Genomic DNA, 55,411 nt, shown 5'->3' with positions numbered 1-55,411 from the left:
AGCATCTCGCGCCAGGTCATCTGCTGCATCAGGAACTCGGGGTCCATGGCCGTGTTGCTCTCGGTCTGCAGGTCCACGCCGGCCTGCTCGCACAGGTAGCGCGCCCGCAGCAAGGGATCGCGCAACAGGCGGTAAGCCTCGTTGGCGCGAGCCGCCCACTGCATGGCCACGCGGCGTTCCGCGGGGCTGGCAGTGGCGTAGCGGTCGGGATGCACCTGCGCCGCGACGGTACGCCACGCAGTCTCAAGCGCCTGGGCGTCCAGATCGAAACGCGCCGGCAAGCCGAACAGGCCGAAGTGATCGTCACCAGCCAAGACTTACACCGTGAACGACTCGCCGCAGCCGCAGGTCGCCTTTTCGTTGGGGTTGCGGAACTTGAAGCCCTCGTTCAGGCCTTCACGGGCGTAATCGAGTTCGGTGCCGTCCAGGTAGGACAGGCTTTTCGGGTCGATGAAGACCTTCACGCCGAAGCTTTCGAACACCACGTCTTCCGGCGCCACGTCGTCCACGTACTCGAGCTTGTAGGCCATGCCGGAGCAGCCCGTGGTCCTAACGCCGAGCCGCAAGCCGATACCCTTTCCGCGCTTCTGCAAGTAGCGGCCGATATGGGTGGCAGCCTGTTGGGTCAGGGTAACGGACATGTTCAGCCCGCCACAGCAGCTTCAGCCGGGGCCGAATGCTTTTCTTTGTAGTTCTGCACCGCGGCCTTGATCGCGTCTTCGGCCAGGATGGAACAGTGCACCTTCACGGGCGGCAGGGCCAGTTCTTCGGCGATCTGCGTGTTGCGGATGTTCATGGCTTCGTCGAGCGTCTTGCCCTTGACCCATTCGGTCACGAGCGAGCTGGAAGCGATGGCCGAACCGCAACCGTAGGTCTTGAAGCGCGCGTCTTCGATCACGCCGGCTTCGTTCACCTTGATCTGCAGCTTCATCACGTCGCCACAGGCGGGCGCGCCGACCATGCCGGTGCCGACCGACTCGTCCGACTTGTCGAACGAACCGACGTTGCGCGGGTTTTCGTAGTGATCCAGGACTTTGGTGCTGTAAGACATGTTAATTCTCCACGAATTTCTAGGCGCGGGCGCTTAGTGCGCAGCCCACTGCACGGTGTTCAAGTCGATGCCTTCCTTGGCCATTTCCCACAGCGGCGACATGTCGCGCAGCTTGCCGACGCGGCTCTTGAGCAACTCGATGGCGTAGTCCACTTCCTTTTCGGTCGTGAAACGGCCCAGCGTGAAGCGGATCGAGCTGTGCGCCAGTTCGTCGTTGCGGCCCAGGGCGCGCAACACGTAGGACGGTTCCAGGCTGGCCGAGGTGCAGGCCGAGCCGCTGGAGACGGCCAGTTCCTTGATCGCCATGATCAGGGACTCGCCTTCGACGTAGTTGAAGCTGACATTCAGGTTGTGCGGGACGCGTTGGTCCATGTCGCCGTTGAGGTAGACCTCTTCGATCTGCGACAGGCCAGCCCACAGGCGGTCGCGCAGCATGCGGATGCGCTCGTTCTCGGTGCCCATTTCTTCGCGGGCCAGGCGGAAAGCTTCGCCCATGCCGACGATCTGGTGCGTGGCCAGCGTGCCCGAGCGGAAACCGCGCTCGTGGCCGCCGCCGTGCATCTGCGCTTCGATGCGGATACGCGGCTTGCGGCGCACGTACAGGGCGCCGATGCCCTTGGGGCCGTAGGTCTTGTGAGCCGAGAACGACATCAGGTCGACCTTGAGCTTTTGCAGGTCGATTTCCACCTTGCCGGTCGCCTGGGCGGCGTCCACGTGGAAAATGATGCCCTTTTCGCGGCAGATCTCGCCCAGCGTGGCGACGTCCTGGATCACGCCGATTTCGTTGTTCACCATCATCACGGATACCAGCACGGTATCGGGGCGCAGCGCGGCCTTGAAGGTGTCCAGATCGATCAGGCCGTTGTCCTTGACGTCCAGATAGGTCACTTCGAAGCCCTGGCGCTCGAGTTCGCGACAGGTGTCCAGCACGGCCTTGTGCTCGGTCTTGACGGTGACGATGTGCTTGCCGCGTTCCTGGTAGAAGTTGGCGGCGCCTTTGATCGCCAGGTTGTTGGATTCGGTGGCGCCGGAGGTCCAGACGATTTCGCGCGGATCGGCGTTCACCAGCTTGGCGACTTCTTCACGGGCGCGCTCGACGGCTTCTTCGGATTCCCAGCCAAACGCGTGGCTGCGGGATGCCGGGTTGCCGAAGTTGTCGTACAGCCAGGGCACCATCTTGTCCACGACGCGGGGGTCGACGGGCGTCGTGGCGGAATAATCCAGATAGATCGGGCGGGTGGTCATTTCTACAACTCCTGATACTGCTTATACGGTGGCATTGGCGGCGACGGTCGCGGCCGGGGCGTTGGCGGCGTTGTTGGCGCCCCCCACCCGGTTCACGCGCACCGCGCAAGCCTGCGCTTGATTGTTGGCTTCCTGCAGTTGGCGCACGCGCTGCTGATCGACGAGATCCTGCAGGGACACCGAATCCAGGTAATCCACCATCTTGCGATTCAACGTAGCCCAGAGTTCGTGCGTCATGCACTTGCCCGGCTTGCCGTCGTTGCCGCTCGTACAGTCCCGCTTGCCGCCGCAGCTGGTGGCGTCCAGGGGTTCATCGACGGCGAAAATGATGTCGGCAACGGTAACGTTGCGGGCGAGGCGCGCGAGCGAGTAGCCGCCCCCAGGGCCGCGCACGCTGTCCACGAGTTCGTGGCGACGCAGTTTCCCGAACAGCTGTTCCAGGTAGGACAGCGAGATGTTCTGACGCTGGCTGATGGCCGCAAGAGTGACCGGACCGCTATGCTGCCGCATAGCCAGATCGATCATGGCAGTCACGGCGAAACGCCCCTTGGTAGTTAGCCGCATGGTAGGTTCCCAGTGATTCGGCAATGGCCGCAGGCGAATCCAGCGGTCAATACCCGAGTAATTGCCTCAAGTATAGCCTATTCCCGACTAATTTGGTATGGCTCCCGGCTAGAAAAAACCGCGCATTCGCGCGGTTTTTCACTGCCAAGCACCTCCGAGAACCGCCCGACGGGCAGCCCTGCGGAACAAGCGGATCACGCCGCCTGGTACTGGGTCGCGCGCTTGCGCACCAGCTCAAGCACACCCTGACAGGCGTCTTCCAGGTAGTCCAGGACCTTGCCGAAACCATCGGCGCCGCCATAGTACGGATCGGGCACGGTGGCCTCTTCGAACTCATTGGCAAAGCGCATCAGCAGCATCAGCTTGTGCTGGTAGGCCTTGGGGCACTGCTGCTGCATGGCGGACAGATTGTCCCAATCCATGGCGAGGATCAAGTCGAAATCGCGGAAATCTTCCGCGGTGACCTGACGCGCTTCACAGTGCGTGATCTCGTAGCCGCGCTTGCGCGCTGCGGCCTGCGCCCGGGCATCAGGCGCCTCGCCGATGTGAAACGCGTGCGTGCCCGCGGAGTCGATGCGAACTACATCGCCCAAACCCGCGTCGTTCACCAAATGGCGAAACACGCCCTCTGCGCTCGGCGAGCGACAGATATTGCCCATGCAAACGAAAAGTACCTTGGTCATCATGGGAGTAAGTGTGCGGGAAAACCCGAGATAAGGCAAGCTTTTTTTGCGTCTGCGGGATTCTGGCTCGGCAAATACAGTATCAATATTTTTTCAATAAAATCAATAATTTATGAAGAAATTCTGATCCCTCTCATGAACACTGAATGCAGATATCCGGGCGAATCGTGGCAGCCTGATTGCAACGCAACAGGTTTTGGCAATATTCAGCCGCCAGTCAGCGAAAAGAAACATTTAGACACGTGATCCGCTGCTACACCGCCCCGTCCAGCAGCACGCGCTGCTTCAGCGCGGTCAGCGCGTCGCGCGCCGCAGCCGCCTGTTCGAACTCGAGGTTCCGGGCATGATCCATCATCAGCTTTTCGAGGCGCTTGATCTCGCGGGCCAGGGCCTTTTCGTCCTTCAGGAACTCGGCCGGAACTGCGGCCTCGAGCGCGTCGTGCTGCGTCGGCGCGACCACGCCATCAATCAGTTCGCGCACGGCCTTCTGCACGCCCCGGGCGGTAATGCCGTGGTCGGCGTTGAACTTCAGCTGCTTGGCGCGCCGCCTTTCGGTTTCCTCCATGGCGCGCTGCATCGAATCGGTGATGCGGTCCGCATAAAGGATGGCGTGGCCGTTGAGGTTGCGCGCCGCACGCCCGATGGTCTGGATCAGGCTGCGTTCCGAACGCAGGAAGCCTTCCTTGTCGGCATCCAGGATCGCAACCAGTGACACTTCAGGGATATCCAGGCCCTCGCGCAGCAGGTTGATCCCCACCAGCACGTCGAAAGTACCCAGGCGCAGGTCGCGGATGATTTCCACGCGCTCGACGGTGTCGATATCCGAATGCAGATAGCGCACTCGGACGCCGTGCTCGCTCAGGAAGTCCGTCAAGTCCTCCGCCATGCGCTTGGTCAGCGTGGTGACCAGTACGCGCTCCGCTTGCGCCACGCGCGCCTTGATCTGCCCGAGGAGGTCATCGACCTGGGTCCGGGCCGGCAGGACCTCGACCAGCGGATCGACCAGCCCGGTAGGCCGCACCACTTGTTCCACGACGTTGTCGGTGTGCTCTTTCTCGTAGGCGGCCGGCGTGGCCGACACGAACACGCACTGGCGCATCCGAGCCTCGAATTCCTCGAGTTTCAGCGGCCGGTTGTCCAGCGCCGACGGCAGGCGAAAGCCGTACTGCACCAGCGTTTCCTTGCGCGCGCGGTCGCCCCGGTACATGCCGCCCAACTGGCCGATGGTGACGTGGCTTTCGTCAATGAACATGAGCGCATCGGACGGCAGGTAGTCGATGAGGGTGGGCGGCGGTTCGCCCGGCGCCGCGCCCGACAGGTGGCGGGAATAGTTTTCGATGCCTTTGCAGAAGCCCAGCTCCTGCAGCATTTCCAGGTCGAAACGGGTGCGCTGCTCCAGCCGCTGCGCCTCGACCAGATGGCCGTCGTCGACGAAGCGCTTGACCCGTTCGCGCAGCTCTTCCTTGATGGTTTCAATGGCGCGCAGCACGGTGTCGCGCGGCGTGACGTAGTGCGAACCGGGATAGACGGTAAAGCGCGGCAGCTTCTGGCGGATGCGGCCGGTCAGCGGATCGAACAGCTCCAGGCTTTCGATCTCGTCGTCGAACAGCGTCAGGCGCAGCGCCAGTTCCGGGCTTTCCGCCGGGAAGATGTCGATGGTCTCGCCACGCACCCGGAAGACGCCGCGGGTGAACTCGGCGTCGTTGCGGGTGTACTGCATGGCGACCAGGCGGGCCAGGATCTCGCGGCGCGAGATCTGGTCGCCGGCGCGCAGGATCAGCACCATGGCGTGGTAGTCGCCCGGGTTGCCGATACCGTAGATGCACGACACGGTGCCCACGATGATGGTGTCGCGGCGCTCCAGCAGGCTCTTGGTCGCCGACAGCCGCATCTGTTCGATGTGCTCATTGATGGACGAATCCTTTTCAATGAACAGGTCGCGCGTCGGCACGTACGCCTCGGGCTGGTAGTAGTCGTAGTACGAAACGAAGTACTCGACGGCGTTCTTCGGGAAGAACTCCCGCATTTCGGCGTACAGCTGGGCGGCCAGCGTCTTATTGGGGGCCAGAACCAGCGCCGGGCGCCCCATGCGGGCGATGACGTTGGCCATGGTGTAGGTCTTGCCGGAGCCCGTCACGCCCAATAGCGTCTGAAACATCAGGCCGTCTTCGACCCCCTGGGTCAACCCCTCGATGGCGGTGGGCTGATCGCCCGCCGGCGGATAGGGTTGGTACAGGTGAAACGGGCTGCCCGGGAAATCGATGAATCCGGGGCCTGGCGCGGACGGATCCGCCACGGCCAATGCCGCCGCGGGATCAGCCGCCAGGTTCGCTGCGGCCCCCGCCGTAATCGGGTCTATTGCGCTCTTAGGCATGCTAGACTCTTCCAGGGTAAACCCCTCATTATCCACAGCAGCCCGTACTGCGTCCACCCACCTCATCAGACTCCCATGAGCACCCTTTTCGATTCCGTCGAACTCGCCCCGCGCGACCCCATTCTTGGCCTGAACGAACAATTCAACGCTGATACGCGTCCCGGTAAAGTCAATCTGGGCGTGGGCGTGTACTACGACGATCAGGGTCGCATCCCCCTGCTGGGCGCGGTTCGCAAGGCCGAAGCCGCCCGCATCGAAGCCGCCGCCGCCCGCGGCTACCTGCCCATCGAAGGCATCGCCGGTTACAACAACGGCGCGCAAGCCCTGCTGCTGGGCAAGGATTCCGCACTGGCCGCCGCCGGCCGCGTGCTGACCACCCAAGCCCTGGGCGGCACCGGCGCGCTGAAGATCGGCGCCGACTTCCTGCGCCAACTGCTGCCGACCTCCAAGGTCCTGATCAGCGATCCCAGCTGGGAAAACCACCGCGCCCTGTTCGAGCGCGCCGGTTTCGAAGTCGGCACCTATTCGTACTACGACGCCGCTACCCGCGGCCTGAACTTCGACGCCATGCTGGCCGACCTGAAGGCCGCGCCGGCCAAGACCGTCGTCGTGCTGCATGCCTGCTGCCACAACCCCACCGGCGTGGACCCCACCGCCGACCAGTGGAAGCAGATCGCCGCCGTCGTCAAGGAAAACCATCTGGTCCCGTTCCTGGACATCGCCTACCAGGGCTTCGGCGACGGCCTGACCGAGGACGCCTCGGTCGTGCGCATGTTCGCCGACCTGGACCTGACCATGTTCATCAGTTCCTCGTTCTCGAAGTCGTTCTCGCTGTACGGCGAGCGAGTCGGCGCGCTGACGGTCGTCGCCGGCAGCAAGGACGAAGCCACCCGCGTGCTGAGCCAGCTCAAGCGCGTGATCCGCACCAACTACTCCAACCCGCCCACCCACGGCGGCACGGTGGTGTCGACGGTCCTGAACACGCCTGAACTCTTTGCCATGTGGGAAGAGGAACTCGCCGGCATGCGCGACCGCATCCGCCTGATGCGCAAGCAACTGGTCGACAAGATCAAGGAACACGGCGGCAAGCAGGACTTCAGCTTCGTGCTGAAGCAGCGCGGCATGTTCTCGTATTCGGGCCTGACCGCCGCGCAAGTGGACCGCCTGCGCGAAGAACATGGCGTCTACGCCGTGTCCAGCGGCCGCATCTGCGTCGCCGCGCTGAACAGCGGCAACATCGACCAGGTCGCCAAGGGCATCGCAGCCGTGCTGTAAAGCCGTTTACCGCGCACAGGCCCATGCGGCCTGCCGCCAGGAACGGGACCTTCGGGTCCCGTTTTCTTTTGCGCTGCCCGTTGCGCGCGGCAGCTTTACTTGTCCAGGAACCGGTTCATCTCTTCGCGGATCATCTGGGCAACAGCCTCCTGGCGCTTTTGCGTCATGCGATTGTCCAGTGCCGCGACACTGATGCCACCCAGCACATCGCCTTCCTTGTTCATCAGCGTTACGCCCACGCCAGTGACCTTGCTGACCGCGTGGCTGCCTATCACGGCGTAGCCGCGCTTGCGCGCGCGCGCAATGCGCATGCGCAACTGCTCCAACGTAAGCGACTTGTACTTGAGAAAGCGGGCCCTGTTGACGTTGAGATAATGCTCCGTAAGGTCTTCGTCGAAGCTCGCCAGCATGGCCAGCCCACCCGCACCCACGCCGATGGGCTGCCGGTTGCCGACCGGGATGGCCAGGGCCTGGATGGGATACGCACCCACTTCCCGAGCAATGCACAGGGTATCCAGGTCTTGCAGGATCACCAGGAAACTGGCGTCTTCGGTGCGGTCGGAAATACGTCGCAGCAAAGGTCCATAGCGTACCGACAGCGACGATTGCGCAGCCAGTGACTCCCCGAGTTTCCGGCAATAGTCGCCAAGGTAGTACTTCTTGCTGCGCGCGTTACGGGCCACCAGTCCCTGCGCCATCAGTTCGCGCAACAGGCGCAGCGCCGTCGGTTTTTCCAAGCCCTGCTCCCGACACACGTCGATGAGCCGCAGACCTTCCTCGTGATGGCGCTGAACGGTTTTCAGCACTCGCAGCGCTTTCTGGATGCTGGAGGATTGCGTCATGTCATCCGGATCCACACCAGGTAAAAAAAGTTTCACATGCCGGAACTTTATCCTGTTTTCAACGGGTAAGCAGGGGTTAATGCGGAACGGCCAGCCACGCAGAATAGAGCCACTCATCGATCAGCTGCCTAGGCCCAATATGAACGTCTATATCACCGGCATCGCCCATACTCCGCTTGGCCGCCACCCGGATCTTTCGGTCAAGCAATTAACCGAACAAGCCGTCAACACTGCCCTGGCCGACAGCGGCCACGGACTGGAAGACATGCAGGCGGCGTGGTTTTCCAACGTGCGCCAAGGCCAAATGGAAAAGCAGAATTCGATCCGTGGCCAATGCGCGCTGAACGCGATGGGGGTGAGCGGCATCCCCGTCTTCAATATCGAAAATGCCTGCGCCAGCAGCAGTTCCGGCTTGTTCAACGCCTGCATGGCGGTCGAATCGGGCATGTTCGACACGGTCTTGGTGGTAGGCGCGGAAAAGATGTTCTATCCGGACAAGAAGGCCGAGATGATGAACGCGTTCTTCGGCGGCACCGACATACATCTGTTGCGTCAGACATGGGATTTCTTCTGCCAGCAGGAGACCGACCCCGGCATCCGCCAGCGGCTGAACTCTCCCGGCGCCTGGAATACGCAGAGCTTTTTCATGGACATCTATGCGGCCATGGCGCGCCAACATATGCGCACGTATGGCACCACGCAGCGGCAGATCGCCAGTGCGGCAGCCAAGAACCACGCGCACTCGACCATGAACCCGCTGGCCCAATACCAGAACGATATGTCGACCGACGAAGTGCTTGCGACCCCCGAGATCGCCTGGCCACTGACGCGCGCCATGTGCGCACCCATTTCCGACGGTGCCGCCGCCATCGTGTTGTCCAACGGCCGCGCCCTGTCAGACGCGCGCAGGCAACGGGCCGTCAGAGTCGCGGGCATCGGCGCGGCCAGCACGGTGATCCGCGACATCGCCGATATGGACAGGCATTGCGTGCACCTGGCTGCCAAGCGCGCCTATGCCATGGCCGGGATCACGCCGCAGGACATCGACCTGGCTGAAGTGCATGACGCATCCAGCTTCGCGGAACTGCTGCAGATCGAAAATCTGGGCCTTTGCGCCCGCGGCCAAGGCGGGCCATACACCGAAAGCGGAGCGACCAGCCTGGGCGGTCCCACACCCGTCAACGTATCGGGCGGCCTGGTGTCCAAAGGACACCCGATCGCCGCGACGGGATTGGTGCAAATCCATGAACTCGTTACGCAACTGCGCCATGAGGCCGGCGCGCGCCAGGTACAGGGCGCCCGTACCGCAGTGGCCGAAAACGGCGGCGGCTTCTTGCACTACGAAGATGCCGCGGCCGTAGTCACGGTGCTCAGCAATAGGCTCTAGCATGCAGCCTGTCGATTTCTTCCTGCATGCAGCCATGCGGTACCCGGATCGCATCGCAGCGATCGATGCGGCTAGCGGCCGCGCCCATACCTACGAAGCGCTGCGCGGCCAGACGCTGGCGCTGGCTGCGGCGCTACAACGCCTGTCGGGCAAACCGCGTCCAGTGATCGCGACGCTGGCCGGCAATTCGCACGCGATGCTGCTGGGCATATTGGCCACCTACGCCTGCGCCGGCGTGCTGGTGCCGCTGACGCCGACCGTGGTCGAACAGGACATCGCCCGCCAGTTGGCGACGGCCGCGCCCGACATCGTATTGCACGACGCGGCATACGAGGCGCTGCTGGCTTCCTACCACGGCCTGCGCATCTGCAACGACGCGGGCCGTCAGTTCCATGTCGATACGCTGGTGCGTGAACACGCGGGCGGGTCACCATCGCGCTCCAACCCGGATCTGAGCGAAACGACCGCCATCAAGTTCACCGGCGGATCGTCGGGCGCGCCCAAAGCCGTATTGCAGTCGCTACGCTGCATCAACACCATGGTGGCATCACTGGCCATGACATATGGTTTCGACAGCGAGGAACGCTTCCTGCTGGCTCCACCGATGACGCATGGCGCAGGCACTTTCGTGCTGCCGGTATTGCATGCCGGGGGCTGCCTGGTGATCGCGGGCAAGGCCACAGCCGAACAATTGCACGCCTTGATGGAAACCCATGGAGTGACGTCCACCTGGCTGCCTCCCACGCTGCTCCAACGGCTGGTGCAGGCACAGTGCGCCGCTGCGCGCCATCTGCCGGCGCTGCGCAACCTGCTGTATGGCGGTGCGCCATGCCCAGCCCCGCTGCAATCGCAGGCGATTGCGGAGTTTGGCCCCGTGCTGGGCGTCACCTACGGCCTGACGGAAGCGCCGGTCATCATCGCCGGCATGAACGGCGCTACCGGCTCCCTGCCAGAAAACCTCGGCAGCGCAGGCCGCATCGGCCCCCTGACGCGGGTGGCGGTCATTGGCGCCGACGGCCACCCGACCACAATCCCAAACACCCTGGGCGAAATTATCGCCAGCGGCGACTTGCTGATGTCGGGCTACCTGAACATGCCCGAACAGACCGCGGCCGTCCTGAAAGATGGCTGGTTCCACACCGGAGACATCGGTGTCATCGATGAACGCGGGTTCCTGTTCATCAAAGGCCGCAGCAAGGACATCATCATCAGCGGCGGCTTCAATGTGTATCCCTCTGACGTCGAAAACGCCTATGCGCAACACCCCGGCATCGCCGAATGCGTGGTGTTCGGCAATGCCGACGACGACTGGGGCGAACGCGTCGAAATGGCGGTCGTGCCGATTCGGCCGGGCTCGGTCAGCGTCCAGGCGCTGATCGACTACGGCAAGCAGCAGTTGGGGTCCGTGCGGACACCCAAAATCATCCACATCGTGCAGTCTTTTCCAAAAAACACGCTGGGCAAAATCGACAAGCGGCGAATCATCGACGACTTGCGCAACGCGACCCGGCAGGAGGAACATCGATCATGAATTTCAAGACCTGGATTGCCGCCACAAGCTGCGCATTCGCCGTCACGCTGGGCGGCCCCGCGGCCGCAGCCTTTCCGGAGCAGCCCATCCGCTTCGTGGTCGGGTTTCCGCCGGGAGGGTCGACAGATATCGTCGCGCGGGTATTGGCTGAAGGCCTGTCGCGTGAACTGGGACAGGCCGTGGTGGTCGAAAACAAGGCCGGCGCTGGCGGCACTATCGGCGCCTCGTCGGTCGCGCACGCCAAACCCGACGGCTACACCATCTTCCTGGGTACCGTAGCCACCAACGTGATCAACCCGCTGCTGCGCAAGGAGCTGAATTTCGACCCTGTCAAGGATTTCACCATGATTGGCGAGGTTGGCTTCTACACCAATCTGGTGCTGGTCAATGCCGATTCCAAATACCAGAACCTGCGCACGCTGGTCGCCGACGCAAAGCAGCGGCAGTTGTCGTACTCCAGCCCCGGGGCTGGCACATCGCCGCACATGACCGGCGAGTACTTCAAGATCCTGACAGACGCGAAGATGCAGCACATTCCCTTCTCAGGCAGCGGGCCGGCGTTAACCGCGCTGATGGGTGGTCACGTCGACCTCGGGTTCGACAATCTGCCTGCGGCCCTGAGCCTGGTGCAGTCGGGCAAAGTGCGGGCGCTGGCCATCACCAGCAGCACGCGCATCAAGGAACTGCCCGACGTGCCCACCGCCGAGGAACTGGGAGTGAAGAACATGAGCGTGGACGCCTGGGTCAGCGTCATGGGCCCGGCCGGCATTCCTGCCGATCGGCTGTCGGTGCTGAGCGCCGCCTTGCTGAAAACGTTGACCAAACCCGACATCATCCGCAAGCTTGAAGACAAGGCGGTCACGATCAAAGCCACCCGCCCGGACGAATTGCAGGGCTACATCGAATCCGAGACCCAAAAGTGGCGCAGCGTCATCGAGACGGCGGGAATCAAGCCGGAGTAACAGACGCCGCATCGTCCAGGCCCGGCCGCGCCATGGAGCCGCAAGCACATGGCTTTCCAGCGTCCGGGCGCCGCCGGTTCCGCCGGGCCCGTCCAATCGGGACATTCTGAGCGGCCTGCCATTACGTTGGCTTTGAGACGGTCCGCCCCGAGCTTGCTTTTTTGCGCTGCGTCCCCCAGAATAGCGCTGTATATATGTACAGTCCGCTAGCACCGGATCATCGCCATGGCCAGCAAACTCACTGATCGCCAACAACAAATCCTGGATCTCATCAGGCAGACCGTCACGCGCACGGGCTTCCCGCCGACCCGCGCCGAAATTGCCCTGGCCCTGGGTTTCCGATCCCCCAACGCGGCGGAAGATCACCTCAAGGCGCTTGCCCGCAAGGGCGCCATCGAGCTGACCGCCGGCGCGTCGCGCGGCATCCGCCTGAAGGACGCCTCCCCTGCCCCCACGCAAAGCTCGCTGCCCATGCCGGGCCTGGCCCAATTGCTGCTGCCGCTGGTCGGCCGCGTCGCTGCGGGCAGCCCCATCCTGGCCGCCGAACACGTGGAACGCGAAGTCGGCGTCGATCCCAACCTGTTCGCCCAGACGCCCGACTACCTGCTCAAGGTGCGCGGCATGAGCATGCGCGACGCTGGCATCCTGGAAGGCGACCTACTCGCCGTAAAGAAAGCCTCGGAAGCCCGCAATGGTCAGATCGTGGTCGCCCGTCTGGGTGACGACGTCACCGTCAAGCGCCTGCAACGCCAGAACGGCCACATAGAACTCCTGCCCGAAAACCCCGATTTCGAACCCATCGTGGTCGAAGCTGGCCAGGATTTCGCGCTGGAAGGCATCGCGGTGGGCCTGATCCGCACGCACGCGCTGCACTAGGAACCAACAGCTCCTGCGCCTGCGCAGCATAAAAAAACCCCCGCCAATTTCTTGGCGGGGGTTTTTTGTTGGAAGCCGCATCCAGGAGGGGCGCCGCTTACTGGCGGCGTCGCTCCCGGTTCCATCAGTGCTTGAGCACCGGGTCGGTCGAACCCGGTTCGGCAGGCTTGGCCACCAGGGGTTCCTTGACCGCTTCTTCCTCGGCCAGGGGCTCCGGCAGGCGCTCCAGCGCCAGTTCCAGCACCTTGTCGATCCAGCGCACCGGCACGATCTCGAGATGGTTCTTGACGTTGTCCGGGATCTCCGCCAAATCCTTGACGTTTTCTTCCGGAATCAAGACCGTCTTGATGCCGCCACGGTGAGCGGCCAGCAGCTTTTCCTTCAGGCCGCCGATGGGCAGGACCTCGCCGCGCAGCGTGATCTCGCCGGTCATGGCAACGTCGGCGCGCACCGGAATGCGCGACAAGGCCGACACCATGGCCGTGGTGATCGCGATACCCGCGGACGGACCGTCCTTGGGTGTCGCGCCTTCCGGCACGTGCACGTGCATATCGTGCTTCTCGAACACGCTGTCGGCAAAGCCCAGGCGGCGGGCGCGGGAACGCACTACCGTGCGGGCCGCCTCGACCGACTCCTTCATCACGTCGCCCAGCGAGCCGGTGCGTTGGATGACGCCCTTGCCGGGCATGTCCGCGACTTCGATCGTCAGCAGGTCGCCGCCGACTTCCGTCCAGGCCAGACCCGTCACCTGGCCGATCTGGTTTTCCTTTTCGGCCATGCCGAAGGCATAACGGCGCACGCCCAGGAATTCACTCAGGTTGTCGCCCGTGACGTTGACCGGCTTGACCTCGGCGGCCTTGCCTTCAGCCTTGGCGCGGTCGCTCTGGGTCAGCAACTGCTTGATGACCTTGCGGCAGATCTTGCCCACTTCGCGTTCGAGCGCACGCACACCGGCTTCACGGGTGTAGTAGCGCACGATGTCGCGCAGCGCGCTGTCGTCGACCGTGAGTTCGCTATCCTTCACGCCGTTGTTCTTCATCAGCTTGGGCAGCAGATGGTCGCGGGCGATGTGGATCTTCTCTTCCTCGGTGTAACCCGACAGACGGATCACTTCCATGCGGTCCAGCAGCGCCGGCGGAATATTCAGCGTGTTGCTGGTGGCCACGAACATGACGTCGGACAGGTCGAAGTCGACTTCGATGTAGTGGTCCTGGAACGTGTGGTTCTGTTCCGGATCCAGCACTTCGAGCAACGCCGACGAGGGGTCGCCGCGGAAATCCATGCCCAGCTTGTCGATTTCATCGAGCAGGAACAAGGGATTGCGCACGCCGACCTTCGACATGTTCTGGACGATCTTGCCAGGCATGGAGCCGATGTACGTGCGGCGGTGGCCGCGGATCTCGGCTTCGTCGCGCACGCCGCCCAGCGCCATGCGCACGAACTTGCGGTTCGTCGCCTTGGCGATGGATTGGCCGAGCGAGGTCTTGCCGACGCCCGGAGGGCCGACCAGGCACAGGATCGGCGCCTTCACCTTGTCCACGCGCTGTTGCACGGCAAGGTATTCCAGGATCCGTTCCTTGACCTTTTCCAGACCGTAGTGGTCGTTGTCCAGCACCGTTTCCGCGTTGCTGATGGAATTGTTGATCTTGCTCTTCTTCCTCCAGGGGAGGTTGATGAGCGTATCGATGTAGTTGCGCACCACGGTGGCTTCTGCCGACATGGGCGACATGAGCTTGAGCTTCTTGAGCTCGGCATCGGCCTTCTTGCGCGCCTCTTTGGGCATGTGGGCAGCGATGATCTTCTTTTCGAGCTCTTCGATGTCCGCGCCTTCCTCGCCCTCGCCCAACTCCTTCTGAATGGCCTTGACCTGCTCATTCAGGTAGTAGTCGCGCTGGCTCTTTTCCATCTGCTTCTTCACGCGGCCGCGAATCCGCTTTTCGACCTGGAGGATGTCGATTTCGGTTTCGAGTTGCGTGAGCAGGCCTTCGAGGCGCTCGGAGGTGCCGACGATCTCGAGCATCTTCTGCTTCTGCTCGAGCTTCAAGGGAAGATGCGCGGCGATCGTGTCGGCCAGGCGTCCGGCATCATCGATGCCAGCCAGCGAGGTCAGGATCTCCGGGGGGATCTTCTTGTTCAGTTTTACGTACTGCTCGAACTGCGCAACGATGGCGCGGCGCAGGGCTTCGGTTTCGGAGCCTTGCATGGCGTCCGGTTCGATCGGTGACACCTGGCAGGTGAAATGCGAATCGGCATCTTCGATGCTGTTGATGCGGGCGCGCTGGGTGCCCTCGACCAGCACCTTGACGGTGCCGTCGGGCAGCTTGAGCATCTGCAGGATGCCGGCTACGCAGCCGATCTCGTAGACGTCTTCGGGGGTGGGGTCATCCTTGCCGGCGGATTTCTGGGCCACCAGCATGATGCTCTTGCCCGCTTCCATCGCAACCTCGAGCGCGCGGATAGAGCGCGGGCGGCCGACGAACAGCGGGATGACCATGTGCGGAAACACCACGACATCGCGCAGTGGGAGCAGGGGCAGGTCGATCGGGTCGGAAGGCAGGGTCTGGCTGGCAGACATAGGAGGTTCCTCGGTATGACTCGGCGTATCGGGGACGGGAGGCCTGGGTATACCCGGACAATCCACGTCGGTTACGTCTGTTATGGGAACAATAGCCGAAAATTCAAGATCTCGGCGCCTGGATCCCCCAACGGCTTAAAAAAACCGCGGGCGGCACCCTCAGTATGCAAGCGTCGCGCCTGCAGGAAAAGCGTGTTTGCACCCGGGAATGCGCCTTAGGCAAAAAAACCCGTTACAGGAACGGGCTTTTCTGAAATATCAGGCTGCGGCGTCGCGGACTTCTCCGCGCTCTGGCTTGTCTGAAGCCGCGTCCTCGTCGGCGTAGATGAGCAATGGCTTGCCCTCGCCTTCGATCGCGTTCTCGTCCAGCACCACGCGCTTGACGTTGCCCTGGGAGGGCAGGTCATACATGGTATCCAGCAGGGCCTGCTCGATGATGGAGCGTAGACCGCGCGCGCCCGTCTTGCGGCGCAGCGCCTTGCGGGCGATCGCCTTCAGGGCGGCGGGACGCACGTCGAGCTCGGCGCCTTCCATGGCGAACAGCTTCTGGAACTGCTTGAGCAAGGCGTTCTTGGGCTCGGTAAGGATCTGCACCAGGGCCGCTTCGTCCAGTTCATCCAGGGTGGCGACCACCGGCAGACGGCCGACCAGCTCGGGGATCAGGCCGAACTTGATCAGGTCTTCGGGTTCGACTTCCGAGAACAGCTCGCCCACGCCGCGTTCCGACTTGGCGCGCACCGAGGCCGAAAAGCCGATGCCCGATTTCTCGGTGCGGTCGCGGATGACCTTTTCCAGTCCGTCGAAGGCGCCGCCCACGATGAACAGGATGTTGGTCGTGTCGACCTGGACGAAGTCCTGATTCGGGTGCTTGCGGCCGCCCTGCGGGGGCACCGAGGCGACAGTGCCTTCGATCAGCTTCAGCAAGGCCTGCTGCACGCCCTCGCCCGACACGTCGCGGGTGATGGACGGGTTGTCGGACTTGCGGGAGATCTTGTCGATTTCGTCGATGTAGATGATGGCGCGCTGCGCCTTCTCTACTTCGTAGTTGCAGTTCTGCAGCAACTTCTGAATGATGTTCTCGACGTCTTCACCCACGTAACCGGCTTCGGTCAGCGTGGTGGCGTCGGCCATGACGAAGGGCACGTTCAGCATGCGCGCCAGCGTCTGGGCCAGCAGCGTCTTGCCCGACCCGGTGGGGCCGATCAGCATGATGTTGCTCTTGGAGAGCTCGACCTCGTCGCCCTTGATCTCGCCGTGACGGATGCGCTTGTAATGGTTGTAGACGGCCACGGCCAGCATGCGCTTGGGCGAGTTCTGCCCAATGACGTACTGGTCGAGGAAGGTCTTGATTTCAGCCGGAGTGGGCAGTTCGGAACGAATCGCCGCGCGCGCGGTGGCTTGCGCCTCCTCGCGGATGATGTCGTTGCACAGATCTATGCATTCATCGCAGATGAATACCGACGGACCCGCGATCAGCTTGCGGACTTCATGCTGGCTTTTATTGCAAAACGAGCAATGCAGCACTTTTGCGTCTGCCGATCCCTTTTTTTCAGGCATATATGTTCGTATCTCAGGTAAAGATGCGCCAGGCCGGCTAAAGGCCTAGCGCATGCGCTTACTCAAACGTGGTGGCAGCGGGTTCGGGTCAACCGGGAAGTCAGCCTTCCGAGCGGGAGGTCATAACCTTGTCCACCAGTCCATACGATACCGCATCTTCGGCCGACATGAAGTTGTCACGCTCCGTGTCTATGCCGATGCGTTCCATGGTCTGGCCGGTATTGTCGGCCAGGATGCGGTTCAGGCGTTCACGCAGGTCCAGGATCTCGCGGGCCTGGATCTGGATGTCCGAGGCCTGCCCCTGGGCGCCGCCCGAGGGCTGGTGGATCATGATGCGCGAGTTGGGCAGCGTGAAGCGCTTGCCCTTCTTGCCTGCCGCCAGCAGGAACGCGCCCATGCTGGCCGCCAGGCCGGTGCAAAGGGTGGACACGTCCGGCTTGACGAATTGCATGGTGTCAAAGATGGCCATTCCCGCATACACCGACCCGCCGGGCGAGTTGATGTACAGGGAAATGTCCTTGTCAGGATTCTCCGATTCCAGGAACAGCAACTGCGCCACGACCAGGTTGGCCGTTGCGTCGTTGACCGGACCCACCAGGAAAATGAGCCGCTCGCGGAGCAGACGCGAATAGATGTCGTAGGCGCGTTCGCCGCGCCCCGACTGCTCGATCACCATGGGAATGTAGCCCAGGCCGGTGGGGGTCACCGAAGACCCGCCATTCATTGCCGCATAGAAATCGGTGAATCTCTGCATAGTGTTACGCCATCCCCATCAACTGATCGAAAGGCACCTTCTCTTCGGTGACCTTGGCCTTTTCAAGCACGTGCGCGACGACATTGTCTTCCAGCACGATAGCCTCGATTTCAGCACGACGCTGGCGGTCGGCCAGGTAATAGCTGACAACCTGTGCGGGTTGTTCGTAGTTCTCGGCGAACTCTTCGATACGCGCACGGACTTGTTCGGGCTTGGCTTGCAGCTGGGCTTGCTTGACCAGTTCCGACACCAGCAGGCCCAGGCGCACGCGGCGTTCGGACTCGGTGGCGAAGGCTTCGGCCGGGATCGGCACGGATTCGGCGTTGGGGATGCCACGCTGCTTCAGCTCTTCGCGGGCGGCGGCGACACGGCCTTGCACGTCGTTGTCGACCAGGGCCTTCGGCACGTCGAACTTGCCGGCTTCGACCAGGGCGTCCATGACGCTGGACTTGGTGCGGCCAGCCGAACGGACCTTGACTTCGCGCTCGATATTGCTGCGGATGTCGGCCTTCAGCTTTTCGACGTCGCCTTCGGCCTGGCCGAGGGACTTGGCGAATTCGCCGTTCAGCTCGGGCAGCACGCCTTCAGCCACTTCCTTGACGGTGATGGTGAATTCGGCGGTCTTGCCGGCAACTTCCTTGCCCTGATAGTCGTCGGGGAACTTGAGCGGGAAGACCTTGCTTTCGCCAGCCTTCAGGCCGCGGGCGGCTTCTTCGAATTCGGGCAGCATGCGGCCTTGGCCGAGCACGAACGGGAAGGCTTCGGCCTTGCCGCCTTCGAACGGCACGCCGTCGATGGTGCCGGCGAAGTCCAGCGTGACGCGGTCGCCATCTTGCGAGGCGCGGCCTTCACGGGCTTCGAACGTGGCGCGCTGCTTGCGCAGAACGTCCAGGGTCTGCTGCACTTCGGCGTCGGTGACGGCCGTTTCGTAGCGGGTGACGGCCAGGGCCGACAGGTCCGGCACGGCGACTTCGGGATAGACCTCGAACGTGGCGGTGAACGCCAGCGTGTCGTCGGCAACGCCTTCAGTCTTGGGCTCGAGGTTCGGGGCGCCGGCGACGCGCAGCTTGGCGCCATCGACAGCTTGTTCAAAGGCACGGCCAACTTGGCTATTGATCACGTCGTAGCGGATGCCGGGGCCATGGCTGCGCTCGAGCATGGCGAGCGGCGCCTTGCCCGGACGGAAGCCGGGGACCTTGGCGGTCCGGGCCACGCGCTTCAATTGCGCCTGGACTTCCTTTTCGACGTCGGCCACCGAGACGGCCAGATCAACACGGCGCTCCAGGCCGGAGAGGGTTTCAACCACAGGCTGCATTAAAAGACCTATTTTCCGAGAGATAAAGAGATGACGGGCGGATAAACGGCGCATTTTACCGGAAACTTCCGGCGCCCTGACGCAAAGGGGCGCGAGCACCCGGATAAGTCCGGATACTCGCGCCCCGTTTTCCACCCGGGACGGGAGAATTTACGCCAGCCAGTATGCCTTACTTGGCCTTGGCGATGCGTTCTTCGATGTGCTGCGCGCGCTTGGCCGAGGACGGGTGCGAGCTCATCATGTCGCTCTTGCCGCCGTCCAGTTCGGCCAGTTTCTGGAACGCGGTCACCAGGCCGCGGGTGTTCAGGCCCTTGGCCTGCAGCTGGTCGAACGAGTAATCGTCGGCGGCGCTTTCCTGCGACTGCGAGAACTGCGCGTTGATGAACTTCTCGGTCAGGTCGCCCAACTGCGAGGAGTTCAACGCGGCCACGGTGGCGCCGCCCGCGGCATTGGCTGCGTCGCGCGCGGCGGAAACGGTGTAGGCGGTCTGCATCGCCTTCTTGCTGTGGCCCAGCGCGACGTGGCCGATTTCGTGACCCACCACGCCCAGCACTTCGTCATCGGTCATCATGTCCATCAGGCCGCTGTAGACGCGGATGCAGCCGTTGGCCATGGCCCAGGCGTTGACGTCCTTGGTGACGTAGACCTTGTAGCTGGCCTTCTGGCCGTTGACCGTGCCGCCCAGTTGCTTGGCGATCTTCTGCAGACGGGCGTCGTACTTGCTGCCGGGAGCGGCGATCTTTTCCTGGGAATCGCTCTGCGCGCAAGCCTTGTCCGACAGGGTCTTGATCTCGGCATCGCTCAGCGTGGCAGCCTGAACGACCTTGCTGCCGGCGCCGACCAGGCCGCCGATGTCCAAAGCCTGGGAGGCAGAGAAAGGGGCGAGCGCAACGCTCAGGGCAGCGACGGTGTAGCGGATCTTCATGGGAACAAACTCCTCTTTACTGGCTCTATGCGAACGAGGCCGCAATTCTATATACGACCAATGCGCACCAAGCGTTTCGCCACACAGTTTCGCAAATGCCAGTTTTCCTTACATAAAACCCGAACAGAATTTGCGCAATCGTGCTAGCGGGTATTCCCTCGGACGAGGCCCCTCAAAGAAACTGATATCTGCGGCAACGCGGCGTTGATAGAATTGCGCCCGCCATTTTTCGCACACACCATAGGGCTCGCACCCAAATGATCTCCAACACCCCTCCCCGCCTGGGCCTGCTGCCCAGCCTGATCTTCAGCTCGCGCTGGCTGCAACTGCCCTTGTACCTGGGCCTGATCGTCGCGCAAGGCGTCTACGTCATGCTGTTCCTGAAGGAGCTGTGGCACCTGGTGACGCACGCCAGCAGCTTCGGCGAAATGGAGATCATGCTGCTGGTGCTGGGCCTGATCGACGTGGTAATGATCTCGAACCTGCTGGTCATGGTGATCGTGGGCGGCTACGAAACCTTTGTGTCGCGCCTGCGACTGCAAGGCCACCCGGACCAGCCGGAATGGCTCAGCCACGTGAACGCCAGCGTGCTCAAGGTCAAGCTGGCCATGGCCATCATCGGCATCTCCTCGATCCACCTGCTGCGCACGTTCATCGAGGCCGGCACGTTGGGCACGCCCAACGCGCGCTTCTCCGAGGCCGGCGTGATGTGGCAGACCATCATCCACGCCCTGTTCATCCTGTCGGCGCTGGGAATTGCGCTGGTGGACAAGCTGGCCACGCCGCCGGCCAACCACGCGAAGCACTGACGCCGGGAAGCGCCCCCGAGGCGCGCCCGCCCGGCAACAAAAAAAGCCCCCGCACATTGCGTGCGGGGGCTTTTTTCTGGGCGGAACGCCGGGCCGGCCCGGGGCGCTGCCCTGCGAAGGTCAGGCCGCTACCTTGATGTTCTTTGCGCTGGGTCCCTTGGGGCCGGTACCGACCTCAAAGGTGACGCGCTGGTTCTCCTGCAGCGACTTGTAGCCTTCGCTGCGGATTTCCGAGTAGTGAGCGAAAAGATCCTTGCTGCCATCATCGGGCATGATGAAACCATAACCCTTTTCGGCGTTGAACCACTTAACGATGCCGGTTGCCATGGAGTGTCCTTGAACCTAGAAAAAGCGATTGCTCGCGGGGCGCCAGATCATCAAGGATGGGAGAGGAAGCAACCGCAGTACCACTGACGGCGACAAGTGAAACGCAGACCGCGTCGCTTGAAAATCTCGCTAAACCCAGTGTATTGGCGAACCCCGAAAAACGTCAAACATCCGCAAATTCGAGAGCGCCTCCAAAGCGCCGCGGAAGCAAGCCTGGCGAGGGGTTGGGACCGCCAGACGGGCCTGGAATTTTCAACTTGGAACGTGCGGACACATGCGGATACCTGCCGCCCGGCAGGCGCCCGAAACCACCCGCCGCACGGCAGCCACCTATCCTGCGAACCCGCCGGAATCCAGAAATTCCTGCTCTGCCTGGGTGGTTTGCCGCCCCAGCGCGGCGTTGCGATGGGGAAAGCGCCCAAAGCGCTTGACAATGTCGCGATGCAGGACCGCCCAGCGCAGCGAGTCGGCGTCCAATGTCTCCATCAAAGCCACCGCGCGGTTTTGCGCGGCAAGGTTCTCCGCGTGCTCGAAGGGCAGGTAGAAAAACTGGCGCAGCTGCGGCTCCACTCCCAGGTCATGGCCGGCCGCAATGGCCCGGTCGGCGAAGTACTGGGCCAATGGGTCGGTGGCGAACATGTGCGCGGTATCCCGGTAGGCGTTGCGCGGGAACTGGTCCAACAGAACCATCAGCGCCAAGGCGCCGGTGGCGTCGTCCAGCCATGCATCCAGCTGCCGGGCCGCCGCAGCCATGTGGGCGGCCTCAAAACGGGTGCGGAAGGCTGCGTCGAAGTCCGCGCTCTTGCTGAACCATTGCTGCGGACCGGCATTGCGCCAGAACGCGACCACCTCGTGGGGCTGCGGAACGATCTGGGAGGCGGGGGAAGAAGTCATGAGCGCGCGTATCCTGAAGTCGAAAGCAAGGCCGACAATAACAGAGACGCGCACCGTATTAGGATCCATACACCGAATGGATGAATCGAGTGCGATTCGGAAACCTGAATAAAGCGATCTAGGGATTACCCTGAGATAACACAAGTGCAGCGATACTTTCCATATTTAGGAACGCTGCGGCAGAAAACAAAAAAGCCCCACGAGGGGGCTTCTATCGAAAACTCAGACCCTTACAGGACCTGGATCTTCGTAGCTTGCGGGCCCTTGGGGCCGTTGGCCGTCACAAAGCTGACGCGCTGGTTCTCTTCCAGAGACTTGAAGCCCGAGCCCTGAATTTCGGAGAAGTGAGCGAACAGATCCTTACCACCCGCTTCCGGAGTGATGAAGCCATAGCCCTTTTCCGAGTTGAACCACTTAACGACGCCGGTTTCCATACTGTATTTCCTAGAGATAATGGGCAAATGCCCGGAGGTCACGAATCAATCAAGGAGGGGACAGTAGAACAATAACGCTGAGCCGGAAAAGGCACGGCACTGAACGAAAATCGCAACGCTTGTGATCGTGTGCCGACACTATCGTTAGGTTCCCCTCACAAGTCAACATAATCCTAAAAAATGCGTGCCAATAATGCAACAAAGAGAAACTGCACGCGGATTCCACACATTTTCATAGGCAATAAGAAGTCCTGCATAGGTGTTTACACCCACGCATCATAAAAAAACAATCTAGGCTTATATAAATGCCGCCTGCCCGCGTACGAGGATTTCTTCATACGCCGTTCGGGCTAGCACTTTGGTTTGCCGCCAGGCTTACTCGTCGATAGGTAAACCCAGCAGATCGAGCGCCGCGCCGAAAGCATCGGGGCCCGAGCAAAGGAAAACCGCCACGTCGCCGGGATTCATATTCTCCAGGACTTGGTCGATCTGTTCTTGCGCATTATCAACATTGTCGACACTAGAGGCGTGTATGTCAGCCCCTGCTTCGACTTTTTCACGCGGCACGATGTCTGCGATCGCATTGAGATCCGTCACGCCTTCCAGGACGTAGACGCTGATGCTCTCGCCATCCAGCGTGGTGTGCAGCTCGACGCCGCCCGCTACGTCGGCGACTTGCCGACTTACTATTTCCATGATCACTCTTCCTTGACTTGCGGGCGTTGCCCGCCTGGGCACGCACCTTGCAGGTGCACTCGCACGCCCAGGCGCGACTATAACAGCCTTGGGCTAATGCTTCTTGACAGTAGGACCAAGCGACTGCCGCGCGGCGCCGGAAGTGGCGGCGACGGAACGGGTCCGCACCCCGGCGTCGGCCAGGACCCGGACCAGCGGCTTCTGCGCCGTCAGGAAGCGGTCCTTCTCCTCGCCGGCGAGCTTGCAGACGAACATCTGGGCCAGCAGCTGCGTGCGGCGGGCCTTGCGGTTGCCGGCCTCCTGGGCGAGCCAGTCGCCGACCCACGCCGCCGCCGCATCCGCATCGCCCTGCAGCTTGATATGGCCAAGCAGATCGAACACGGTCACGCCTTCGATGCGGCCGTCCTCGCTGCGCGTGAGAAAGAGCTTGGCGGCCTGGCCCGTGTAGCCTGGGATCAGCGCGAGGCAATCGCGTTCTGCGGGTTTCTTCATGGAATCTGCATGTATCGGTTATCGAGAACCCTGGACTGTAACCCGGCTGCAGCGCCTGTCGCTTCGCGGCAATCGATCTCTGCTATCGTCGGCTTGTCTTTTACCCCAACGAATGGTGGACAACATGCAACGCGATTTCGACTTGGTCGTCACTATCCTGGGCGCCCTGCGCGACGCCCCCGGCCCCAACCTGAGCACGCACGACATCAAGAACGTGGCCCTGGCGCCGCATCCCGAAGAGCAAGGGCTGCAGCTGATTGCGCATCACCTCGACCTGCTGGAAGACGCGGGCCTGGTCAAGCAGATCAGCGAAACGGCTGCCACCGCGGGCGCGACGCGCTGGCGCATCACCTGGAAGGGCTACGACGCCCTGGAACAGGATGAAGACGACGAAGACGAGGATTTCGACGCCGAAGAATAAGGCGCGCAGCGCTCAGCGGCGCAAGAGTATGCGCCGCGTGAGCAGCGACGCGGCGGCGCCGATCACCAGGCTGAACATGAAGGCGGCGATCGACAGCATCGCCGACAGCTCGCTGAAGCCGCCGTGGCGGGAAAGCAGGAACACCGCCACGCCCACCGCAACGGCCAGCGCGGCAACCCCCAGCAGGACCCGCTTGACGGAACCCAGGCGGCCGCACAGCGACCCGCCTGCCAGCGCCGCCGCCACCATCGCGGCCATGGACCAGAACAGGTATTCGTACTGCATGCGGACGGTCTCCCCCGAAGGTATTGAGGCGCAGGCATTATAGGCGTCCGCCTGCACGATCCGCCGCGCGCTAGGCGACGGCGACCACGCTGATCTCCACCAGGGCACCGTAGTGCAGTTCGCGGGTGGGCACAATGGCCCGCGCGGGCCGATGATCGCCGAAGCCCTCCTCGTAGACCCGGTTGACCTCGTCCCAGAGCGCCACGTCCGGGATGTACACCGTCACGCTGGCGACCGCGGCAAGCGAGGCGCCGGCCGCTTCCAGGATGGCGCGAACACTGCGCAGCGCTTCCCGGGTCTGGGCCGCGGCGCCGTCGGCCAGCGCCGGCCGCGCGCCGGGCGCAGCAGGCGGCAGAAAGCCCAACTGCCCAGAGACGAAGATGAAACCGTTGGCGCGGACCGCCTGCGAATAGTGGCCGGCGGGCGGCGTGGCCTGATGCGTGTGGATGAGATCCATGCATGCCTCCTCGTGAAAGGCGGCTTACCAGCCGCGAAAGCGTTCCCAATGCGCCACTACGCCGGACGAATCCGGACGCACGACCTCGTAGGCATCGTGCTGGGCGCAGGTGGCGCAGGCGTGATTGGGCACGATGCGCAGCTTCGCTCCCAGCGGCAGATCGGGCAGGGCCGCGCCGCTGCCTGGACGCACCTTGATGATGCCCTGCTCCTGGTTGGTCTCGGCCAGCAGCAGGTCGGGATAGACCGTGCCGTTCGCATCGCACACCAGGCCGTACAGTTGATCAACCCGCTGTTTGGCGGTACCCCGGTCGCGCGACATGGCCATCCATCCGGCATCCACCAGGATCCAGCCCTTGTCGGGCTGATGGCCGATCACGGTCGTCAACACGGTGGCGGCGATGTCATCGACCGAACACACGCCCAGCCCGGCCATCACCAGATCGAAGAACACATAAACGCCCGCGCGGACTTCGGTCACGCCGTCGAGCTTGCGGGCGAAATGCGCGGTGGGGGTGGATCCCACGCTGACCACCGGACATGGCAGCCCTGCCTGGCGGATCGCCTCGGCGCAACTCACGGCCGCCACGCGCTCCTGCTCCGCCATGTCGGCAATGGCGTCGACGCTATCGCAGCCGTATGACTCGCCGGCGTGCGTCATGACGCCGCGCAGGCATGCGCCGTCCTCATGCAGGACGCGCGCAATCGCCAGCAACTGGGCCGTGTTGCCCGGCTGCACCCCGGCACGATGGCCGTCGCAGTCGATCTCGATCAGCGCCGGGATGGCGTCGCCCGCCTCCCGCGCCCGCTGGGCGACGGCGCGCGCCGCTTCCAGGCTGTCCACCACCACGGTGAGGTCCACGCCGCGGCGGCGCAGCGCCAGCACCCGGTCCAGCTTTGCCGGCGACACGCCCACGGCGTACAGCAGGTCGGTGACGCCGGCGGCGGCGAACTGTTCGGCCTCCTGCAGCGTGGACACGGCGGCCGGGCCCTGGGGTGTGGACATGAGCCGGCGCGCCACGTCGATCGATTTGGGCGTCTTCAGGTGCGGACGCAGCTGCACCCCGTGCCCGGCCATCAGCGCGTTCAGACGCTCGATGTTGCGCATCATGCGCGTCTCATCGAGCAGCAGGCATGGGGTATCCAGGGTTTCGAGGGAAGAAGGCGTGGCGTTCTGGTTCATGGCGCTCTCGGCAGGGCGTATCGGAATGACTGAAGTATGGCGCGGCGGCGGTTCCGCGTGTTTAATCTGGACTTAATCATCCATTAATCCGTGCCTGCATGATTACGACCGAAGACCTGCGTTTTTTCCTGACCCTGGCAGTCACCCGCTCGCTGGCAGAAGCGGCGCGCGCGCTGGATGTCACGCCGCCCGCCGTCACTCAAAGGCTGCACACGCTGGAAAAACGGCTGGGCGTCAGGCTGGTCAACCGCTCCGGACGCGGCACCGCGCTGACCGACGAAGGCAGGCTGCTGGCGTTGCGGGCGGAACAGATCTGCGGCGAACTGGGCGACTTGGCCGACGAACTGGCGGGCCGCCGGGGCGTGGTGGCAGGCCATCTGCGCGTGGTCGCGCCGCTGGGATTCGGGCAGCGCTACATCGCCGGGCTGGTCGCGGAGTTCCGCGGCCAGAGCGCGGACGTGACCGCCAGCCTGACGCTGTCCGACGGGCCGCCGCGGCTGGCTTCCGACGACTGGGATGTAATGGTGCATATCGGCGAACTGCGCGATTCGACGCTGGTCGCCTACCCGCTGGCGCCCAACCGCCGGATCCTGTGCGCGGCGCCCTCCTACCTGGCGCGCCGCGGCGCCCCTGTCAAGCCCGAGGATCTGCGCGGACACGACTGCATCGCGCTGCGCGAGAACGATGAAGACGTGACCTTGTGGCGCTTCAAGCATGGGCGCGGCCCAGCCGTTGGGGTGCGCGTGGCGCCGGTGCTGTCCAGCAATGCGGGGGAAACTGCCGTGGAGTGGGCCCTGGCCGGGCACGGCATCATCGTGCGCTCGGAGTGGGATGTCGCGGCGCATCTGCAGGCGCGCGCGCTGGTGCCGCTGCTGCCCGGCTGGACCCTGCCGTCGGCCGACGTGGTGGCCCTGGTCAAATCGCGCCAGGAGCTGCCCGCGCGGACGGCGGGCTTCCTGGCGCATTTGCGCACCGCCTTTGCAACGGCGCCCTGGCGCGGCTAGTCCAGCATGGCCTCGGCCTCGATCTCGATCAGCCATTCCGGCAATGACAGGCCGCTGACGATGATCCACGACGAGGGCGGGGGATCCTTCTTGAAACGGTCGCGCAGCGCCTGCGCGATGACTTCCTGGTCCTCCCTGGCCGTTTCGCAGATGTAGATGCGCAGCATGATCACCTGCTCCAAGGTGCCGCCGGCCGCAGCCAGCACGCGCTCGACATTGTCCAACGCGGCTTCGGTCTGCTCCTGCAGGCCCGGCCCCGCCGTACGCTCGTTGATGTCGACCCCGACCTGGCCGGACAGCAGCATGCGGCGCTGCCCGGTGACGATGACGGCCTGGCTGAATCCGTATTGGACGGTATTGAACACGGTGTCGGGATTGACGACGGTTCTGGACATGCGGTTCTCCTTGCGGCGCGCCTGAGCGGGCGCCGGACTACCCATTCTATCGGCCGGCCGGGTCAGGCGTCGGCGCGACCGGCCGCGGCACTGCGTCCCACCGGTATGGCGGCCAGCAACACGATCGCGCCCGCCCCCACCGCCGTCCAGAATCCCGCACCCACGCCGTAGTGGTCGACCACCCAGCCCGCCAGCGCCGCGCCCGCCGCGACGCCAGCCCCCAGGCCGGTCACCAGCCAGGTCAGCCCTTCCGTCAGGCGATGGCCAGGCACGCTGCTTTCCACCAGCGCCATCGCGATGATCATGGTCGGAGCGAACGACAGGCCGGCCAGCAGCACGCCCAGCACCAGGGTAAGCAGATCGTTCACCAGCAGCAGCGGAACCGTGGTGAACGCCGTGACCGCCGCCGCGACCACCAGCAGGCGGGCCAGCGGCATCTGGAACTTCAGTACGCCAAACACCAGACCGGCCACGCAGGAGCCCAGGGCATACGCGGACAGCACCAGGCTGGCTCCGGCCGGCATGCCTTGCTGCCGGGCAAAGGCGACGCTCAGGACGTCGATGGTGCCGACGATGACGCCCATGGCGGCCATCATCGCCAGCAGGGAGGGCATCGGCGGCATGCGCAACACCGAGGCCTGACGCCCTTCCTGCTTGAACCGCACGGCGGGCGCCGTGGCCCGCTGCAGCACGAAGGCGGTGACGCCCACCGCGAGCAGCAGCGCCGCGAACAGCGGACCGGCCTGCGGAAAGAACAGCGCGCTCAGCCCCACGGCCAGCGGCGGGCCTACGATGAAGCTCAGCTCGTCGGCTACGGACTCCAGCGCGTAGGCGGTGCGCAACTGCGGCTGGTCCCTGAAGATCTCGGTCCAGCGCGCGCGTATCATCGCCGGCATGCTGGGCAAGGCGCCCGCCAGCGCGGCGAAGAAAAACAGGGTCCACTCGGGCGCATTCCATTGCACGCAGACTGCCAGGCCGACCAGCCCCGCGACGCACAAGCCCGCGGCCACGGGCAGCACCCTGCCCTGGCCATGGCGGTCCACCAGGCGGGAAATCCGCGGCGCCAGCAAGGCCGTGGCCAGCGCAAACGTGGCCGCGACGGCGCCTGCCAGTGCATAGGACCCACGCACCTCGGACAACATGGTGATGATGCCGATGCCGATCATCGGCAATGGCAGGCGGGCGATGGCGCCGGCCAGGACAAAACCCAATGCGCCGGGCGCCTGGAACAACTCGCGATACGGATTCGACACCGGAAGCCTTTGATTGCTGTGGACAGCGGCATCGTATTCACATACGATGCGTATGTCAACTTACATACACGTCGTATGTCTTTGGAGAGGAGCATGACGCGTTCCCGCGCCGAGATGATCGAAGCCACCCGCGCGAAACTGCTGGCCACGGCCCGGCAAGCCTTCCGTGAAGCCGGCTATGCGGCCACCTCCATGGACGATTTCACCGCGGCGGCAGGACTGACGCGGGGCGCCCTGTACCACCACTTCGGCGACAAGAAAGGCCTGCTCGCCGCAGTGGTCGAACAGATTGACGGCGAAATGGACCAACGCCTGGCCGCGATCGCCACGCAGGCGCCCGATGCCTGGGCCGCCTTGCATGGGCGCTGCCGCGCCTATCTGGAGATGGCGGCCGAACCCGAGATCCGGCGCATCGTGCTGCAAGATGCACGGGCCGTGCTGGGCGCGGTGACGGACGGTTCGCAGCAACACTGCATTGCTTCGCTCGCCGCGCTATTGCAGACGATGATGGATCAGGATCTCATCGAAGCCGCCGCGCCGCAGGCGCTGGCTCGGCTGATCAACGGCAGCCTGGTCGAAAGCGCCTTCTGGATCGCGCAGGACGCCGGGGACGGCCCGCGCCTGGCGCAGGCCTTGCAGGCGCTGGACCTGCTGCTGCGCGGATTGCTCAAGCACTGATTGCCGCCGCGGCAAGGGCCGCGGCGCTCGCACACAGCGTTTGCGGTTGCGCGCCGGCATGCGTATTATCCAATACAAATCTTGTTTAAATAATTTCTCTCGAAGGCGGAAGACCGCGTGAGCACCGGTACAACCCATGTTTCAAGCGCGTCCTGGGCAGATCTGCTGCACGGGACCAATGCCCTGCGCTCCATCGCGCTGGCAGGCGGGGTGGCGCTGCACGCCATCAACGTCTACATCGTCACCACCATTCTGCCCAGCGTCATCAAGGACATCGGCGGACTGGAGTACTACGCCTGGAACACCACGCTGTTCGTCGTGACCTCCATCGTCGGGTCGGCGCTGTCGGCCAGGCTGATCGAAACGCTGGGGCCACGCGCGGCCTACCTGCTTGCCGTCGCGGTGTTCACCGCCGGTTCCGTGGTGTGCGCGCTGGCGCCGAGCATGCCTGCGCTGCTGACGGGACGCAGCATCCAGGGCCTGGGCGGCGGCATCCTGTTTGCGCTCAGCTATGCCCTGATCCGCCTGGTCTTCGAGGCGCCGCTCTGGTCGCGCGCAATGGCCCTGGTGTCCGGCATGTGGGGCGTCGCCACCTTGTGCGGCCCCGCCATCGGCGGGGTCTTCGCCCAGACCGGGCACTGGCGGCTGGCGTTCTGGGCCTTGCTGCCCGTGGCCGCCGCCCTGGCGGCGATCGTGGCCCTCAAGGTCGGCGGCAAGGAATCGGTTCCGCCCTCCCGCCCGAGTCCGCTGCCCGTGACCACGCTGGGCCTGCTGGTGGCCAGCGTGCTGGCAATCACGCTGGCCAGCCTGTCGACCGACCTGCGCTGGAATCTGGCGGGCATTGCCGCCGGACTGGCCATCGCCGCGCTGATCGCGGCGGTGGACCAGCGCGCCGCGAAGCGGCTGCTGCCCACCGGCGCCTACTCGATCGCCACGCCGCTGGGCGCGCTGTACGCGGTGATGTGCCTGGTGGTGGCCGCCATCACCACCGAAATCTTCGTGCCGTATTTCCTGCAGGTCATCCATGGCATGACGCCGCTGGCGGCCGGCTACATGACCGCGGCCATGGCGGCGGGCTGGACCCTGGCCGCCATGCCCAGCGCCACCCGCAGCGGCCCGGCCGCGAATTTCCTGGTGCGCCTGAGCCCCATCGTGATCCTGGCCGCGCTGGCCGCCCTGGCCTATATGACGCCGCGCACGGCGCAACTGCAGTCCTATCCGGGGTTGGCGCTCTATGTGCTGGCATTGGCCGGCGTGGGCTTCGGCATCGGCCTGAGCTGGCCGCACCTGCTGACACGCATCTTCACCGCGGCGCCTGCCGGCGAAGAAACCTTGACCTCCTCGTCCATCACCACGGTGCAGCTCTATGCAACGGCCTTGACGGCGGCGCTGGCTGGCGTCATCACCAACAGCGCGGGCCTGGCGGACCCCGGCGGCGTCGCGGGCGCGCAGCATGCCGCGCAATGGCTGTTCGCCGCATTCGCGCTGGCGCCAGCCGGCGCCCTGCTGCTGCTCGGGCGGATCACCCGCGGCCACGCGCAGGACGCCATCCAGAAATAGCAGCCAGCCGTGCCGGTCCGTACCCACCAAAGGCGGTATGGATGGCCCGGGCCGCTTTTGCTACGCTGGACTCTATCTGCAAGGGGTCCTGGCAATGATCAACAGAATCCGCGTGCTGACCGTCCAGCCGTCGTCGTTCTCGGCGCGTTTCGCGTTCCTGGGCATCGCCCTGCGCTGGACACTGGGCGCAACGCCCCGCCCGAGCCGGTTGCTGATCGGGCCGCACGACCTCGAACCGGTGGGCTCCGAGGCAGCCTTCTGGCAATTCGCCTTGCGCCATGCCGCAACCGGCCGGTCCTTCCTGGTGACGCGCGGCGACCGCTGGGACCTGGCGGCGTCCGTGGACGGCGACGAAGTGAGGGCTTTCGGCCGCAAGTTCGCTTTGCGACAATGCCTGTTCTGATTCGGCCGGCGCGGACGCCTTGCGCGCCGGCCTGCCCTGAAAGGAACAGCCATATCAACGCCTGACACCACCGTCATCCATATCAACGGCCCGATCAACAGCGGCAAGTCCACGGTCGGAGCGGCCTTGGCCGCCCTGTTGCCCGCTGTGCGCTTCATCGACGGCGATGATCACGACGCCCCCAGCCATCTGCCATACACCGAGCAGTGGGCGCTGGCGCTGGCCCGCCTCACCAGGCTGATCGCCCAGGCGCAGGAGCGCTATCTGGTCATCGCCTACCCCTTGGAGCAGGATAGCTACGAGCAAATCCTGGCGGCGTGCCGACAACGCGGCGCGCGCTTGCGCGTAGTGACCCTGGCCCCCACGCTCACGGCCGCCCAATCGGACAGGGGCGGCCGCATCTTGACGGATTGGGAGCGGCAGCGCATCGCGCAGATGTACCTCGAAGGCTATGCCGCGCGTCCCTTCAGCGACCTGGTGCTGGACACCTCGGCCACGGACGCGCAAGCCAGCGCCTGCCTGATTGCGCAATGGCTCGCGCGCTAGCCTAGCGCGCCGGCTGGCGCTGGTATTGGGCATCCGGCGCGCGGCCGCGCAGCAACGACTCCGGATGCGCTTGCAGATAGTCCGACAGTTCCCGCAGCGAGCGGGCCGCCCGCGACAATTCCTGCAAGACCGCGTTGGCATTGACCGGCAGGCCGGCGTCGGGGCTCAGCACCCCGCCTACAGCGGCCAAGGACTTGCTGGCCTGGCGCAGCATGGCTTGCGCCTCGGGCGCCAGGCGCGTATCCAGCCGCTTCATCAGGCTGGAAGTGGCGCGCAGCAATTGGCCCAGATCGGCGCCCAAGCCTTCGAACGGCACCCTGTCGAGCTTGGTAAGGATGCTGTTGATCTGCTGCTGCAACTGGTCCAGGTTGTTCGGCACGGTGGGAATGAACGGTTCTTCCTCCATCGTGAACGCCACCGGCTTGGCGTCCGGGAACACCGCCAAGGCGACGTACAGCTGGCCCGTCAGCAGGTTGCCGATGCGCAGCTGCGCGCGCAAGCCGTGCTGGATCAACGCGGCCAGCAGCTTGCCGTTGGGATGCTGCAGCGTCGAACCCGAGTATTCCTTGATTTCCTCGACCGTCTGCGCGCCCAGGCGCTCGGGATAGACGGTGGCTCCGACCAGCGCGTAGAACTGCTTGATCGCCGGGTCGAACTCCAGGCGGATCGAGTCCACCTGGCCGATGGCCGCGCCATACGCGTCGATGGGCGCGCCGACCACCAGCCCCCGGACCGACTGGTCAAAACGCATGCGGATGTGCAGCGGCATGCCATCCGGTTGCGCGCGGGCCGCCCCTTCCGACGGGAAGATGGTGAACTCGGCATCGGCCTTGGCCACCACGTGCGCGTGCTGCTCGATGGTGTCGAATGCGACGCCCCCCACGATCACGGACAGCAGCGACTGCGAACGCACCTGCAGGCCGCGCGCGTCGACGCTGAAATCCACGCCGCTGGCGTTCCAGAAGCGCGTGGCGCTATTGACGTATTCGTCATTGGGCGCATCGATGAACACCTGCACGTTGACGCCCTCGCCGCTGCTGTCCAGGTGATAGGCCACCACCTGCCCCACGGCAATGCGCCGGAAGTAGACGGGTGAGCCTATGTCCAGCGAGCCCAGGTCGCGGGCCTTGAGGGTGTAGCGCTTGCCGGCCCGGTCCTGCTGCACCTCGGGCGGCGTTTCCAGGCCGACGAAGCTGTACTTGGTGGCGCGGCTTTCTCCTTCCTGGCGGAACCGGTCGGAGGGGTCCACGCCGATGTAGGCGCCGGAGAACAGGGTGCTCAGGCCGGACACGCCGCTCAGGGTCAGCCTGGGCCGCACCACCCAGAACATCGTCCCTTCCTGCAGCAGGCTGCCGGCGTCCTTGTTGATGCGCACGGTCGCAACAATGCCCGACCGGTCCGAGTTCAGGGCCACGCGCTCGACCACGCCGACCACGACATCCTTGTAGCGGACCTGGGTCTTGCCGGCCTCCAGCCCTTCGGCGGTCTGGAAGCTGATGGTGGCGGTGGGGCCGGCCTGCATCCAGACGCGCACTACCAGCGCCAGTCCGCCCACGGCTGCGATGAGAGGCACCAGCCAGATCCAGGACAGGCGACGCCTCTTACGGCTTGCGGCAGGCGTGCTGGCAACGGCGGACCCAGGTTCAGGCATGGGAGATGTCCCCTGTTGTACGCATTGGACTCGAGGGCAGAACGCTTTCAAGAATCGCGCCCGCACGACCAGCGCGCAAGTAAGGGTATTCCCGAAATGGACGCGCCGGGCAGAAATGCGCGCCGCCCGATTCACGAGTAGGATAAGGCCCCCAAAAGCAGCAACAGGAAGTACCCGTGACCATCGAAATCCGTCCCGCCGTCGCCTCGGACGCGGCCCAGATCCATGCCTTCATCACCGAGCTGGCAGTGTACGAACGCGCCGCCCATGAAGTGATCGCCAGCCCCCAGGATGTCGAGCGCACCCTGTTCGCCGAGAACGCGCCGGCCAAGGCCCTGATGTGCCTGCTGGACGGCAAGCCCATCGGCTACGCCGTCTACTTCTACAGCTACTCGACCTGGCTGGGCAAGAACGGGATCTATCTGGAAGACCTGTACGTCACGCCGGAGCAGCGCGGCATCGGCGCGGGCCGCGACCTGTTGCGCCATCTGGCGCAAGAGGCGGTGGCCAACGGCTGCGGCCGGCTGGAATGGAGCGTGCTGGACTGGAACACGCCTGCCATCGATTTCTACAAGTCGATCGGCGCGTTGCCGCAGGATGAATGGGTGCGCTACCGGATGGCCGGAGACGCCCTGCTCAATTTCGCGCAGGGCCGGCGCTAGGCGCCGCCAGCCGGCCTGGCCGGATCAGAATTCCGGCAGATCGAAAAGCGTGTAAAGGGTCGAGCTGGGAACCGGCGCGGACGCGAGGTGTTCGCGTCCGTCGTCATCCACCAGCACGCGCACCGGCCGCAGCGCCACGCTCATGCCATCCTGGCTGATGGCGGTTTCGACTTCCACGCCGTCCTTGATGGCCTCGATGACCTCGGATGCCGCCGCCGTCACCGGCTCGGTGACCCAGCCGGGGATGCCGCGTTCGGCCTGGCCCCAACGCACATAGGCCACGTGCCCGCTGACGGGTTCCTTTCGGACGGCGACGATCACATACAAAGACATCCAGGCCTCCCCAATGGTTGGCCCGGATCGTATAACAACTTTACGCAGCCGTTATGACCGCGGGATTCAGGGTTCGATGTCGATAGGGGCAAAGGACTTCACCAGGTCGTCCAGCATCTTCAACTGGGTCAGGAAGGGCTCCAGCTTGTCCAGCGGCAAGGCGCTGGGACCGTCGCACTTCGCGTTCTTGGGATCGGGGTGGGCTTCCAGGAACAGGCCGGCCAACCCCACGGCCATGCCCGCGCGCGCCAGTTCGGCCACCTGCTCGCGGCGGCCGCCTGATGCCGCATCCAGCGCCGAGCGCTGCTGCAAGGCATGCGTGACGTCGAAAATGAGCGGCCTGTTGCCGGACACTTTCTTCATCACGCCAAACCCTAGCATGTCTACAACGAGATTGTCATAGCCGAAGCAGGTGCCGCGGTCGCACAGGATGAGCTTGTCGTTGCCGGCCTCGGTGAACTTCTCGACGATGTTCAGCATCTGCGTCGGGCTGAGGAACTGCGGCTTCTTGATGTTGATGATGCGCTGCGTCTTGGCCAGCGCCACCACCAGGTCCGTTTGCCGCGCCAGGAAGGCCGGCAGCTGCAGGATGTCGACGACCTCGGCCACGGCCGCGGCCTGCCAGGGCTCATGCACGTCGGTGATGACGGGCACGCCGAATTCCTTCTTGACCGCCTCGAAGATCTTCATGCCCTCTTCCAGTCCCGGGCCGCGATAGGAATGGATGGACGAGCGGTTGGCCTTGTCGAAGGAGGCCTTGAAGACGTACGGGATGCCCAGCTTGCGGGTGACGCGCTGGTATTCCTCGCAGGCGCGCAGCGCCAGTTCCTTCGATTCCAGCACGTTGATGCCGCCGAACAGCACGAAGGGGCGATCGTTCGCGCAGCTGATCGAGGAGGAGATAAACACTTCAGGGGCGGTCATGATGGGTACATCCTGTGGAAGTAAGGCAGTGATAGTGCGTAATGTACAACCTGCCCGGCCCGGCTTTCACTACCCGCCCTTGCCGCGCGCTCCTCAGCGGCTGGAGAGCATGCGGCGCAGCACGCCATCGCGCAGGACATAGTGGTGGAACAGCCCGGCCAAGGCATGCAGCAGCGCCAGCGCGATGATGCACCAGGCCACGGTATCGTGCAGTCCGCCAATGAAGCGGCGCTGCTCATGGTCGATGGCGATCAACGTGGGCACATCGAACAGGCCGAAGAAAGCAAACGGCTCGCCCTGCGCCCAGCGGAAAAGAAAGCCCAGCACGATCTGCGTCGCCATCAACAGGTACAGCAATCCGTGTACGCCCGTACTAGCCACGCGCAGCCAGCCCGTGGCGGCCGGCGACAGGCGCCTGCCCGCCGTGAGGCGCCAGATGGCGCGCAGCACGAACACGGCGGCAAACACCAGGCCGAACGATATATGCAGGTGCTGCAGCAAACGCCGCGTGGGCGTGCCGCGCGGCAGGAAGTCCCAGATCTCGGCCAGCGCGAACAGGCCCACCACCAGCGCCGCCGTCAGCCAATGGAACGCGATGGTGACGCGGTCATAGTGCGCAAGGCCGGTGGACGCGGCGGGGGTAATCGTTGTGGTCACGGAATACGCTCATCTTCCTGGAATGGGAGTGCAAGCGTATTGAGATCGGACTTACGGCGTCCTGATTCCGACCGGCCTCAGGCGTTGCCGGTGTCGGAGGTCCATCTGGCCGAGTAGGTCTGCGGCAACAGGCTGAGGCTGCCCACCAGTTGTTCCACCCGCTCGTCTTCCTGGCGCATGGAATAGACCACCGCCGTCACCTCGGAGCGGCCGCCGTCGCGCTGCTGGCTTTCCACGCCGCGCAGGCGCAGGCTGTGCTTGCCCAAGGCATTCAGCAATTCCGCCCGCACCATGGCTTCGTCCGTGGAGGCGCAGGTCAAGGCGATGTTGTAGTAGCGCTCTTCGGTTTCCGCGTCGGGCACGTAGCGGTCCATCAGCCTGGCGCCGCGCCGCAGCAGCACATTGGTGACCAGGATCAGCGCCGTGACCGCGCTGGCTTCGGCCAGGAAGCCATAGCCGGCAAGCACCCCTACGGCGCCGGTAGCCCAGATAGTGGCGGCCGCGCTCAGGCCGCGTATGGTCAGGCCGTCGCGCATGATCAGGCCCGCGCCCAGGAAGCCGATGCCGGTCACGACCTGGCTGCCCAGGCGCATGTCGTTGCCGGCGTCCAGCAGCGCGGGCAAGGCGGTATAGGCGGCCGCGCCCAGCGAGACCAGCGCATGCGTGACCACGCCGGCATAGTTCTGCCGCCATTGGCGCTCGGCGCCGATGGCGGCGCCGAGCAGCATGGCCAGCACAAGATTGATGGCTATTGAAAATTCGTTCATGGGACCAGGATCAGAGACTTGGCCCCATTATCGCCCGGCGCAACGCCTGGCCTAGCTACGCTCCTGGGCGGGATCGCTGACCAGCCGGTAGGCGATGGCGCCGACGATCGCCCCGACGATGGGCGCGACCCAGAACAGCCACAGCTGCTCCAACGCCCAGCCGCCCACGAACAGCGCGGGGCCGGTGGAACGGGCCGGATTGACCGAGGTGTTCGTCACCGGAATGCTGATCAGGTGGATGAGCGTCAACGCCAGTCCGATGGGAATCGCCGCGAAGCCGGCCGGCGCGCGCTTGCTGGTCGCCCCCAGGATCACGAAGATGAAGCCCGCCGTCAGCACGACTTCCGTCACCAGGGCCGACACCATCGAGTACTTGCCCGGCGAATAGGCGCCGTAGCCGTTGGCCGCGAAATGGCTGCCCTTCAGGTCGAAACCCAGCTTGCCGCTGGCGATGCAGGCCAGCACCGCCGCGGCAACGATCGCGCCCAGGACCTGGGCAATGACGTAAGGCAGGATTTCCTTGGCCGGAAAACGGCCGCCCGCCACCAGGCCCACCGTGACGGCCGGGTTGAAATGCCCGCCGGAAATATGGCCGACCGCGAACGCCATCGTCAGCACGGTCAGGCCGAAGGCCAGCGCCACGCCAGCAAAACCGATGCCTAGTTCCGGGAAACCGGCGGCCAGCACCGCGGCGCCGCAGCCCCCCAAAACCAGCCAGAACGTGCCAAAGAACTCAGCGCCGCAACGCTTAGAAAGCGGATACATGTCGACTCCCCGAAAAACGAAAATGCCACGGTATCGCGGGGCGGCAACGACGACTTTAAAGCAATGCAAATCTTGACAATTCTTGAACGCAGCCGGACGCGGCCCCCCCTGCCGCAACCACGGTAACGGCGTCCGATGGACTCGGGGATCGTCCGGACCGGCTAGACGGAAAGGCGCACGCCGCACGGGCACGGACGATGCAGGCCGTGCCGGGCCGCGCATCCGGCGCTTTGGCCCGCGCCCCGGAACGAGCGCGCCTAGCCGTGCACGGGAGTGCAGAGCTCCACCAACGTTCCGTCCGGACAGCGCACATAGGACACGACCTGCCCCCAGGGCTTGGAGACAGGCGCGCTCATTTCCGTGGCGCCCGCCGCAAGCGCGCGGGCATGCGCCGCGGCCACATCGTCCGTCACGAAAGCCACTTCCATGCCCAGCGGCTCGGCCGACGCCGAAGCCGCTACATGGCCGCCGCCGAAATTGGAGCCGGCCAGTTCATGCGCCGCGAACGACAGCGTGGTTTCGCCGGTGTCCAGTTCGCCGTAGGTCTGGGACTCGTGCAGAAAACGCCTGGCGAAACCGAATGCCTGTTCAAAGAAGGACAGCGATGCGGCGACGTCCGGTACGTAGATGATGGTGTATCCGAATTTCATGGTTCGTCCTGATCGTGGGAAATGGCGCAGTGGCCGGCGCGCGCGCCGGAGGCGCATGATTGGATTGAACCAGATTACTGTTCATTTATCCAGTATTTAGTGGCCTTGCCAGCCGACAGCCTGATCCCTGCCTAGGCCGCCTCTTGGTGCAGCCCGCCGCTGGACCACCGGTCCACGTCGCGGATCAGATACAGCAGGAACTTGGTGTAAGCCACATCCAGCGCCTGCACCCAGGCGGAGTTGTCGTGGCGGGCGCAGGACGCGCGGATGGCGCAATCCAGCGTTTCCGCCAGATGGCCGACCGTGGTCCCGGACATCCGGAAGCAGATCGGCGCCTGGCAGGAATGCCGGTGGGCATGGCGCAGCGCGCTGTCGCGCGCCTGCGCCGTGGCGTGGGCATCGGCCACGTCCCGCAGCAAGCGGTTCAGGATTTCGCACCAGTCGGCCAATAGCTCATGCACGGCTCACCTCTCAGGGAACACGTCTGCGTCAGGAAAAGGAGTACTAGGCGGGGGCGTGCAGCACTGTCACCAGCACGGTCGCGTCGCGCACGGCCTGCAACGCGTGCGGTTCGTGCGCGGGCAGCGCGACGAGCTGGTTCTCGCGCAGTTGGCGCACGCCATCGCGCAATGCCACGCTAACCTCTCCGGCGATGCAGTGAATGGTGATTTCGCCCGCCACGGCATGTTGCGGCAGGCCCTTGCCGGCGGGCAGCGCCAATTGCAGCAGTTGCATGTGCGCCGTCTTCATCAGGCTGACGCTGACGACCTCCCCGTGTTCGCGATGCGGGGTGCGTATATCGATGACATCCAGAAATGCAGCGTGCTTGAGCGCCATGGAAGGCTCTCCTTATCGTGCTGTGTACGGGGCTGTTTGAGAGGCTGTTGCGATGCCGGACAGCGGCAAGCCTCCACCGAAGAGCGCGAAGATATATCAAAAATGCGCTTTAGGCACGGGAGGTTATCCCTAAGCGCGGGACGGCGCCGAAAAAAGAAAAGCCCCAAGGCATTCAATGCCTTGGGGCTTGCAGGACACTGTAGCCATGAAGCCCGATCAGTGCCTAAATAAGGTTGGTGCGAAGGAGGGGACTCGAACCCCTACACCTGTTACGGCGTCAGGACCTAAACCTGGTGCGTCTACCAATTTCGCCACCTTCGCTATAGGCCAAGCCCGCTATTGTAGCTTGCTTGTTAAAATCTTGCGTCATGAATCCGCGCCTCGATGCCCTACACCCCTATCCGTTCGAAAAACTGCGCGCTTTGCTGGCTTCGGCCAGCCAGCAGCCGGACGGTCTGACGCCCATCAATCTGTCGATCGGCGAGCCCAAACACGCCGCGCCCGCGCGCGTCGAACAGGCCATCCGCGACAGCCTCGCGGGCCTGTCCGTGTACCCGTCCACCAAGGGCGATCCGGCGCTGCGCCGGGCGATCTCGGAGTGGCTGGCGCGGCGCTACAGCATCCCTGCCCCGGACCCGGAAACGCAGGTGCTGCCGGCGCTGGGCTCGCGCGAGGCGCTGTTCGCGTTCACGCAGACCGTCATCGACCCGTCCGCAGACTCGGTGGTGATCTGCCCCAATCCCTTCTATCAGATCTACGAAGGCGCGGCGCTCCTGGCTGGCGCCACGCCCTACTTCGTCAACGCCGACCCGGTGCGCAATTTCGCCAGCGACTGGAGCCAGGTGCCCGACGAAATCTGGAAGAAGACGCGCATGGTGTTCGTCTGCTCGCCGGGCAACCCGGCAGGCAACGTCATGTCGCTGGACGAATGGGAAACGCTGTTCGAACTGTCCGACCGCCATGGTTTCGTGATCGTCTCGGACGAGTGCTATTCGGAAATCTATCTGGACGAAGGCAACCCGCCGCTGGGCGGCCTGCAGGCCGCGCGCCGCCTGGGCCGCGATACCTACCGCAACCTGGTGGCGTTCTCCAGCCTGTCCAAGCGTTCCAACGTGCCGGGCCTGCGTTCGGGCTTCGTGGCGGGCGACGCCGCGCTGATCGGCCGCTTCCTGCTGTATCGCACGTATCATGGCAGCGCCATGAGCCCCATCGTGTCCGCAGGCAGCATCGCCGCCTGGACGGACGAGGCGCACGTGAAGGACAACCGGCGCCTGTACCGCGAGAAATTCGACGCCGTCGTGCCCATCCTGCAGAAGGTGCTGGACGTGTCCCGCCCGCAGGCCTCGTTTTATCTGTGGGCGGCCACGCCGGGTTCCGATACCGCGTTCGTGCGCGACCTTTTTGGCCGTACCGGTGTTACCGTGCTGCCGGGCAGTTTCCTGGCACGCGAGGCTCACGGCGTGAATCCCGGCCAGGGCCGCATCCGCATTGCTCTGGTGGCGCCCTTGGCTGACTGCGTGCAGGCAGCCGAACGCATCGCCCATTTTGTGCATACTTCCGTTTGATCAACCTTTAAAAGCTGAGCCGCTATGACTCTCGACCTGCAGACCACCATCGAAAAAGCCTGGGACGACCGGGCCAACCTGTCGCCCACCGACGCCAGCGCCGAAGTGCGCGAAGCGGTCGAGCGCACCATCGACGGCCTGGACCTGGGCCGCCTGCGCGTGGCCGAGAAAATCAACGACGACTGGGTCGTGCACCAGTGGATCAAGAAGGCCGTGCTGCTGTCGTTCCGCCTGAACGACAACGCCATCATGGGCCAGGCCCCCCTGCAGTTCTACGACAAGGTGCCGCTCAAGTTCTCGGAATACGGTGACAACGCCTTCAAGCAAGGCGGCTACCGCGTGGTGCCGCCGGCCGTGGCCCGCCGCGGCGCCTACCTCGCCCGCAACGTGGTGCTGATGCCCTCCTACGTGAACATCGGCGCCTACGTCGACGAAGGCACCATGGTCGACACCTGGGCCACCGTCGGCTCCTGCGCCCAGATCGGCAAGAACGTGCACCTGTCGGGCGGCGTGGGCATCGGCGGCGTGCTGGAACCGCTGCAAGCCAACCCCACCATCATCGAAGACAACTGCTTCATCGGCGCCCGCTCGGAAGTCGTGGAAGGCGTGATCGTCGAAGAGAACTCGGTGCTGGCCATGGGCGTGTTCCTGTCGCAAAGCACCAAGATCTATGACCGCGCCACCGGCAAGATCACCTACGGCCGCGTGCCGTCGGGTTCGGTCGTGGTCCCGGGTTCGCTGCCGTCGGCCGACGGCTCGCACAGCCTGGCTTGCGCGGTCATCGTCAAGCGCGTCGACGCGCAGACCCGCGCCAAGACCAGCATCAACGATCTGCTGAGGGCCTGATGAGCAATTCAGCCGTACTGGATCTGGTCAAGGACCTGATCGCCCGCCCTTCGGTCACGCCGGCCGATGAAGACTGCCAGGCGACGCTGGCCGCGCGCCTGGAACGCATCGGCTTCACCTGCGAGACCATCGCCCAGGGCGGTGTCACCAACCTGTGGGCGCGCCGCGGCAGCGCGGCGCCGCTGACCGTGTTCGCCGGTCACACGGACGTGGTGCCTCCGGGTCCGCGCGAAAAGTGGGAAAGCGATCCTTTCGTTCCCACCGAGCGCGATGGCTACCTGTACGGCCGCGGGGCGGCCGACATGAAGAGCTCGATCGCCGCCTTCGTGGTGGCGGCCGAGGAATTCGTGGCGGCCCACCCGCAGCATGGCGGCTCGATCGCCCTGCTGATCACCTCCGACGAAGAAGGCCCGTCCATCGACGGCACCGCCATCGTTTGCGACGCGCTGAAGGCGCGCGGCGAACAGATGGACTATTGCATCGTCGGCGAACCCACCTCGGGCGACGTGCTGGGCGACACCTGCAAGAACGGCCGCCGCGGTTCGCTGTCGGGCAAGCTCACGGTCAAGGGCATCCAGGGCCACGTGGCCTACCCCCACCTCGCGCGCAACCCCGTGCACCAGCTGGCGCCGGCCCTGGCCGACATCGTCAGCATCGAATGGGACCAGGGCAACGAGTACTTCCCGCCCACCACGTTCCAGGTGTCGAACCTGAACTCGGGCACCGGCGCCACCAACGTGGTGCCGGGCGAGGCGGTGGCGCTGTTCAACTTCCGCTTCTCCACCGCCAGCACGCCGGAAAGCCTGCGGGCGCGCGTGCATGAAGTGCTGGACCGCCATGGCCTGGAGTACACGCTGGACTGGGAACTGGGCGGCGAGCCCTTCCTGACGCCGCGCGGTTCGTTGACGGATGCGCTGGTCTCGGCCATCCGCGACGAAACCGGCGTGACGGCAGAGCTCTCCACCACCGGTGGCACGTCCGACGGCCGTTTCATCGCCAAGATCTGCCCGCAGGTCATCGAATTCGGTCCCTGCAACGCCACGATCCACAAGGTCAACGAACGCATCGAAGTGGCCTCGCTGGATCCGTTGAAGAACATTTATCGGCGCACGCTGGAAAACCTCCTGCTGCCGCCCAAGTAAAAGCCTCACATGTATCAATCCGCCCGCCAAGAACTGCTGACCCTGCGCGACCTGATCCGCTACGGCGTGTCACGCCTGAACGCCGCCCAGGTGGCGCTGGGACATGGCAGCGACAATGCCTGGGACGAGGCGGTCTACCTGACGCTGCACGCCTTGCATCTGCCGCTGGATACGCTGGAGCCCTTTCTGGACGCCCGCGTGCTCAGCGAAGAACGCAACCGCGTGCTCGACCTGATCGACCGCCGCGTGACCGAGCGCCTGCCCGCCGCCTACCTCACCAACGAGGCCTGGCTGCGCGGCCACCGCTTCTACGTGGACCAGCGCGTCATCGTGCCGCGCTCGCCCATCGCCGAATTGCTGGACCAGGGCCTCGCGCCCTGGGTGCAGGATGCGCTGGCGGTTGAGAACGTGCTGGACATGTGCACGGGATCCGGCTGCCTGGCGATCCTGTCCGCGCTGGCCTTCCCCTATGCCCACGTGGACGCGGTCGACGTGTCGCCGGATGCGCTGGAAGTGGCGCGCCGCAACGTGGACGACTACGGTCTGACGGACCGGCTGGACCTGCACGAAAGCAATCTGTTCGACAGTCTGCCGCCGCGTCTGTACGACGTGATCATCTGCAATCCGCCCTACGTGAACAGCGGCTCCATGGACGTCCTGCCCCAGGAGTACCGCCACGAACCGCAGCTGGCGTTGGCCGGCGGCGGCGACGGCATGGACCTGGTGCGCCGCATCCTGGAAGCGGCGCCGCGCTTTCTCACGCCGGAAGGCGTGCTGGTGCTGGAGATCGGCCACGAACGCGACTTCTTCGAAGCCGCCTTCCCGCAGCTCTCGCCCGTCTGGCTGGACACGGAAGAAGCCTCCGACCAGCTTCTGCTGCTTACCCGCGAGCAACTCAGCCTGTGATACGCGCTACTGGATTGACCCTGCGCCGCGGCACCAAGGTGTTGCTGGACGGCGCTGAATTCGTCGTGCATCCGGGCGAGCGCGTGGGCATCGTCGGCAAGAACGGCGCGGGCAAGTCCTCGCTGTTCGCGCTCTTGACCGGCACGCTGGACCTGGACGCGGGCAACCTGGCCATGCCCGCCGGCTGGCGCATAGCCAGCGTCAAGCAGGAAATCGAAGCCGACGAGCGCCCGGCGCGCGAATTCGTCATCGACGGCGACACGCATCTGCGCGAGCTGCAGGCGCGCCGCGCCGAGCTGACGGACGAGCAAGGCACGCAGATCGCCGAGGTGGAAGCGGCGCTGGTGGAAGCCGGCGCCTGGAGCGCGGCCTCGCGCGCCGAGCAGCTGCTGGCCGGCCTGGGCTTCAAGCCCGCCGAATGGATGCAGCCGGTGGCGAGCTTTTCCGGCGGCTGGCGCATGCGCCTGGCCCTGGCCCGCGCGCTGATGGCGCCGTCCGAATTGCTGCTGCTGGACGAGCCCACCAACCACTTGGACCTGGACGCCATGCTGTGGCTGGAGAAATGGCTGGCGGCCTATCCCGGCACCGTCATGCTGATTTCCCACGACACCGAGTTCCTGGACGCGGTCGCCAAGTCCATCCTGCATTTCGACCACGCCAAGCTGGTACGCTACCGCGGCGGCTACGGCGACTTCCTGACGCAGCGCGCCGAGCGCCTGCGCCAGACCAATATCGCCTACGAACGCCAGACCCGCGAAGCCGCCCGGCTGCAAGGCTTCATCGACCGCTTCAAGGCCAAGGCGTCCAAGGCCAAGCAGGCGCAGAGCCGCGTCAAGGCGCTGGCGCGCATGCAGGTGCTGGCGCCCTTGCATGCCGAAGCCGGCATCGACATCCGCATCCCCTCGCCCGACCAGGTGCCGGATCCGCTGCTGACCCTGGAACATTTGTCGGCCGGCTACACGGACGCCGACGGCAACGCGGTGCCCATCCTGCGCGACGTGACGCTGATGGTGCGCGCCGGCAGCCGCGTCGGCGTGCTGGGCGCCAACGGCGCCGGCAAGAGCACGCTGATCAAGACCCTGGCCGAAGAGCTGCCGGTGCAGGCCGGCACGCGCCGCGCCTCGCGCGGGTTGGCCATCGGCTATTTCCATCAGCACCAGCTGGACATGCTGGACGTGGACAGCACGCCCATCGCCCATCTGGCGCGCCTGGCTCCCGAGACCCGCGAACAGGAGCTGCGCAACTATCTGGGCGGCTTCGGTTTTTCCGGCGACACGGTGACCAGCAAGGTCGGTCCCATGTCCGGCGGCGAAAAGGCGCGCCTGGCGCTGTCCCTGATCGTCTGGCAAAAGCCCAACCTGCTTCTGCTGGACGAACCCAGCAACCACCTGGACGTGGAAACGCGCGAAGCCCTGGCCGCCGCGCTGGCGGACTTCGGCGGCAGCATGCTGCTGGTGTCGCATGACCGGCATCTGCTGCGCACCACCGTGGACAGCTTCTGGATCGTGGCCGACGGCGCGGTACAGGAGTTCGACGGCGACCTGGAGGACTACCGCGACTGGCTCGCCGCCCGCAACGCCGGCGAACGCGCGGAAGCCGCGCGCGAGAACGCCGCAGGCAACGAACCGGTGGTGGACCGCAAGGCCCAGCGCCGCGCCGAAGCCGAACAGCGCCAGCGCCTGTCCGCGCTGCGCAAGCCGCTGGAATCCAGGCTCGCCAAGGTCGAGACCGAGATGGAGAAGCTGCGCGCCAAGCTGCATGCGCTGGACGCCGTCATCGCCGACCCGGACCTGTACTCGGATGCTCGCCGCGCCGAACGCCAAAAGGTCATGGCCGAGCATGGCGAGCACGGCAAGCGCATGGACGAGCTGGAAGAGCAGTGGCTGGAAATCCAGGGTTCCCTGGAAGAGATCGAACAGTCCGAGGCCTGACGGCCTGCGGCGGGCGCCCTGCCCGCCGCCGCTTCCTTCACGCCCTTCTTATCTAGAAATAGAAATCGTTATCATTTATACTCTGCCGCGAATTTGACTCTATCTGGCGCCCGGCGCCGGCGACATGTCTACGCTCACGGAAGTATTTCTCCGCCATTACCGAGAGGTGCTGGGTTTCCTCTCCCTGCGCACCGGCTCGCGCGACGTCGCACAGGACTGCGCGCAGGACACCTGGATCAAACTGGCGGAATTCAAGGACAGGACGCGTCCCGACAACGACCGCGCCTACGTCTTCCGCGTGGCCGCCAATATCGCTACCGACTGGCACCGGCGCCGCAGCCGCGAACAGATCGCCACCGCCGACTACGCCGCTTCGCGCCCTACCCTGCACGAGCCCGACACCCTGGACGTGGCTGCCGCGCGGCAGATGCTGCGCAGGCTGGAAGCCGCGCTGCTGACCCAGCCGCGTCGCAGCCTTGACGTGTTCGTGCTGCACCGGCACGAGGGCCTGAGCTACCGCGCCATTGCCGAGCGTTTTGCGATTTCTGTCAGCGCGGTGGAAAAGCACATGATGCGTATCCTGCTGGCCTGCGACCAGGCGCTGGCGTCCTGAGCATGGCCGCCCCCAAGACCGGCAGCGCCCAGGAAGAAGCGTCGCGCTGGGTCGTGCGCCACAGCGGCCAGGGCATGGATGCGCAAGCTCAGGCGGAGTTCGAAGCCTGGTACCGCGCCGACGCCAGCCACGCCGACGCCTATGAACGGCTGGCGCGCCTGTGGCGGCGCATGGGCGAAATCGATCGCGGCAAGCTGGCGCCGCGGCGCACGCGCAAGCGCGGCGCGGCGGCGGCGCTGGCCGTGCTGGCGGCCTGGCCGGCCTGGCAACTGCTGCGCGCCACCCATCCCGGCGCGGACTACACGACCGGCGCCGAAGTGCGCCGCCTGGCCCTGCCCGACGGCTCCAGCGCCACCTTGGACGCGGACTCGGCCATCGCCATCGATTTCGCGCCAGGCAAGCGCGAAGTACGGCTCCTGGCCGGACGTGCGCTGTTCGCGGCCGCGCCGCGCGCGCCCGGCGGTCCGGACTTCACGGTAGTGACGCCGGACGCGTCCGCAGCCGCGCTCGGCACCCGCTATGTCGTGGCGCGCGAGGCCGACGGCACGCGCGTGGCAGTGTACGAACATCGCGTCGCAGTCCATTGCCTGGTCTGCCAGGGTGACGCCGTCTTGGTGTTGGACGCGGGCCAGGAAGCCGCCGTGTCGGCGACGGGCATCGCCCGCCTCGCCACCGCGCAGGAACCGGCGCCGGACTGGAGCCAGGGCCTGCTGGCTTTCAACAATGTCGCATTGCCCCAGGCTGCGGCGCGGCTCTCCCGCTATGGCGGCAAGCACATCCTGGTGCTGGGCGACACCGCCAGGCGTTTGCACGTGTCGGGCACAGCCAGCATCGGCGATCCCAAGCGTGCGCTGGAACTGCTGCTGGCGCAGACCAAGGTCGGCATTACCGAACTGCCCGGCCTGTTGATCTTGCGTTAGAGCCGTTTGCTAATCAGTAAATGAGAATCGATATAAATTATTCATCGGCAATCCACTGAGGTAATCCGTACCTGCACACGTCCTACGGCTGACATCAACACCCGCTTGGACGCATTCATGCTGTTTCTCCACTTCAACCGGCGCGCGCGCCGGTCTGGCGCTACGGCGACGCTGCTCGCCGCCGCGTTGCTCACGGCCTCGCCGGCCCCTGCTCAGCCCGCCGCGCCCGTTGCCTATGACCTGCCGGCCCAACCCCTGGGCGACGCCTTGCTCGCGTTGGGCCGGCAAGCCGGCCTGGAGATCTCGTTTCCGCCGGCGGCGGTAGCGGGCAAGACCTCCCCGCCGCTGCACGGAGAGTATTCGCCACTGCTCGCGCTGAACCACCTGCTGGCGGGGTCCGGGCTGGCACTACGCGCGGACGGTCCCGGACGCTACATCGTCTACGTGGACAAGACCAACCAGTTTTCCGCCCTGCGCCTGGACGCCGTGCGGGTCTACGGCGAACAGGTCGGCGAGCGCATCTATACCCGCGAGGACATCGCCGAGACGCCCAGTTCCAACCGCGACCTCAGCACGCTGGTGGCGACGCATCCGGCGGTGCGCACCAATCCGGGCGCGGCCGGCTCGCAGAACCGCGGCTCACTCAACGTGGAAGACATTTCCTTCCACGGCTCCAGCCCCTACCAGAACCTGTTCCAGCTCGACGGCATGGACGCGACCAACCGCGTGAATCCGGCCAGCAAGAATCTGAACCTGCAGGTCGGCAACGTGCCCAGCAACCCACAGTCGTACTTCGTGGACACGAGCCTGCTGGAGGAAGTCCGCGTGCACGACAGCTTCGTGCCGGTGGAGTACGGTGGCTTCACCGGCGGCGTGGTGGACGCGAGATTGCGCCGGTTCTCGGGCGAAAACCGCGTTAACCTCGACTACCGCTGGAACACCTCCAAGATGACGCGGCAGCAAGTCGCCGAGGGCGAAGAGAACAATTGGGCCAAGGGCAAACCGGGTTACTCGCCCGAATGGAAGAAGCGTTTCTATTCGGCCGTGGGCGATCTGGCCTTCAATGAAAAATCGGGCGCGGTGCTGGCCATGTCGCGGCGCGAATCGGACATCACACGCTGGAACATGGGCGTGGATGACAAGGGGCAGCCGACCCCGGGCCAGGATGCCTACCGCGACCGCATTGACAACTTCCTGGGCAAGTTCAGCGTGCGCGCCAGCGCCGATACCACGGCCGACCTGACGCTGAAGTACAGCGACCGCAGCGAAACCCTGGCCAGCGACCTGTTCCGGCACACGCGCTGGGACAACAACCATGGCGCGCGCGGTATCGGCGCCAACGTGGATCACTATTTCAAGGGGGGACGCCTGGCATTGCAGGCGGGCTGGGACCGGTCGCTGAGCAACCGCGAATCCATCGGCGACGAACTCGTGACCTTCCGGCCCTACCGGCTGCCGCAGTACACGGCCGGCGGCTTCGGCAAGGAACAGACGCGGCAGGACACCTGGACGCTGAAGGGCCGCGTCGACCTGGATCCGGTACGGACGGGCGTGTTCACGCACATTCCGTACGCGGGGGCCGAACTGAACCGGCTCCAGGCGAACTTCGAGCGTTTCCAGGAAAGCCATTCCTACCAGCGGGCCTATAACCGCGATGGCAGCTATCGCGACTACAGCAAAGTCCGTTACCTGCCCGGCACCGTGGACGTGAACTACGACATGGCCAGCCTGTACCTATCGGACCGCATCGAGTGGGAACGGCTGGCCTTGGACGCCGGCCTGCGTTACGACCGCGAAACTTTCCTGGGCAGCAACAACGTGTCGCCGCGCACGCGGCTGGACTGGGACATGTTCGGATCGGGCGACACCCTGCTCAGCGCCGGATGGTCGCGCTATTACGGCTCCAGCGTGCTGGAAACCGCGCTTGAAGCGGAAAGAAGCCGCCTGCGGCGCCAGGTGCTGGACAAGAACGGCAACCCCGTGGCGGACGGCGGCAAGGAGTACTACGTGGAGTACAAGGGGCTGCGCATGCCCTATGACGACGAATGGGCGATCTCGCTGCGCCAGCGCATGGCCGGCATGGAAGGCGTGCTGAGCTACGTACGCCGCAACGGCCGCGACCAGTGGACCAAGACCGGCACCGAAAAGGACGGCTACCGCTACACCAACGAAGGCCTGTCCACCACCGACGGCGTCAGCCTGTCGCTACGCACACTGGAGCCCTGGCGCCTGGGCGAAACGCGCTGGAACATGCAGGCAAGCTGGAGCTGGCAGAAACGCAAGACCAACGCGGACCTGGTCGAAGGCTACAACGGCGACGCGCGCGACCCCGACGAATACGTGATCTACAACGGCTCGCGCCTGCGCGCCATCGACCTGCCGCCAAGCTCCTTCTACCAGCCGCAGATCGCCACGCTCAGCCTGACCGGCGCGTGGCCGCGCACAGGCCTGACCTGGAGCAACATGGTGAACTGGCGCAGCAAGCGCGACGCCACCATCTACGTGGGACTGGGTCCGCGGCCCGATTATCTGGAGCGTTTCGAATCCGGCGAGATCCCGTCCTATTGGACCTGGGACACCAAGCTTTCCTGGAATCCCACGTTCGCGCGCAGCCTGGAATTCACGGTCGAAGTCCTGAATGTGCTGGACCGCAGGCCCGCCGTGACGGCCAGCAATCCGAACGTCAAGACCAACCGCAGTACCTATCAGACGGGACGGGAGCTATGGCTGCAAGTCGGTTACCGCTTCTGATCCTGGGCGCGGCGCTGGCGCTGGCGGCGTCCGCGTCCCACGCCGATGCAGACGCCCAGGACGATCAGACCGCCTGCCGCACGTCCACGGGCTGGAACGCCGCCTGCCTGCGCCCGCACTACGCTGGGCCGCCCTCGACCTGGCCTGCGCCCACGATCGATCCTGGCGTGGACTGGCGCGAATGGGGGCCGGCGCCGCCGGCCTCCAGTCCGCCCCTGGCCTGGACCGCGGCCAATGCCGGCCAGGCAGAACTTGCCGCAGACGTTGCGCGTCCGGCGGTGGTGACGCTGGGGCAGATGCTGTTCTTCGATACCCGGCTGTCGCGCAAGGGGCAGGTGTCGTGCGCCTCCTGTCATCTGCCGCAGCGCGCCTTCACCGACGGCCTGGCGCTGGCCGTGGGCGAAGACAAGCTGATGGGCAGGCGGCGCTCCACGCCGCTGTATGCGGCGCCGTTCGCGCCCCGGTTGTTCTGGGACGGACGCGCCGCCAGCCTGAAGGAGCAGGTGCTGGGCCCCATCCACGATCCCCGCGAAATGAACCATGATGCCGATGGCGCCGTGGCGCGGCTGCTGGCGGCCGCCCCGTACCCGGCGCAGTTCCTGCAGGCGTTCGGCGCGGCGCCGGCCGCTCGGCCGCCAGTGGATGCCGACCGCCTGGCGCGCGCGCTGGCCGCCTATGTCGCGACGCTGCGGCCCGAGCCCACGCGCTTCGACACATTCCTGGATGGGCAATCCGACGCCCTGGACGATGCCGAGCTGATCGGCATGCACCTGTTCCGCACCCAGGCGCGCTGCATGAACTGCCACAGCGGCGCGATGCTGACCGACCACCAGTTCCACAACATCGGCCTGTCCTTCTATGGCCGCCGCAACCAGGATCTGGGACGCTACGAAGCGACGCGCGATCCCGCCGATCTGGGCAAGTTCCGCACGCCCAGCCTGCGCAATGTGTCGCGCGCCGGACCGTGGATGCACAACGGCCTGTTTCCCGACCTGAAGGGCCTGCTGCGGATGTACAACGCCGGCATGGGCCGCGACCCCGAGCCCAGCGATCCGCCCGACCCCTATGCGCCGCGCAAGTCCGAACACATCCGGCCGCTTGCGTTGAGCGCGGACGAGATCGACGCCTTGCTGGCGTTCATGCGGGTCTTGTAGGAAAGGAAGAGGCGGCGCGCGGCGGCTCGCTGATGCAAGCTGCCGCGCGCCGCCGGCCTGGCATTACGAGTAGGGGCGCTCGCGCAGGCGGGTGTGGTGGTCGACCACGGTGTCGATCACTTCGCGCAGGATGGTTTCGGCAAGCGCGGGCGGCACGCCCGCCTCTTGCGCCAGGCGGCGGATGCGCGCGACCTGCTGCTCCTCGCGCTTGGGATCCACCAGGTCCATGCCCAGCTCGCGCTTGAGCTCGCCGATCATGTCCGTGCAGCGGAACCGCACGCCCAGCAGCAGCATGATCTGCTGGTCGATTTCATCGACCTCGGCGCGCAGCGACGCCAACTCGGCTTTGGAAGTATCGTTGTCGGCCATGAGTATCAACCCTGAACAATGTCGAGTTTGGCGATGCCCAGCGCCAAGGTCTTGGCGCCCACGTCGCGGAACTGGATTTCAGCCTGGGCGTCCTGCCCTGCTCCGCTCAAGCCGATGATCGTGCCCTCGCCGAACCGCGCGTGGTGCACGCCCTGACCTACACGATACTGCTTGTCGCCCACCGTGACGCCGGTGGTGACGCTGCGCGCTTGACGCGGCGCAATGGTATTGGTGGGCTTGCGGCCGAAAGCGTCGCCGCGATTGCCGCCGCCCCAGCCAGCGCCCGTGCCGCCGACCTGGGCCAGGCCGGCCTTGGGCGACAGCCACTTCAGGTGCTGTTCGGGGATTTCTTCCAGGAAGCGCGAACGCATCGCGTAGCGCGTCTGGCCGTGCAGCATCCGGCTTTGCGCCAGGCTGATGTACAGACGCTGGCGCGCGCGCGTGATGGCCACATACATGAGGCGGCGCTCTTCTTCCAGTCCGGAAGCTTCCAGGACGCTGTTCTCGTGCGGGAACAGCCCCTCTTCCAGGCCGGTGATGAAAACCGCGTCGAACTCCAGGCCCTTGGCGGCGTGCACGGTCATGAGCTGGACGGCGTCCTGGCCTTGCTGGGCCTGGTTGTCGCCCGCTTCCAGCGCTGCGTGCGACAAGAATGCCGCCAGCGGGGTCAGACCGTCGGACGCCACGACCGGCGCGTCGACCACGCCCGCGTTCAGCGTGGAGGCCGTGTCCTGTTCGGGCACCACGCCGGCAGGCATGCCGTCGTAGTTTTCCTCGGACGCGAACACCGCCGCGGCGGTGACCAGTTCGCTCAGGTTTTCCAGGCGCTCGGCGCCTTCGCGTTCGGCCTTGTAGTGCGCGTTCAGGCCGCTGGCCTCGAGCATATGCTCAACCATTTCCGGCAGCGGCAGGTCGCGGGTCTCTTCGATCAGGCGATGGATGAGTTGCGCGAACTGCGCCAGGTTGGAGCCGCCCTTGCCGGGCACCAGGGCCACGGCCGCGTACAGGCTGGTGTCGTGCGCGCGCGCGGCGTCGCCCAATTGCTCCAGCGTGCGCGCGCCGATGCCGCGCGTGGGAAAGTTGACGACCCGCATCCACGAGGTGTCGTCGTGCGGGTTGGCCATCAGGCGCAGGTAGGCCAGCGCGTGCTTGATTTCCTGGCGCTCGAAAAAGCGCAAACCGCCGTACACCTTATAGGGAATGCCGGCGGAAAAGATGGCGTGTTCCAGCACGCGCGACTGCGCGTTGCTGCGGTAGAGCACGGCGATCTCGCGGCGCAGGCTGCCTTCGCGGATCAGCGAACGGATTTCGTCCACGATCCACTGCGCTTCCATGCCGTCGGACGGCTGCTCGATGACGCGCACCGGCTCGCCGTCGCCCTGCTCGGTCCAGAGATTCTTGCCCAGGCGGCCGGTGTTGTGGCCGATCAGCGCGTTGGCCGAATCCAGGATGTGGCCGAAGGAACGGTAGTTCTGCTCCAGGCGGATCACGGTGCCGCGCGCATAGTCGCGCTCGAAGTCGGCCATGTTGCCGACGTTGGCGCCGCGGAAGGCATAAATCGACTGGTCGTCGTCGCCCACCGCGAAGATCGCGGCGCCGCCGCCGGCCAACAGGCGCAGCCACTTATACTGCAGCGTGTTGGTGTCCTGGAACTCGTCGACCAGGATATGGCGGAAACGGCGCTGATAGTGCTCGCGCACCGGCGCATTGCGCGACAGCAGTTCGTAGGCGCGCAGCAGCAGCTCGGCGAAGTCCACCACGCCCTCGCGCAGGCACTGGGCCTCGTAGAGCTGGTAGATCTCGATCAGGCGGCGGCGATGGGCGTCATAGGCTTCCACGTCGGCGGGACGCAGGCCCTCTTCCTTGGCGCCGTTGATGAAGCGCTGCACATCGCGGGGAGGATACTTTTCGTCGTCGACGCCGTTGGCCTTCATCAGGCGCTTGATCGCCGCGAGCTGGTCGGTGACGTCCAGGATCTGGAAGCTTTGCGGCAGGCCGGCATCGCGGTGATGCGCGCGCAGCATGCGGTTGCACAGACCGTGGAAGGTGCCGATCCACAGGCCGCGCGTGTCGATCGGCAGGATGGCCGACATGCGCGCAAGCATTTCGCGCGCCGCCTTGTTGGTGAACGTGACCGCCAGCAGCCCAAAAGGCGAGGCCTGGCCGGTTTGAATCAGCCAGGCCATGCGGGTGGTGAGCACCCGGGTCTTGCCGCTGCCCGCCCCGGCCAGGACCAGGGCGTGCTGCGGTTCTAACGTTACTGCGGCGCGTTGTTCAGGATTGAGCTTCTCTAGCATCATGCCGCGTAGCGGCGCAGACGTTGAGCGAATTGCTCGAGCCCGGCGATGCCGCTTTGCTGGGCGCGCTGGCACCAGGCCTGCAGGTCATGAAGAAGCTGTTCGCTGCTGGCGCTGGAGCTTTCCCAGATGCGGCCGAGTTCGCGGCGCATCTGCACCAGCGTGGCCAGCGACTTGTTGCGGGCAATGGCTTGATCCACGGCGGCAACCTGTTCGGGCTGGAGGATGTCCTCGTTGCGGTGGATGGCGCGGCGCACGCTGTGCAGCTTGGTCCAGTCGCACTCGGCGCTGTCCTTGTTGCGCGAATCCTTCAGCTTGGCCAGCTCTTCACGGGCGGCGCTCTTGATCACGTCCGCATAGCGGGCCATGACTTCGTAGCGGTGCGTGATCACGCCCTGCAGGGTGCGCAGGTCGATGCCGGTCTTGCTGTCGTCCAGCTTCAGCTTGGGCGCAACCTTCTTGATCTTGGCCAGGCCGAAGAACTTCAGGATGTTGATGTAGCACCAGCCGATGTCGAACTCGTACCACTTGGCCGAGAACTTGGCCGACGTGCCGTGGGCGTGATGGTTGTTGTGCAGCTCTTCGCCGCCGATCACGATGCCCCAGGGGAACACGTTGGTGCTGGTGTCCGGGCTGTTGTAGTTGCGGTAGCCCCAGTAGTGGCCGATGCCGTTGACGACGCCGGCGGCCCAGAAGGGGATCCAGGCCATCTGCACGGCCCACACGGTGACGCCGATGGCGCCGAACAGGGCGATGTCGATGGCGAGCATGGTCAGCACGCCCCACAGGCTGTGCTTGCTGTAGACGTTGCGCTCGAGCCAGTCGTCAGGCGTGCCGTGGCCGAACTTGGCCATGGTTTCCTTGTTGTTCGATTCTTCGCGGTACAGTTCCGCGCCGCGGAACAGCACCTTCCAGATGCCGAACAGGATGGGCGAATGGGGATCGCCTTCCTTTTCGCACTTGGCGTGGTGCTTGCGGTGAATGGCCACCCATTCCTTGGTGACCATGCCGGTCGTCATCCAGAGCCAGAAACGGAAGAAGTGCATGACGGCCGGATGCAGATCCAGACCACGGTGCGCTTGGCTGCGATGGAGAAAGACCGTGACCGACACAATCGTGATGTGCGTCACAACCAGAGTGAACACGACAACCTGCCACCAAGTGGCTTGGGTCAGACCGCCGGCAATGAAGGAAAGGATGTAATCCATAAAGCTGTAAGGAGCCTCGCTAGAGAAGTGCCTGGAGTTTAGCTTACCTTGGCTGACTTATGACAAGGTAGTTTCAAAATAGTTTTTGAGCGAAATCAAGGACTAAGCCCCGGTTTTTCAGGGCAAAAAGCCACTCTCGCAACCAAAAACGCAGGTTGCGAGGCCGAGCCTTGCGGCACGCGGCGCTAGGGCCGTCCTCCCCAGGGTAGGTGGGGGGCATACGCGAAGGCGCAAGGTTTGGGCTCGATTTCACCGTTAAAGTTCCTGTCAGCTTGGCGTCCGGTCTTGAAGCGGACTTGCGGCTGGCGCACACTGCGGGTGCTTTACCGACCAAACTGTCTCTTTTGTCCCACTGATGTTGCTGAAAAAAATCCGTCCCCAATTTTTTTACGCCCTGGCTGCGCTGGGAACCGCCCTGCCCGCCGCCGTTTCCGCGCAAACGCTGAAATCAGGCGACGTCGCCGTGCTGGCCTCGTACTACGAGATCCGCGGATCGGACTGCCTGGCGCTGCGCGCGCCGCGCGTGTCGCTCACCATGACGCCGCGCCTGGGCAAGGCCAACATCATGCAGACGCGGGGCCAGTCCAGCGATGCCGGGCGTTGCGCCTACCAGACCGTGCCGGTGTCCCAGGTGGTCTACCAGGCTGACCAGGCGGGCAATGACAGCCTGGCCTGGGAAGTGAAGTACCAGAACAAGACCCTGGGCACGCG

58 protein-coding genes and 1 tRNA gene (1 of these 59 cut by a window edge) are annotated in these 55,411 nt (G+C 64.8%); 23 read left to right on the top strand and 36 right to left on the bottom strand.

Going from position 1 to position 55,411, the window contains the following annotated elements:
- The 7 genes from hscB to uvrB all read right to left on the bottom strand — a co-directional run.
- A protein-coding gene (gene hscB, locus N5C88_RS16975; RefSeq protein WP_059373542.1) for a Fe-S protein assembly co-chaperone HscB crosses the window boundary here: on the bottom strand, positions 1–314 show its 5' portion. The gene continues 199 nt to the left of window position 1, outside the view; only the first 314 of its 513 coding nucleotides appear in the window; it begins with the start codon at positions 312–314; its stop codon lies off the left edge, out of view.
- Positions 315–317: 3 nt separating this feature from the next.
- Positions 318–641, bottom strand: a complete 324-nt coding sequence (gene iscA / locus N5C88_RS16970; protein ID WP_013394595.1) for an iron-sulfur cluster assembly protein IscA — start codon at positions 639–641, stop codon at positions 318–320.
- Positions 642–643: 2 nt separating this feature from the next.
- Complete coding sequence (iscU, locus tag N5C88_RS16965; RefSeq protein ID WP_054456111.1) at positions 644–1,051, bottom strand: Fe-S cluster assembly scaffold IscU; 408 nt, start codon at positions 1,049–1,051, stop codon at positions 644–646.
- Positions 1,052–1,084: 33 nt separating this feature from the next.
- Complete coding sequence (locus N5C88_RS16960; RefSeq protein ID WP_054456109.1) at positions 1,085–2,296, bottom strand: IscS subfamily cysteine desulfurase; 1,212 nt, start codon at positions 2,294–2,296, stop codon at positions 1,085–1,087.
- A gap of 21 nt (positions 2,297–2,317) precedes the next feature.
- Positions 2,318–2,860 (bottom strand): Fe-S cluster assembly transcriptional regulator IscR, encoded by a 543-nt coding sequence (gene iscR, locus N5C88_RS16955; RefSeq protein WP_054456107.1) that lies wholly within the window; start codon positions 2,858–2,860, stop codon positions 2,318–2,320.
- Positions 2,861–3,054: 194 nt separating this feature from the next.
- Positions 3,055–3,546, bottom strand: a complete 492-nt coding sequence (locus N5C88_RS16950; RefSeq protein ID WP_006386176.1) for a low molecular weight protein-tyrosine-phosphatase — start codon at positions 3,544–3,546, stop codon at positions 3,055–3,057.
- A gap of 250 nt (positions 3,547–3,796) precedes the next feature.
- Complete coding sequence (gene uvrB / locus N5C88_RS16945; protein ID WP_223283244.1) at positions 3,797–5,917, bottom strand: excinuclease ABC subunit UvrB; 2,121 nt, start codon at positions 5,915–5,917, stop codon at positions 3,797–3,799.
- A 75-nt stretch (positions 5,918–5,992) separates the two neighbouring features.
- Between uvrB and N5C88_RS16940 the strand changes: the two genes are divergently transcribed.
- Positions 5,993–7,192 carry an aspartate/tyrosine/aromatic aminotransferase gene (locus N5C88_RS16940; RefSeq protein ID WP_280015831.1) on the top strand — a complete coding sequence of 400 codons (1,200 nt, stop codon included), beginning with the start codon at positions 5,993–5,995 and terminating at the stop codon, positions 7,190–7,192.
- Positions 7,193–7,287: 95 nt separating this feature from the next.
- Here the strand turns inward: N5C88_RS16940 and N5C88_RS16935 are convergent, their stop codons facing one another.
- Complete coding sequence (locus N5C88_RS16935) at positions 7,288–8,034, bottom strand: IclR family transcriptional regulator (RefSeq protein ID WP_165867838.1); 747 nt, start codon at positions 8,032–8,034, stop codon at positions 7,288–7,290.
- Between N5C88_RS16935 and N5C88_RS16930 the strand changes: the two genes are divergently transcribed.
- From N5C88_RS16930 to lexA, 4 genes are all read left to right on the top strand, one after another.
- Positions 8,033–9,421, top strand: a complete 1,389-nt coding sequence (locus N5C88_RS16930) for a thiolase family protein (RefSeq protein ID WP_347881401.1) — start codon at positions 8,033–8,035, stop codon at positions 9,419–9,421. The two genes, N5C88_RS16935 and N5C88_RS16930, sit on opposite strands and share 2 nt — an antisense overlap.
- Before the next feature lies 1 nt (position 9,422).
- Complete coding sequence (locus N5C88_RS16925) at positions 9,423–10,952, top strand: AMP-binding protein (protein WP_280015830.1); 1,530 nt, start codon at positions 9,423–9,425, stop codon at positions 10,950–10,952.
- Positions 10,949–11,914: a tripartite tricarboxylate transporter substrate binding protein gene (locus N5C88_RS16920; protein WP_280015829.1), complete on the top strand. Its 966-nt coding sequence runs from the start codon at positions 10,949–10,951 to the stop codon at positions 11,912–11,914. The genes N5C88_RS16925 and N5C88_RS16920 overlap by 4 nt, the downstream gene beginning before the upstream one ends.
- 225 nt (positions 11,915–12,139) lie before the next feature.
- Positions 12,140–12,790, top strand: coding sequence for a transcriptional repressor LexA (gene lexA / locus N5C88_RS16915; RefSeq protein WP_118932691.1), 651 nt, complete (start codon positions 12,140–12,142; stop codon positions 12,788–12,790).
- Positions 12,791–12,914: 124 nt separating this feature from the next.
- Here the strand turns inward: lexA and lon are convergent, their stop codons facing one another.
- The 5 genes from lon to N5C88_RS16890 form a co-directional block, all read right to left on the bottom strand.
- Positions 12,915–15,365 (bottom strand): endopeptidase La, encoded by a 2,451-nt coding sequence (gene lon, locus N5C88_RS16910; protein WP_059373563.1) that lies wholly within the window; start codon positions 15,363–15,365, stop codon positions 12,915–12,917.
- A 258-nt stretch (positions 15,366–15,623) separates the two neighbouring features.
- Positions 15,624–16,922 (bottom strand): ATP-dependent Clp protease ATP-binding subunit ClpX, encoded by a 1,299-nt coding sequence (gene clpX / locus N5C88_RS16905; protein WP_054456097.1) that lies wholly within the window; start codon positions 16,920–16,922, stop codon positions 15,624–15,626.
- A 100-nt stretch (positions 16,923–17,022) separates the two neighbouring features.
- Positions 17,023–17,676: an ATP-dependent Clp endopeptidase proteolytic subunit ClpP gene (clpP, locus tag N5C88_RS16900; RefSeq protein ID WP_054456095.1), complete on the bottom strand. Its 654-nt coding sequence runs from the start codon at positions 17,674–17,676 to the stop codon at positions 17,023–17,025.
- A gap of 4 nt (positions 17,677–17,680) precedes the next feature.
- A complete protein-coding gene (tig, locus tag N5C88_RS16895) occupies positions 17,681–18,991 on the bottom strand; it encodes a trigger factor (protein ID WP_059373566.1) in 1,311 nt (436 codons plus the stop codon).
- Between the two features lie 169 nt (positions 18,992–19,160).
- On the bottom strand, positions 19,161–19,916 hold the full coding sequence (locus tag N5C88_RS16890; protein ID WP_059373567.1) for a M48 family metalloprotease: 756 nt from the start codon (positions 19,914–19,916) through the stop codon (positions 19,161–19,163).
- Between the two features lie 257 nt (positions 19,917–20,173).
- Here N5C88_RS16890 and N5C88_RS16885 point away from each other — a divergent pair, with 257 nt between their 5' ends.
- The gene (locus tag N5C88_RS16885) at positions 20,174–20,725 is read left to right on the top strand and encodes a TIGR00645 family protein (protein WP_059373569.1); all 552 of its coding nucleotides are present in this window, start codon (positions 20,174–20,176) and stop codon (positions 20,723–20,725) included.
- A 120-nt stretch (positions 20,726–20,845) separates the two neighbouring features.
- Here N5C88_RS16885 and N5C88_RS16880 read toward each other — a convergent pair whose 3' ends face one another.
- The 5 genes from N5C88_RS16880 to N5C88_RS16860 form a co-directional block, all read right to left on the bottom strand.
- Positions 20,846–21,052 (bottom strand): cold-shock protein, encoded by a 207-nt coding sequence (locus N5C88_RS16880; protein ID WP_006225311.1) that lies wholly within the window; start codon positions 21,050–21,052, stop codon positions 20,846–20,848.
- A 330-nt stretch (positions 21,053–21,382) separates the two neighbouring features.
- Entirely contained in the window at positions 21,383–21,946 is a 564-nt protein-coding gene (locus N5C88_RS16875; RefSeq protein ID WP_059373571.1) for a DUF924 family protein, read from the bottom strand.
- Between the two features lie 230 nt (positions 21,947–22,176).
- Positions 22,177–22,380, bottom strand: a complete 204-nt coding sequence (locus tag N5C88_RS16870) for a cold-shock protein (RefSeq protein ID WP_006220190.1) — start codon at positions 22,378–22,380, stop codon at positions 22,177–22,179.
- Positions 22,381–22,755: 375 nt separating this feature from the next.
- Positions 22,756–23,076 (bottom strand): hypothetical protein, encoded by a 321-nt coding sequence (locus N5C88_RS16865; RefSeq protein ID WP_059373572.1) that lies wholly within the window; start codon positions 23,074–23,076, stop codon positions 22,756–22,758.
- A 93-nt stretch (positions 23,077–23,169) separates the two neighbouring features.
- Complete coding sequence (locus tag N5C88_RS16860; RefSeq protein WP_251881612.1) at positions 23,170–23,568, bottom strand: hypothetical protein; 399 nt, start codon at positions 23,566–23,568, stop codon at positions 23,170–23,172.
- A 124-nt stretch (positions 23,569–23,692) separates the two neighbouring features.
- Here N5C88_RS16860 and N5C88_RS16855 point away from each other — a divergent pair, with 124 nt between their 5' ends.
- Positions 23,693–23,989, top strand: a complete 297-nt coding sequence (locus N5C88_RS16855; protein WP_059373680.1) for a DUF2513 domain-containing protein — start codon at positions 23,693–23,695, stop codon at positions 23,987–23,989.
- Between the two features lie 12 nt (positions 23,990–24,001).
- Here N5C88_RS16855 and N5C88_RS16850 read toward each other — a convergent pair whose 3' ends face one another.
- From N5C88_RS16850 to N5C88_RS16840, 3 genes are all read right to left on the bottom strand, one after another.
- A complete protein-coding gene (locus N5C88_RS16850; RefSeq protein ID WP_059373576.1) occupies positions 24,002–24,274 on the bottom strand; it encodes a hypothetical protein in 273 nt (90 codons plus the stop codon).
- 70 nt (positions 24,275–24,344) lie between these two features.
- Positions 24,345–24,731: a Rid family hydrolase gene (locus N5C88_RS16845; RefSeq protein ID WP_059373578.1), complete on the bottom strand. Its 387-nt coding sequence runs from the start codon at positions 24,729–24,731 to the stop codon at positions 24,345–24,347.
- A 24-nt stretch (positions 24,732–24,755) separates the two neighbouring features.
- Positions 24,756–25,913, bottom strand: a complete 1,158-nt coding sequence (locus N5C88_RS16840) for a DSD1 family PLP-dependent enzyme (RefSeq protein ID WP_118932694.1) — start codon at positions 25,911–25,913, stop codon at positions 24,756–24,758.
- 98 nt (positions 25,914–26,011) lie between these two features.
- On the opposite strand from N5C88_RS16840, the gene N5C88_RS16835 reads away from it, so the two are divergent.
- Positions 26,012–26,917: a LysR family transcriptional regulator gene (locus N5C88_RS16835; protein WP_059373583.1), complete on the top strand. Its 906-nt coding sequence runs from the start codon at positions 26,012–26,014 to the stop codon at positions 26,915–26,917.
- Here N5C88_RS16835 and N5C88_RS16830 read toward each other — a convergent pair.
- Positions 26,914–27,312 (bottom strand): RidA family protein, encoded by a 399-nt coding sequence (locus tag N5C88_RS16830; RefSeq protein ID WP_059373586.1) that lies wholly within the window; start codon positions 27,310–27,312, stop codon positions 26,914–26,916. The genes N5C88_RS16835 and N5C88_RS16830 overlap by 4 nt on opposite strands.
- Before the next feature lie 62 nt (positions 27,313–27,374).
- Positions 27,375–28,565, bottom strand: a complete 1,191-nt coding sequence (locus tag N5C88_RS16825; protein WP_280015827.1) for an MFS transporter — start codon at positions 28,563–28,565, stop codon at positions 27,375–27,377.
- Between the two features lie 93 nt (positions 28,566–28,658).
- Here N5C88_RS16825 and N5C88_RS16820 point away from each other — a divergent pair, with 93 nt between their 5' ends.
- The 4 genes from N5C88_RS16820 (at position 28,659) to N5C88_RS16805 (ending at position 31,752) form a co-directional block, all read left to right on the top strand.
- Positions 28,659–29,243, top strand: coding sequence for a TetR/AcrR family transcriptional regulator (locus N5C88_RS16820; protein WP_059373591.1), 585 nt, complete (start codon positions 28,659–28,661; stop codon positions 29,241–29,243).
- Positions 29,244–29,360: 117 nt separating this feature from the next.
- Positions 29,361–30,803, top strand: coding sequence for an MFS transporter (locus N5C88_RS16815; protein WP_280015826.1), 1,443 nt, complete (start codon positions 29,361–29,363; stop codon positions 30,801–30,803).
- 94 nt (positions 30,804–30,897) lie between these two features.
- Positions 30,898–31,206 carry a hypothetical protein gene (locus N5C88_RS16810; protein WP_059373681.1) on the top strand — a complete coding sequence of 103 codons (309 nt, stop codon included), beginning with the start codon at positions 30,898–30,900 and terminating at the stop codon, positions 31,204–31,206.
- 126 nt (positions 31,207–31,332) lie between these two features.
- Positions 31,333–31,752, top strand: a complete 420-nt coding sequence (locus tag N5C88_RS16805; protein WP_347881400.1) for a shikimate kinase — start codon at positions 31,333–31,335, stop codon at positions 31,750–31,752.
- Between the two features lies 1 nt (position 31,753).
- Here the strand turns inward: N5C88_RS16805 and N5C88_RS16800 are convergent, their stop codons facing one another.
- A complete protein-coding gene (locus N5C88_RS16800; RefSeq protein WP_059373598.1) occupies positions 31,754–33,403 on the bottom strand; it encodes an MlaD family protein in 1,650 nt (549 codons plus the stop codon).
- Positions 33,404–33,579: 176 nt separating this feature from the next.
- Between N5C88_RS16800 and N5C88_RS16795 the strand changes: the two genes are divergently transcribed.
- Positions 33,580–34,065: a GNAT family N-acetyltransferase gene (locus N5C88_RS16795; protein WP_118932699.1), complete on the top strand. Its 486-nt coding sequence runs from the start codon at positions 33,580–33,582 to the stop codon at positions 34,063–34,065.
- Between the two features lie 24 nt (positions 34,066–34,089).
- Here N5C88_RS16795 and N5C88_RS16790 read toward each other — a convergent pair whose 3' ends face one another.
- From N5C88_RS16790 to N5C88_RS16750, 9 genes are all read right to left on the bottom strand, one after another.
- Positions 34,090–34,398, bottom strand: a complete 309-nt coding sequence (locus tag N5C88_RS16790) for a hypothetical protein (RefSeq protein ID WP_059373603.1) — start codon at positions 34,396–34,398, stop codon at positions 34,090–34,092.
- Positions 34,399–34,464: 66 nt separating this feature from the next.
- Positions 34,465–35,322, bottom strand: a complete 858-nt coding sequence (gene kdsA / locus N5C88_RS16785; protein ID WP_118932700.1) for a 3-deoxy-8-phosphooctulonate synthase — start codon at positions 35,320–35,322, stop codon at positions 34,465–34,467.
- A gap of 93 nt (positions 35,323–35,415) precedes the next feature.
- A complete protein-coding gene (locus N5C88_RS16780) occupies positions 35,416–35,979 on the bottom strand; it encodes a cytochrome b (protein ID WP_280015825.1) in 564 nt (187 codons plus the stop codon).
- Between the two features lie 77 nt (positions 35,980–36,056).
- A complete protein-coding gene (locus tag N5C88_RS16775) occupies positions 36,057–36,746 on the bottom strand; it encodes an MgtC/SapB family protein (RefSeq protein WP_059373609.1) in 690 nt (229 codons plus the stop codon).
- Positions 36,747–36,797: 51 nt separating this feature from the next.
- Positions 36,798–37,511, bottom strand: a complete 714-nt coding sequence (gene aqpZ, locus N5C88_RS16770; protein ID WP_054456051.1) for an aquaporin Z — start codon at positions 37,509–37,511, stop codon at positions 36,798–36,800.
- A 257-nt stretch (positions 37,512–37,768) separates the two neighbouring features.
- Positions 37,769–38,161: a VOC family protein gene (locus N5C88_RS16765; RefSeq protein ID WP_059373611.1), complete on the bottom strand. Its 393-nt coding sequence runs from the start codon at positions 38,159–38,161 to the stop codon at positions 37,769–37,771.
- Positions 38,162–38,292: 131 nt separating this feature from the next.
- The gene (locus tag N5C88_RS16760; protein WP_124260363.1) at positions 38,293–38,622 is read right to left on the bottom strand and encodes a hypothetical protein; all 330 of its coding nucleotides are present in this window, start codon (positions 38,620–38,622) and stop codon (positions 38,293–38,295) included.
- Positions 38,623–38,665: 43 nt separating this feature from the next.
- Entirely contained in the window at positions 38,666–38,998 is a 333-nt protein-coding gene (locus N5C88_RS16755; protein WP_280015824.1) for an AraC family ligand binding domain-containing protein, read from the bottom strand.
- Positions 38,999–39,232: 234 nt separating this feature from the next.
- Positions 39,233–39,319: transfer RNA gene (locus N5C88_RS16750), tRNA-Leu, on the bottom strand.
- 47 nt (positions 39,320–39,366) lie between these two features.
- Here N5C88_RS16750 and dapC point away from each other — a divergent pair.
- From dapC to N5C88_RS16705, 9 genes are all read left to right on the top strand, one after another.
- Entirely contained in the window at positions 39,367–40,563 is a 1,197-nt protein-coding gene (gene dapC / locus N5C88_RS16745) for a succinyldiaminopimelate transaminase (protein ID WP_280015823.1), read from the top strand.
- Between the two features lie 24 nt (positions 40,564–40,587).
- Positions 40,588–41,409: a 2,3,4,5-tetrahydropyridine-2,6-dicarboxylate N-succinyltransferase gene (dapD, locus tag N5C88_RS16740; protein WP_013394697.1), complete on the top strand. Its 822-nt coding sequence runs from the start codon at positions 40,588–40,590 to the stop codon at positions 41,407–41,409.
- Entirely contained in the window at positions 41,409–42,551 is a 1,143-nt protein-coding gene (dapE, locus tag N5C88_RS16735) for a succinyl-diaminopimelate desuccinylase (protein WP_059373625.1), read from the top strand. The genes dapD and dapE overlap by 1 nt, the downstream gene beginning before the upstream one ends.
- A 9-nt stretch (positions 42,552–42,560) precedes the next feature.
- Complete coding sequence (gene prmB, locus N5C88_RS16730; RefSeq protein ID WP_280015822.1) at positions 42,561–43,457, top strand: 50S ribosomal protein L3 N(5)-glutamine methyltransferase; 897 nt, start codon at positions 42,561–42,563, stop codon at positions 43,455–43,457.
- Positions 43,454–45,388, top strand: coding sequence for an ATP-binding cassette domain-containing protein (locus tag N5C88_RS16725; protein ID WP_251881627.1), 1,935 nt, complete (start codon positions 43,454–43,456; stop codon positions 45,386–45,388). Before prmB ends, N5C88_RS16725 begins: the two co-directional genes overlap by 4 nt.
- Positions 45,389–45,512: 124 nt before the next feature.
- Entirely contained in the window at positions 45,513–46,001 is a 489-nt protein-coding gene (locus N5C88_RS16720; RefSeq protein ID WP_118932706.1) for a sigma-70 family RNA polymerase sigma factor, read from the top strand.
- A 2-nt stretch (positions 46,002–46,003) separates the two neighbouring features.
- Positions 46,004–46,921 (top strand): FecR domain-containing protein, encoded by a 918-nt coding sequence (locus N5C88_RS16715; protein WP_280015821.1) that lies wholly within the window; start codon positions 46,004–46,006, stop codon positions 46,919–46,921.
- 117 nt (positions 46,922–47,038) lie between these two features.
- Entirely contained in the window at positions 47,039–49,672 is a 2,634-nt protein-coding gene (locus N5C88_RS16710; RefSeq protein WP_280015820.1) for a TonB-dependent receptor, read from the top strand.
- Complete coding sequence (locus tag N5C88_RS16705) at positions 49,645–50,826, top strand: cytochrome c peroxidase (protein ID WP_280015819.1); 1,182 nt, start codon at positions 49,645–49,647, stop codon at positions 50,824–50,826. Before N5C88_RS16710 ends, N5C88_RS16705 begins: the two co-directional genes overlap by 28 nt.
- A 63-nt stretch (positions 50,827–50,889) precedes the next feature.
- Here the strand turns inward: N5C88_RS16705 and N5C88_RS16700 are convergent, their stop codons facing one another.
- The 3 genes from N5C88_RS16700 to N5C88_RS16690 are packed head-to-tail and all read right to left on the bottom strand — an operon-like array spanning position 50,890 to position 54,700.
- Positions 50,890–51,195 carry a chorismate mutase gene (locus tag N5C88_RS16700; RefSeq protein ID WP_118935078.1) on the bottom strand — a complete coding sequence of 102 codons (306 nt, stop codon included), beginning with the start codon at positions 51,193–51,195 and terminating at the stop codon, positions 50,890–50,892.
- Positions 51,196–51,200: 5 nt separating this feature from the next.
- Positions 51,201–53,495, bottom strand: coding sequence for a UvrD-helicase domain-containing protein (locus N5C88_RS16695; protein ID WP_059373632.1), 2,295 nt, complete (start codon positions 53,493–53,495; stop codon positions 51,201–51,203).
- Positions 53,492–54,700, bottom strand: a complete 1,209-nt coding sequence (locus N5C88_RS16690; RefSeq protein ID WP_054456025.1) for a fatty acid desaturase — start codon at positions 54,698–54,700, stop codon at positions 53,492–53,494. Before N5C88_RS16690 ends, N5C88_RS16695 begins: the two co-directional genes overlap by 4 nt.
- A 355-nt stretch (positions 54,701–55,055) precedes the next feature.
- Here N5C88_RS16690 and N5C88_RS16685 point away from each other — a divergent pair.
- Positions 55,056–55,411, top strand: a 356-nt coding sequence (locus N5C88_RS16685; protein WP_280015818.1) for a hypothetical protein, incomplete at its 3' end; no start/stop codon positions are given.

Source organism: Achromobacter sp. GD03932 (genome assembly GCF_029839485.1).
Classification (GTDB): domain Bacteria; phylum Pseudomonadota; class Gammaproteobacteria; order Burkholderiales; family Burkholderiaceae_B; genus Achromobacter; species Achromobacter bronchisepticus_A.
Note: the sequence above shows the minus strand (reverse complement) of the source record. Positions and strands in the feature narration are given on the sequence as shown.

What these genes read in the sequence shown, in the direction of transcription:
- N5C88_RS16870 (WP_006220190.1), bottom strand. Translation starts at nt 22,380, where the DNA reads ATGGAAACCGGCGTCGTTAAGTGGTTCAACTCGGAAAAGGGCTATGGC.
- N5C88_RS16800 (WP_059373598.1), bottom strand. Translation starts at nt 33,403, where the DNA reads ATGCCTGAACCTGGGTCCGCCGTTGCCAGCACGCCTGCCGCAAGCCGT.
- N5C88_RS16810 (WP_059373681.1), top strand. Translation starts at nt 30,898, where the DNA reads ATGATCAACAGAATCCGCGTGCTGACCGTCCAGCCGTCGTCGTTCTCG.
- N5C88_RS16875 (WP_059373571.1), bottom strand. Translation starts at nt 21,946, where the DNA reads ATGACTTCTTCCCCCGCCTCCCAGATCGTTCCGCAGCCCCACGAGGTG.
- N5C88_RS16865 (WP_059373572.1), bottom strand. Translation starts at nt 23,076, where the DNA reads ATGGAAATAGTAAGTCGGCAAGTCGCCGACGTAGCGGGCGGCGTCGAG.
- N5C88_RS16830 (WP_059373586.1), bottom strand. Translation starts at nt 27,312, where the DNA reads ATGTCCAGAACCGTCGTCAATCCCGACACCGTGTTCAATACCGTCCAA.
- N5C88_RS16855 (WP_059373680.1), top strand. Translation starts at nt 23,693, where the DNA reads ATGCAACGCGATTTCGACTTGGTCGTCACTATCCTGGGCGCCCTGCGC.
- N5C88_RS16765 (WP_059373611.1), bottom strand. Translation starts at nt 38,161, where the DNA reads ATGAAATTCGGATACACCATCATCTACGTACCGGACGTCGCCGCATCG.
- iscA (WP_013394595.1), bottom strand. Translation starts at nt 641, where the DNA reads ATGTCCGTTACCCTGACCCAACAGGCTGCCACCCATATCGGCCGCTAC.
- N5C88_RS16940 (WP_280015831.1), top strand. Translation starts at nt 5,993, where the DNA reads ATGAGCACCCTTTTCGATTCCGTCGAACTCGCCCCGCGCGACCCCATT.
- N5C88_RS16880 (WP_006225311.1), bottom strand. Translation starts at nt 21,052, where the DNA reads ATGGCAACCGGCATCGTTAAGTGGTTCAACGCCGAAAAGGGTTATGGT.
- iscU (WP_054456111.1), bottom strand. Translation starts at nt 1,051, where the DNA reads ATGTCTTACAGCACCAAAGTCCTGGATCACTACGAAAACCCGCGCAAC.
- N5C88_RS16720 (WP_118932706.1), top strand. Translation starts at nt 45,513, where the DNA reads ATGTCTACGCTCACGGAAGTATTTCTCCGCCATTACCGAGAGGTGCTG.
- N5C88_RS16890 (WP_059373567.1), bottom strand. Translation starts at nt 19,916, where the DNA reads ATGAAGATCCGCTACACCGTCGCTGCCCTGAGCGTTGCGCTCGCCCCT.
- N5C88_RS16820 (WP_059373591.1), top strand. Translation starts at nt 28,659, where the DNA reads ATGACGCGTTCCCGCGCCGAGATGATCGAAGCCACCCGCGCGAAACTG.
- iscR (WP_054456107.1), bottom strand. Translation starts at nt 2,860, where the DNA reads ATGCGGCTAACTACCAAGGGGCGTTTCGCCGTGACTGCCATGATCGAT.
- N5C88_RS16935 (WP_165867838.1), bottom strand. Translation starts at nt 8,034, where the DNA reads ATGACGCAATCCTCCAGCATCCAGAAAGCGCTGCGAGTGCTGAAAACC.
- N5C88_RS16960 (WP_054456109.1), bottom strand. Translation starts at nt 2,296, where the DNA reads ATGACCACCCGCCCGATCTATCTGGATTATTCCGCCACGACGCCCGTC.
- N5C88_RS16710 (WP_280015820.1), top strand. Translation starts at nt 47,039, where the DNA reads ATGCTGTTTCTCCACTTCAACCGGCGCGCGCGCCGGTCTGGCGCTACG.
- lon (WP_059373563.1), bottom strand. Translation starts at nt 15,365, where the DNA reads ATGTCTGCCAGCCAGACCCTGCCTTCCGACCCGATCGACCTGCCCCTG.
- clpX (WP_054456097.1), bottom strand. Translation starts at nt 16,922, where the DNA reads ATGCCTGAAAAAAAGGGATCGGCAGACGCAAAAGTGCTGCATTGCTCG.
- lexA (WP_118932691.1), top strand. Translation starts at nt 12,140, where the DNA reads ATGGCCAGCAAACTCACTGATCGCCAACAACAAATCCTGGATCTCATC.
- dapE (WP_059373625.1), top strand. Translation starts at nt 41,409, where the DNA reads ATGAGCAATTCAGCCGTACTGGATCTGGTCAAGGACCTGATCGCCCGC.
- N5C88_RS16700 (WP_118935078.1), bottom strand. Translation starts at nt 51,195, where the DNA reads ATGGCCGACAACGATACTTCCAAAGCCGAGTTGGCGTCGCTGCGCGCC.
- N5C88_RS16930 (WP_347881401.1), top strand. Translation starts at nt 8,033, where the DNA reads ATGTCATCCGGATCCACACCAGGTAAAAAAAGTTTCACATGCCGGAAC.
- prmB (WP_280015822.1), top strand. Translation starts at nt 42,561, where the DNA reads ATGTATCAATCCGCCCGCCAAGAACTGCTGACCCTGCGCGACCTGATC.
- N5C88_RS16925 (WP_280015830.1), top strand. Translation starts at nt 9,423, where the DNA reads ATGCAGCCTGTCGATTTCTTCCTGCATGCAGCCATGCGGTACCCGGAT.
- N5C88_RS16755 (WP_280015824.1), bottom strand. Translation starts at nt 38,998, where the DNA reads ATGGCGCTCAAGCACGCTGCATTTCTGGATGTCATCGATATACGCACC.
- dapD (WP_013394697.1), top strand. Translation starts at nt 40,588, where the DNA reads ATGACTCTCGACCTGCAGACCACCATCGAAAAAGCCTGGGACGACCGG.
- N5C88_RS16695 (WP_059373632.1), bottom strand. Translation starts at nt 53,495, where the DNA reads ATGATGCTAGAGAAGCTCAATCCTGAACAACGCGCCGCAGTAACGTTA.
- N5C88_RS16715 (WP_280015821.1), top strand. Translation starts at nt 46,004, where the DNA reads ATGGCCGCCCCCAAGACCGGCAGCGCCCAGGAAGAAGCGTCGCGCTGG.
- N5C88_RS16845 (WP_059373578.1), bottom strand. Translation starts at nt 24,731, where the DNA reads ATGGATCTCATCCACACGCATCAGGCCACGCCGCCCGCCGGCCACTAT.
- N5C88_RS16885 (WP_059373569.1), top strand. Translation starts at nt 20,174, where the DNA reads ATGATCTCCAACACCCCTCCCCGCCTGGGCCTGCTGCCCAGCCTGATC.
- clpP (WP_054456095.1), bottom strand. Translation starts at nt 17,676, where the DNA reads ATGCAGAGATTCACCGATTTCTATGCGGCAATGAATGGCGGGTCTTCG.
- N5C88_RS16705 (WP_280015819.1), top strand. Translation starts at nt 49,645, where the DNA reads ATGGCTGCAAGTCGGTTACCGCTTCTGATCCTGGGCGCGGCGCTGGCG.
- N5C88_RS16790 (WP_059373603.1), bottom strand. Translation starts at nt 34,398, where the DNA reads ATGTCTTTGTATGTGATCGTCGCCGTCCGAAAGGAACCCGTCAGCGGG.
- tig (WP_059373566.1), bottom strand. Translation starts at nt 18,991, where the DNA reads ATGCAGCCTGTGGTTGAAACCCTCTCCGGCCTGGAGCGCCGTGTTGAT.
- N5C88_RS16860 (WP_251881612.1), bottom strand. Translation starts at nt 23,568, where the DNA reads ATGAAGAAACCCGCAGAACGCGATTGCCTCGCGCTGATCCCAGGCTAC.
- N5C88_RS16950 (WP_006386176.1), bottom strand. Translation starts at nt 3,546, where the DNA reads ATGATGACCAAGGTACTTTTCGTTTGCATGGGCAATATCTGTCGCTCG.
- N5C88_RS16835 (WP_059373583.1), top strand. Translation starts at nt 26,012, where the DNA reads ATGATTACGACCGAAGACCTGCGTTTTTTCCTGACCCTGGCAGTCACC.
- N5C88_RS16690 (WP_054456025.1), bottom strand. Translation starts at nt 54,700, where the DNA reads ATGGATTACATCCTTTCCTTCATTGCCGGCGGTCTGACCCAAGCCACT.
- aqpZ (WP_054456051.1), bottom strand. Translation starts at nt 37,511, where the DNA reads ATGTATCCGCTTTCTAAGCGTTGCGGCGCTGAGTTCTTTGGCACGTTC.
- N5C88_RS16850 (WP_059373576.1), bottom strand. Translation starts at nt 24,274, where the DNA reads ATGCAGTACGAATACCTGTTCTGGTCCATGGCCGCGATGGTGGCGGCG.
- N5C88_RS16920 (WP_280015829.1), top strand. Translation starts at nt 10,949, where the DNA reads ATGAATTTCAAGACCTGGATTGCCGCCACAAGCTGCGCATTCGCCGTC.
- kdsA (WP_118932700.1), bottom strand. Translation starts at nt 35,322, where the DNA reads ATGACCGCCCCTGAAGTGTTTATCTCCTCCTCGATCAGCTGCGCGAAC.
- uvrB (WP_223283244.1), bottom strand. Translation starts at nt 5,917, where the DNA reads ATGCCTAAGAGCGCAATAGACCCGATTACGGCGGGGGCCGCAGCGAAC.
- dapC (WP_280015823.1), top strand. Translation starts at nt 39,367, where the DNA reads ATGAATCCGCGCCTCGATGCCCTACACCCCTATCCGTTCGAAAAACTG.
- N5C88_RS16840 (WP_118932694.1), bottom strand. Translation starts at nt 25,913, where the DNA reads ATGAACCAGAACGCCACGCCTTCTTCCCTCGAAACCCTGGATACCCCA.
- N5C88_RS16775 (WP_059373609.1), bottom strand. Translation starts at nt 36,746, where the DNA reads ATGAACGAATTTTCAATAGCCATCAATCTTGTGCTGGCCATGCTGCTC.